The organism is Allocoprococcus similis (assembly GCF_054660775.1).
Genome location: NZ_BAAHSG010000037.1, coordinates 1 through 57,671 on the forward strand (window position 1 = coordinate 1; position 57,671 = coordinate 57,671).

Annotated in this window: 57 protein-coding genes, 1 tRNA gene, 1 pseudogene and 1 riboswitch (1 of these 60 running past the window's edge); of the genes and pseudogenes, 50 read left to right on the forward strand and 9 right to left on the reverse strand. The window is 42.3% G+C overall.

The window, feature by feature from the left end; all coding sequences use genetic code 11:
- The first annotated feature begins 31 nt into the window (after window positions 1-31).
- The 6 genes from ACYQ5K_RS13090 (at window position 32) to ACYQ5K_RS13115 (ending at window position 6,822) form a co-directional block, all read left to right on the forward strand.
- Window positions 32-187 carry a hypothetical protein gene (locus ACYQ5K_RS13090; protein WP_459777734.1) on the forward strand — a complete coding sequence of 52 codons (156 nt, stop codon included), beginning with the start codon at window positions 32-34 and terminating at the stop codon, window positions 185-187.
- Window positions 188-231: 44 nt separating this feature from the next.
- Window positions 232-3,048, forward strand: coding sequence for a phage tail tape measure protein (locus tag ACYQ5K_RS13095; RefSeq protein ID WP_459777735.1), 2,817 nt, complete (start codon window positions 232-234; stop codon window positions 3,046-3,048).
- Window positions 3,045-3,827 carry a hypothetical protein gene (locus ACYQ5K_RS13100; protein WP_459777736.1) on the forward strand — a complete coding sequence of 261 codons (783 nt, stop codon included), beginning with the start codon at window positions 3,045-3,047 and terminating at the stop codon, window positions 3,825-3,827. Before ACYQ5K_RS13095 ends, ACYQ5K_RS13100 begins: the two co-directional genes overlap by 4 nt.
- The gene (locus ACYQ5K_RS13105) at window positions 3,821-4,819 is read left to right on the forward strand and encodes a hypothetical protein (protein ID WP_459777737.1); all 999 of its coding nucleotides are present in this window, start codon (window positions 3,821-3,823) and stop codon (window positions 4,817-4,819) included. The genes ACYQ5K_RS13100 and ACYQ5K_RS13105 overlap by 7 nt, the downstream gene beginning before the upstream one ends.
- Window positions 4,816-5,679, forward strand: a complete 864-nt coding sequence (locus ACYQ5K_RS13110; RefSeq protein WP_459777738.1) for a hypothetical protein — start codon at window positions 4,816-4,818, stop codon at window positions 5,677-5,679. Before ACYQ5K_RS13105 ends, ACYQ5K_RS13110 begins: the two co-directional genes overlap by 4 nt.
- A 153-nt stretch (window positions 5,680-5,832) precedes the next feature.
- Window positions 5,833-6,822: a tyrosine-type recombinase/integrase gene (locus tag ACYQ5K_RS13115; protein WP_459777739.1), complete on the forward strand. Its 990-nt coding sequence runs from the start codon at window positions 5,833-5,835 to the stop codon at window positions 6,820-6,822.
- A 500-nt stretch (window positions 6,823-7,322) separates the two neighbouring features.
- Here ACYQ5K_RS13115 and ACYQ5K_RS13120 read toward each other — a convergent pair whose 3' ends face one another.
- Complete coding sequence (locus ACYQ5K_RS13120) at window positions 7,323-7,727, reverse strand: hypothetical protein (protein ID WP_459777740.1); 405 nt, start codon at window positions 7,725-7,727, stop codon at window positions 7,323-7,325.
- Between the two features lie 54 nt (window positions 7,728-7,781).
- On the opposite strand from ACYQ5K_RS13120, the gene ACYQ5K_RS13125 reads away from it, so the two are divergent.
- The 6 genes and pseudogenes from ACYQ5K_RS13125 to ACYQ5K_RS13150 all read left to right on the forward strand — a co-directional run bounded on the left by ACYQ5K_RS13125 (window position 7,782) and on the right by ACYQ5K_RS13150 (window position 10,994).
- Window positions 7,782-8,195 (forward strand): hypothetical protein, encoded by a 414-nt coding sequence (locus ACYQ5K_RS13125; protein WP_459777741.1) that lies wholly within the window; start codon window positions 7,782-7,784, stop codon window positions 8,193-8,195.
- Between the two features lie 58 nt (window positions 8,196-8,253).
- Window positions 8,254-8,388 carry a CD1375 family protein gene (locus tag ACYQ5K_RS13130; RefSeq protein WP_459777742.1) on the forward strand — a complete coding sequence of 45 codons (135 nt, stop codon included), beginning with the start codon at window positions 8,254-8,256 and terminating at the stop codon, window positions 8,386-8,388.
- Window positions 8,389-8,404: 16 nt separating this feature from the next.
- Window positions 8,405-8,878 carry a phage holin family protein gene (locus ACYQ5K_RS13135; RefSeq protein ID WP_118219003.1) on the forward strand — a complete coding sequence of 158 codons (474 nt, stop codon included), beginning with the start codon at window positions 8,405-8,407 and terminating at the stop codon, window positions 8,876-8,878.
- Window positions 8,879-8,911: 33 nt separating this feature from the next.
- Window positions 8,912-10,090: a GH25 family lysozyme gene (locus ACYQ5K_RS13140; RefSeq protein WP_459777743.1), complete on the forward strand. Its 1,179-nt coding sequence runs from the start codon at window positions 8,912-8,914 to the stop codon at window positions 10,088-10,090.
- Window positions 10,091-10,170: 80 nt separating this feature from the next.
- Window positions 10,171-10,560: pseudogene (locus tag ACYQ5K_RS13145) on the forward strand (peptidoglycan-binding domain-containing protein); the annotation flags it as partial.
- A 227-nt stretch (window positions 10,561-10,787) separates the two neighbouring features.
- Window positions 10,788-10,994 carry an alpha/beta-type small acid-soluble spore protein gene (locus ACYQ5K_RS13150; protein ID WP_022220917.1) on the forward strand — a complete coding sequence of 69 codons (207 nt, stop codon included), beginning with the start codon at window positions 10,788-10,790 and terminating at the stop codon, window positions 10,992-10,994.
- Between the two features lie 90 nt (window positions 10,995-11,084).
- Here the strand turns inward: ACYQ5K_RS13150 and ACYQ5K_RS13155 are convergent.
- Window positions 11,085-11,157 (reverse strand) — tRNA-Thr (locus tag ACYQ5K_RS13155).
- A 237-nt stretch (window positions 11,158-11,394) separates the two neighbouring features.
- Here ACYQ5K_RS13155 and ACYQ5K_RS13160 point away from each other — a divergent pair.
- From ACYQ5K_RS13160 to ACYQ5K_RS13185, 6 genes are all read left to right on the forward strand, one after another.
- Window positions 11,395-12,465, forward strand: coding sequence for a carbamoyl phosphate synthase small subunit (locus ACYQ5K_RS13160; RefSeq protein ID WP_173687583.1), 1,071 nt, complete (start codon window positions 11,395-11,397; stop codon window positions 12,463-12,465).
- Window positions 12,465-15,665, forward strand: a complete 3,201-nt coding sequence (carB, locus tag ACYQ5K_RS13165; RefSeq protein ID WP_173687582.1) for a carbamoyl-phosphate synthase large subunit — start codon at window positions 12,465-12,467, stop codon at window positions 15,663-15,665. The genes ACYQ5K_RS13160 and carB overlap by 1 nt, the downstream gene beginning before the upstream one ends.
- 387 nt (window positions 15,666-16,052) lie before the next feature.
- Window positions 16,053-16,544 (forward strand): ribonuclease Z, encoded by a 492-nt coding sequence (locus ACYQ5K_RS13170; RefSeq protein WP_173687581.1) that lies wholly within the window; start codon window positions 16,053-16,055, stop codon window positions 16,542-16,544.
- A complete protein-coding gene (locus tag ACYQ5K_RS13175; RefSeq protein ID WP_173687580.1) occupies window positions 16,541-17,524 on the forward strand; it encodes a DNA/RNA non-specific endonuclease in 984 nt (327 codons plus the stop codon). Before ACYQ5K_RS13170 ends, ACYQ5K_RS13175 begins: the two co-directional genes overlap by 4 nt.
- 154 nt (window positions 17,525-17,678) lie before the next feature.
- Entirely contained in the window at window positions 17,679-18,965 is a 1,287-nt protein-coding gene (locus tag ACYQ5K_RS13180) for an O-acetylhomoserine aminocarboxypropyltransferase/cysteine synthase family protein (protein ID WP_173687579.1), read from the forward strand.
- Between the two features lie 52 nt (window positions 18,966-19,017).
- Window positions 19,018-19,362, forward strand: a complete 345-nt coding sequence (locus tag ACYQ5K_RS13185; protein ID WP_173687578.1) for a cupin domain-containing protein — start codon at window positions 19,018-19,020, stop codon at window positions 19,360-19,362.
- Window positions 19,363-19,520: 158 nt separating this feature from the next.
- Here the strand turns inward: ACYQ5K_RS13185 and ACYQ5K_RS13190 are convergent, their stop codons facing one another.
- Complete coding sequence (locus ACYQ5K_RS13190; protein ID WP_173687577.1) at window positions 19,521-20,615, reverse strand: pyridoxal phosphate-dependent aminotransferase; 1,095 nt, start codon at window positions 20,613-20,615, stop codon at window positions 19,521-19,523.
- 132 nt (window positions 20,616-20,747) lie between these two features.
- Here ACYQ5K_RS13190 and ACYQ5K_RS13195 point away from each other — a divergent pair, with 132 nt between their 5' ends.
- The 18 genes from ACYQ5K_RS13195 (at window position 20,748) to ACYQ5K_RS13280 (ending at window position 44,503) form a co-directional block, all read left to right on the forward strand.
- Window positions 20,748-24,041: a DUF5717 family protein gene (locus ACYQ5K_RS13195; protein WP_420314993.1), complete on the forward strand. Its 3,294-nt coding sequence runs from the start codon at window positions 20,748-20,750 to the stop codon at window positions 24,039-24,041.
- A 15-nt stretch (window positions 24,042-24,056) separates the two neighbouring features.
- On the forward strand, window positions 24,057-25,346 hold the full coding sequence (locus tag ACYQ5K_RS13200; protein ID WP_173687575.1) for a DUF5716 family protein: 1,290 nt from the start codon (window positions 24,057-24,059) through the stop codon (window positions 25,344-25,346).
- Window positions 25,321-26,082: a hypothetical protein gene (locus tag ACYQ5K_RS13205; protein WP_173687574.1), complete on the forward strand. Its 762-nt coding sequence runs from the start codon at window positions 25,321-25,323 to the stop codon at window positions 26,080-26,082. Before ACYQ5K_RS13200 ends, ACYQ5K_RS13205 begins: the two co-directional genes overlap by 26 nt.
- 105 nt (window positions 26,083-26,187) lie before the next feature.
- Window positions 26,188-27,624: an amidophosphoribosyltransferase gene (gene purF / locus ACYQ5K_RS13210; protein ID WP_173687573.1), complete on the forward strand. Its 1,437-nt coding sequence runs from the start codon at window positions 26,188-26,190 to the stop codon at window positions 27,622-27,624.
- A 13-nt stretch (window positions 27,625-27,637) separates the two neighbouring features.
- A complete protein-coding gene (purB, locus tag ACYQ5K_RS13215) occupies window positions 27,638-29,071 on the forward strand; it encodes an adenylosuccinate lyase (RefSeq protein ID WP_118217892.1) in 1,434 nt (477 codons plus the stop codon).
- Window positions 29,072-29,497: 426 nt separating this feature from the next.
- Window positions 29,498-30,871: an alanine/glycine:cation symporter family protein gene (locus ACYQ5K_RS13220; RefSeq protein WP_173687571.1), complete on the forward strand. Its 1,374-nt coding sequence runs from the start codon at window positions 29,498-29,500 to the stop codon at window positions 30,869-30,871.
- A 167-nt stretch (window positions 30,872-31,038) separates the two neighbouring features.
- Window positions 31,039-31,163: riboswitch (glycine riboswitch) on the forward strand.
- A 183-nt stretch (window positions 31,164-31,346) separates the two neighbouring features.
- A complete protein-coding gene (locus ACYQ5K_RS13225) occupies window positions 31,347-31,733 on the forward strand; it encodes a GrdX family protein (RefSeq protein ID WP_173687570.1) in 387 nt (128 codons plus the stop codon).
- Window positions 31,734-31,814: 81 nt separating this feature from the next.
- Window positions 31,815-33,095: a glycine/sarcosine/betaine reductase component B subunit gene (locus ACYQ5K_RS13230; RefSeq protein WP_173687569.1), complete on the forward strand. Its 1,281-nt coding sequence runs from the start codon at window positions 31,815-31,817 to the stop codon at window positions 33,093-33,095.
- Window positions 33,096-33,115: 20 nt separating this feature from the next.
- A complete protein-coding gene (gene grdB / locus ACYQ5K_RS13235) occupies window positions 33,116-34,429 on the forward strand; it encodes a glycine reductase complex selenoprotein B (protein ID WP_173687568.1) in 1,314 nt (437 codons plus the stop codon).
- A 48-nt stretch (window positions 34,430-34,477) separates the two neighbouring features.
- Window positions 34,478-35,422, forward strand: coding sequence for a thioredoxin-disulfide reductase (gene trxB, locus ACYQ5K_RS13240; protein ID WP_173687567.1), 945 nt, complete (start codon window positions 34,478-34,480; stop codon window positions 35,420-35,422).
- Between the two features lie 37 nt (window positions 35,423-35,459).
- The gene (gene trxA, locus ACYQ5K_RS13245; RefSeq protein ID WP_008375313.1) at window positions 35,460-35,777 is read left to right on the forward strand and encodes a thioredoxin TrxA; all 318 of its coding nucleotides are present in this window, start codon (window positions 35,460-35,462) and stop codon (window positions 35,775-35,777) included.
- A 133-nt stretch (window positions 35,778-35,910) separates the two neighbouring features.
- Window positions 35,911-36,384: a glycine/sarcosine/betaine reductase complex selenoprotein A gene (grdA, locus tag ACYQ5K_RS13250; protein WP_117558227.1), complete on the forward strand. Its 474-nt coding sequence runs from the start codon at window positions 35,911-35,913 to the stop codon at window positions 36,382-36,384.
- A 295-nt stretch (window positions 36,385-36,679) separates the two neighbouring features.
- Window positions 36,680-38,218, forward strand: a complete 1,539-nt coding sequence (grdC, locus tag ACYQ5K_RS13255; protein ID WP_173687566.1) for a glycine/sarcosine/betaine reductase complex component C subunit beta — start codon at window positions 36,680-36,682, stop codon at window positions 38,216-38,218.
- An 18-nt stretch (window positions 38,219-38,236) separates the two neighbouring features.
- The gene (gene grdD, locus ACYQ5K_RS13260) at window positions 38,237-39,391 is read left to right on the forward strand and encodes a glycine/sarcosine/betaine reductase complex component C subunit alpha (protein WP_118217888.1); all 1,155 of its coding nucleotides are present in this window, start codon (window positions 38,237-38,239) and stop codon (window positions 39,389-39,391) included.
- Window positions 39,392-39,638: 247 nt separating this feature from the next.
- Window positions 39,639-40,400 carry a threonine/serine exporter family protein gene (locus tag ACYQ5K_RS13265; RefSeq protein ID WP_173687565.1) on the forward strand — a complete coding sequence of 254 codons (762 nt, stop codon included), beginning with the start codon at window positions 39,639-39,641 and terminating at the stop codon, window positions 40,398-40,400.
- Between the two features lie 19 nt (window positions 40,401-40,419).
- Window positions 40,420-40,944, forward strand: a complete 525-nt coding sequence (locus tag ACYQ5K_RS13270; protein WP_243259120.1) for a threonine/serine exporter family protein — start codon at window positions 40,420-40,422, stop codon at window positions 40,942-40,944.
- Between the two features lie 139 nt (window positions 40,945-41,083).
- The gene (gene gltX, locus ACYQ5K_RS13275; RefSeq protein WP_173687564.1) at window positions 41,084-42,541 is read left to right on the forward strand and encodes a glutamate--tRNA ligase; all 1,458 of its coding nucleotides are present in this window, start codon (window positions 41,084-41,086) and stop codon (window positions 42,539-42,541) included.
- A gap of 99 nt (window positions 42,542-42,640) precedes the next feature.
- Window positions 42,641-44,503, forward strand: coding sequence for an ATP-dependent helicase (locus ACYQ5K_RS13280; protein WP_173687563.1), 1,863 nt, complete (start codon window positions 42,641-42,643; stop codon window positions 44,501-44,503).
- Here ACYQ5K_RS13280 and ACYQ5K_RS13285 read toward each other — a convergent pair whose 3' ends face one another.
- Complete coding sequence (locus ACYQ5K_RS13285) at window positions 44,504-44,818, reverse strand: DUF1292 domain-containing protein (RefSeq protein WP_173687562.1); 315 nt, start codon at window positions 44,816-44,818, stop codon at window positions 44,504-44,506.
- A gap of 129 nt (window positions 44,819-44,947) precedes the next feature.
- On the opposite strand from ACYQ5K_RS13285, the gene ACYQ5K_RS13290 reads away from it, so the two are divergent.
- Genes ACYQ5K_RS13290 through ACYQ5K_RS13310 form a run of 5 tightly spaced genes read left to right on the forward strand, consistent with a single transcriptional unit; the run spans window position 44,948 to window position 48,592 of the window.
- Window positions 44,948-45,940, forward strand: coding sequence for a sugar ABC transporter substrate-binding protein (locus tag ACYQ5K_RS13290; RefSeq protein WP_173687561.1), 993 nt, complete (start codon window positions 44,948-44,950; stop codon window positions 45,938-45,940).
- On the forward strand, window positions 45,931-47,652 hold the full coding sequence (locus tag ACYQ5K_RS13295; RefSeq protein ID WP_459777744.1) for an alpha-amylase family glycosyl hydrolase: 1,722 nt from the start codon (window positions 45,931-45,933) through the stop codon (window positions 47,650-47,652). Before ACYQ5K_RS13290 ends, ACYQ5K_RS13295 begins: the two co-directional genes overlap by 10 nt.
- The gene (locus ACYQ5K_RS13300) at window positions 47,649-48,188 is read left to right on the forward strand and encodes a DUF5662 family protein (RefSeq protein ID WP_173687560.1); all 540 of its coding nucleotides are present in this window, start codon (window positions 47,649-47,651) and stop codon (window positions 48,186-48,188) included. Before ACYQ5K_RS13295 ends, ACYQ5K_RS13300 begins: the two co-directional genes overlap by 4 nt.
- A gap of 17 nt (window positions 48,189-48,205) precedes the next feature.
- A complete protein-coding gene (locus ACYQ5K_RS13305) occupies window positions 48,206-48,385 on the forward strand; it encodes a DUF4250 domain-containing protein (protein ID WP_008375347.1) in 180 nt (59 codons plus the stop codon).
- 15 nt (window positions 48,386-48,400) lie between these two features.
- Complete coding sequence (locus ACYQ5K_RS13310; RefSeq protein WP_195479719.1) at window positions 48,401-48,592, forward strand: hypothetical protein; 192 nt, start codon at window positions 48,401-48,403, stop codon at window positions 48,590-48,592.
- A 53-nt stretch (window positions 48,593-48,645) separates the two neighbouring features.
- Here the strand turns inward: ACYQ5K_RS13310 and ACYQ5K_RS13315 are convergent, their stop codons facing one another.
- The 5 genes from ACYQ5K_RS13315 to ACYQ5K_RS13335 form a co-directional block, all read right to left on the reverse strand.
- The gene (locus ACYQ5K_RS13315) at window positions 48,646-50,343 is read right to left on the reverse strand and encodes a recombinase family protein (protein WP_459777745.1); all 1,698 of its coding nucleotides are present in this window, start codon (window positions 50,341-50,343) and stop codon (window positions 48,646-48,648) included.
- 224 nt (window positions 50,344-50,567) lie between these two features.
- Window positions 50,568-50,921, reverse strand: a complete 354-nt coding sequence (locus ACYQ5K_RS13320; protein ID WP_459777746.1) for a hypothetical protein — start codon at window positions 50,919-50,921, stop codon at window positions 50,568-50,570.
- 54 nt (window positions 50,922-50,975) lie between these two features.
- Entirely contained in the window at window positions 50,976-51,653 is a 678-nt protein-coding gene (locus tag ACYQ5K_RS13325) for a hypothetical protein (protein ID WP_459777747.1), read from the reverse strand.
- Window positions 51,654-51,684: 31 nt separating this feature from the next.
- On the reverse strand, window positions 51,685-51,981 hold the full coding sequence (locus ACYQ5K_RS13330) for a hypothetical protein (RefSeq protein ID WP_459777748.1): 297 nt from the start codon (window positions 51,979-51,981) through the stop codon (window positions 51,685-51,687).
- The gene (locus ACYQ5K_RS13335; protein ID WP_195479860.1) at window positions 51,982-52,350 is read right to left on the reverse strand and encodes a helix-turn-helix domain-containing protein; all 369 of its coding nucleotides are present in this window, start codon (window positions 52,348-52,350) and stop codon (window positions 51,982-51,984) included.
- A gap of 225 nt (window positions 52,351-52,575) precedes the next feature.
- On the opposite strand from ACYQ5K_RS13335, the gene ACYQ5K_RS13340 reads away from it, so the two are divergent.
- The 9 genes from ACYQ5K_RS13340 to ACYQ5K_RS13380 all read left to right on the forward strand — a co-directional run.
- The gene (locus tag ACYQ5K_RS13340; RefSeq protein ID WP_459777749.1) at window positions 52,576-52,791 is read left to right on the forward strand and encodes a helix-turn-helix domain-containing protein; all 216 of its coding nucleotides are present in this window, start codon (window positions 52,576-52,578) and stop codon (window positions 52,789-52,791) included.
- Entirely contained in the window at window positions 52,788-53,528 is a 741-nt protein-coding gene (locus tag ACYQ5K_RS13345) for an ORF6C domain-containing protein (protein ID WP_459777750.1), read from the forward strand. Before ACYQ5K_RS13340 ends, ACYQ5K_RS13345 begins: the two co-directional genes overlap by 4 nt.
- Before the next feature lie 14 nt (window positions 53,529-53,542).
- Window positions 53,543-53,692 (forward strand): hypothetical protein, encoded by a 150-nt coding sequence (locus ACYQ5K_RS13350; protein WP_459777751.1) that lies wholly within the window; start codon window positions 53,543-53,545, stop codon window positions 53,690-53,692.
- A 139-nt stretch (window positions 53,693-53,831) separates the two neighbouring features.
- Window positions 53,832-54,023 carry a hypothetical protein gene (locus tag ACYQ5K_RS13355; RefSeq protein WP_459777752.1) on the forward strand — a complete coding sequence of 64 codons (192 nt, stop codon included), beginning with the start codon at window positions 53,832-53,834 and terminating at the stop codon, window positions 54,021-54,023.
- Window positions 54,024-54,054: 31 nt separating this feature from the next.
- Window positions 54,055-54,237 (forward strand): DUF6906 family protein, encoded by a 183-nt coding sequence (locus ACYQ5K_RS13360; RefSeq protein ID WP_459777753.1) that lies wholly within the window; start codon window positions 54,055-54,057, stop codon window positions 54,235-54,237.
- Window positions 54,224-56,239, forward strand: a complete 2,016-nt coding sequence (locus ACYQ5K_RS13365) for an AAA family ATPase (RefSeq protein ID WP_459777754.1) — start codon at window positions 54,224-54,226, stop codon at window positions 56,237-56,239. The genes ACYQ5K_RS13360 and ACYQ5K_RS13365 overlap by 14 nt, the downstream gene beginning before the upstream one ends.
- 1 nt (window position 56,240) lies before the next feature.
- Entirely contained in the window at window positions 56,241-56,594 is a 354-nt protein-coding gene (locus ACYQ5K_RS13370; protein WP_459777755.1) for a hypothetical protein, read from the forward strand.
- A gap of 12 nt (window positions 56,595-56,606) precedes the next feature.
- The gene (locus ACYQ5K_RS13375) at window positions 56,607-57,092 is read left to right on the forward strand and encodes a hypothetical protein (protein ID WP_459777756.1); all 486 of its coding nucleotides are present in this window, start codon (window positions 56,607-56,609) and stop codon (window positions 57,090-57,092) included.
- A protein-coding gene (locus ACYQ5K_RS13380) for a recombinase family protein (RefSeq protein WP_459777757.1) crosses the window boundary here: on the forward strand, window positions 57,093-57,671 show its 5' portion. The gene runs 171 nt beyond the window's last position; only the first 579 of its 750 coding nucleotides appear in the window; the start codon lies at window positions 57,093-57,095; the stop codon falls past the right edge of the window.

Below are 57,671 nucleotides of genomic sequence, written 5' to 3' on the forward strand. Positions count from 1 at the left end.
TGGATGATTATGAGATTGGAGATATGTTCTCATGATGGAAATTAAAATACCGACACGGCGTGAGTGGTATCCGTGTCCGTACTGCGGGCAGCATCTGCTTGTTTACACAGATACTGCAGTGTGCAGCGGACTGTATGTGAAATGCCGCAAATGCCGACGGGAGGTGGAGATAAAAATTAAGAAGTAAGCACTTGTGAGCCCCTGAGCCGTGCTATCAGAAAGGATGATAGTATGGCAGATGGATATTTGAATTTTGATACCAAAATCAATGAGAATGGGTTCAATGAAGGCATTTCAAATCTGAGTAAGATTGCGACTACCGGATTAGGCGTTGCCGTAGGAAATGCGATCACCAAGGTTGTCGATAAAGTTGGATCAATCGGAACTGCAGCCGTCAAGGTTGGAATGAACTTTGAGGCGGAGATGTCGAAGGTTGCCAGTATTTCAGGAGCAACAGGAGATGAGTTCCAAAAGCTGATCGACAAGGCAAAGGAGATGGGATCGAAAACCAAGTTTTCAGCCACAGAAAGCGCACAGGCTATGGAATACATGGCTATGGCAGGCTGGAAGACACAGGACATGGTAGGTGGTCTGAAAGGGATCATGGACCTTGCCGCTGCGTCTGGTGAAGATCTGGCGACAACCAGTGACATTGTTACGGATGCGCTGACTGCTTTTGGATTGAAAGCTTCGGATTCTACACATTTTGCAGACGTTCTGGCAAAAGCTTCATCAAATGCTAATACAAACGTGGCAATGATGGGAGAAACGTTTAAGTACGTCGCACCGGTAGCCGGGGCGCTGGGATATTCCGTAGAGGATTGTTCCGTTGCAATCGGTCTGATGGCAAATTCCGGAATCAAAGCAAGTCAGGCAGGTACTTCTTTGAGGCAGATGCTCAGTCGGATGGCAAAACCTACTGATGAGGCACAGGCTGCAATGGATAAGCTTGGCGTGTCGTTAACGGATTCAGCGGGTAATATGAAGTCGCTGGATACCGTCATGGGCGACTTGCGAAACGGATTCAAAGGTCTTTCCAAAGCGGAACAGACACAGCTGGCAGCCTCGCTTGCCGGTCAGGAAGCAATGTCTGGTCTGCTGGCAATCGTAAATGCATCGGACGGAGATTTTGATAAGCTGAAGAATTCCATCTACAATTGCAAGGATGCAGCAGCGAACATGGCTGCAGTTGCGCAGGACAATCTGGCTGGTCAGATCACCAGTTTGAAGTCCAAAGCAGAAGGTCTTGGAATTGCATTCTACGGATCCATTCAGGAACCGCTTAAAGAGCTTGCATCTGTTGGCGTGAAAGCCTTGGAAGATCTGAATAATGCGTATACTTCCAATGGATTTGTCGGTTTTATCAATGAGATTGGCAATAAAGTACCGCTTTTACAGAGCTTTACTGATGCAATAGCCGGACTCGCAGAGAAAACGAAGAGCATGAGTACGGATGAGCTCATGAATCTTGGCAAGACTGCAGCAGTGCTTGCAGGAGCCGGACCGGTGATCTCATTATTCGGATCACAGATCGGTAATGTACAGACAGCCGTTGAGGGATTTAGTGGACTCACAACTGGTGTTTTGTCTGAGCTTGGAAAGCTTCCGAAGGGATTCAAAAGCGCAACAAAATCGGCTACAAATTTTCAGAAAGATTTTACGGGTAGCCTGAAAGGGCTTGGCAGTGCAATTACAGGACCGTTTCAGGTACTGACTCCGAAATTGTCAGCTACTGTCGGAAAGATCGGCAAGGTAGTTTCCGGTGTCCCAGGTAAAATCGGAGGGGCAGTTGGAAAAATCGGATCGGCGATAGCATCAAAGATTCCCAGGATTACAAGCGCGTTTTCACTACTTGGAGATACTGCCGGTTATCTGGGAGCATGGGGCGGGCAGGTTGGTTCTGCTTTGCAGGGAGTTCTTGGAACAGTAGCCGGCTTTATTCCGTCATTTGTAGGGTTGATGAATTTCGGTGCAGTTGCAGCCGTTGTGGTAGCCGGTCTTGGACTGGTTTACAGTCAGTTTGGTACACAGATTGACCAGATCCTGCTTCTGGCGCAGACCAAAGGACCGGAGATCATATCTAACTTTGGAGCAGGAATCACAGCAGCACTTCCGGGACTGATTTCATCAGGTGCAACCCTGATCTTGGGATTGATGAATGCGATTACGGCAAATCTACCATCGCTCATTTCCGTAGGCGCAAGCATCATAGCAACTCTGGTAGGCAGCCTGGGCGCACAACTTCCGCAGTTAATTCCGGCAGCAGTACAGATGATTCTGACTCTGGTTGAGTCGCTGATCAGTAATCTTCCGCAGTTAATAACTTCCGGATTACGGTTAATGGAAGGCTTGGCACAGGGAATTGCAAACGCGATTCCGCAGGTGGCAGCGAAAGCACCGGTTATCATCGGCAAGCTAGCATCTACGATTATCACGAATTTGCCGAAGATCATACAGACTGGTGTGAAGATTATCACGCAGCTCGCAGTCGGACTGGTTCAGGGAATCCCGGCGTTACTTGGTAAGATTCCATCCATGATCAGCCAGATCAAAAATGCATTTACCAGTGTAAACTGGGGCAGTGTTGGTATGAATATCATTTCCGGAATTGCAAGTGGTATATCTAGTGCGGTAGGAAGCCTGATCAGCGCGGCAACATCTGCGGCAAGTAGCGCATTAGATGCAATCAAGTCAAAACTTGGTATTCATTCTCCATCGAGAGTATTCCGGGACCAGGTTGGTAAGATGATGGCTCTTGGTATGGGAATCGGATTTGAGAAGAATATTCCGGTCGGATCCATGAATGCCGGAGTACAAAAAGCAGTCCAGAGTCTGCAAAGAAGTGTGCAGCTTACAACATCCGTTAATTCGGATAAAACGGTAGGCGGAATAAAGAATAATCCGATCTTTAAGGATCAAGGATTTGATTACGACAGATTTGAACGTATCCAGAGGAAGATTGCAAAAGAAAATGGCAATAAGCCGGTATTCCTGGATACGAAACGGATAGACAGACCATTACCGAAAGGAGCAGTGCCACAGGTATGATTGTGTATTATGAAAATATGAACGGCGAAAAGCTGAATCTTTTGAAAGCTCCTTTTCGTACAACGAAGACTGACTGGTTCGATGCGGACTGGTCAGAGTCTTCGGACGGATATGAAAAAACAGTGACGATTGATGTGTTTGGAAAGCGGGAAGAATTTCAGGCGAATATGGAGCAGCTATACCGGATCATTGCGGTTGATGCAGAAAATGATACCTACGGGAAACTGTACGTGAACGGTGCGTATTTAAGATGCAAGGTATTGAAGTCAGCAAAAGAAGGATGGAAGGGGTATGTGTATTCGGAAGTGGAGATCACCTTCCAGACTCCGGAACTTGTATGGGTAGTAGAAGCGACAAGACAGTTTTTTCCACAATTGGAAGAAACGGCAGCATCTGGAATCGACTTTCAGTATGACTATCCGTTTGATTTTTCCGGAGAAAAAAGAGGAATCGCAGCATGGGATGTTGATCACATCATTCCAAGCGAGTACCGGATGATCATTTACGGACCATGTGTAAATCCGAAGATTCTGATCAACGATTATCCTTATGAGTTTTTCGTAACGCTTGAAAGCAGGGAATATCTGATCATAGATAGCCAGAGAAGAACGATCCGAAGGTATTTGACGAATGGAACGGTACAAAATTTATTTAATCAGAGAGCACAGAAACAAACTGTTTTCGAGAGAATACCATCCGGGCTTTTAAATATTAACTGGTCCGGGGATTATGGATTTGACCTGACTTTATTTTTGAACAGGAGGGAGCCGCCGTGGTAAAAGATGTCATTCTTGCAGATAGTGATGGAAGAGAACTGGGAGCGATTTTGGACTCAAATATCACAGTGGATACGAATGGCGAGTACGAATTCTCTGTACAGATTGCAAGGTCGAACTGGTACCCTGAGCTGACCTTTTCAAGCTATGTGTATATTACGGAGACAGAATATGGAGGCATTATCGGAGAGGTGCTGACAGATACAACGCTGGATTATGTGGAGCTGAAGGGAATCACATGGCGGGGAAGACTGCAGTATAAGGTGATCGAGCCGCCTGCCGGATCGGATTATAAAACAGTATCCGGAGAACTGAATCAGTTAATGAAAACACTGATCGAACCGGAGTTTGATGGATTATTCAGAGTTTCATCAGAAGATACGGGTATATCTGTAAAGAATTTTCAATTTGACCGGTACTGCACATTACTGGAAGGTCTTACCAAAATGCTGAAAAGTGTTGGATACCGCCTGCAGATCCGGTTGATCAAAGAACAGGATGAACCATGTTATATTCTGGTTGAAGCAGTTCCGATTACTGATTATTCTGCGCAGATTGAATTGTCACAGGACAGTCGACTGAATTTCACGATGGATGATAAACAAAATGGCGTAAATCATCTGGTCGTAACCGGAAAAGGGGAAATGCAGGAGAGGAACATATTCCATCTGTATGTGCAGAAAGATGGAAGCATTGGAAAGACGCAGTATTACAAAGGACTGAATGAGATCTCAGCAGTGTACGAAAATACGAGCACAGAAACAGCAGAGCTGGAGAAAACGTCCGTGGAACAATTGCAGAAGCTGATGAATAAAAAGACATTTCAGATGGATGTTGCAAAGCTTGGAATCGAGGTTGGGATTGGAGATATTGTCGGTGGCAGGGATTACCTGACTGGGATGTATATGTCAAAACCAATCGAAAATATCATTTATGAGATTACGAATGATGTGGAATCAATTACTTATAAACTGGAAGGAGAAGATGAAGAATGAAAATTGTATCTGGAAGAACTGGATCACCACATGTGACTTCGCAGCAGTTCCGGCAGATGCTGGAGGGGATTATCGGGCAGGGGAGTTATATTATAACAAGCGGAGAGAATCTGAAGCCGGAACTTAGCAGTAATAATCTGCTGAAAATCCGAAGTGGGATGATGGCGCATCACGGCTGTATATCTTGCGTGGATATTGGTACTTATGATGAGGTTACACTGACAAATGGAAGTCAGGGAATGAAAAGGATTGATCTTATTGTAAATCGGTATACCAGAAATGCAGAGACAGAGGTTGAAAACTGCAGTTGGAAGGTGATCCAGGGTACACCGGTTGCAAGTAATCCGGCAGTGCCGGCATACACTTCGGGAAATTTGCAGAATGGAGATCTTGTGGATGATTGTCCGGCTTTTGAAGTGCATTATGACGGAATCAATGTTACAGAAGTGAAGAGTTTGTTGAGTGTGACGGATGGACTTTCTGAATTAAATAGCAAATTGACAAATACAAATACGAATCTTGCAAAAGCCAACACTGTTTTAGAGAATAGGAAACCAATATTCATTGATTCAACGTCAACAGAAAGTGTTACATTTGACACAACCAAATTTTTAAAATCCGGCATTACGTATGCATTTGTTGTTGCAGTAAACTCGAACTTGAATAGTGGGACTTACGCGCAAGAAATCACTTGCAAGTTGAATGATGTTATAATTGGAAAAAACGGGAATTACTACATACTGACATCCATTTTTTCCGGAAAATGTTCCAAGGGTGATAGAATTCATATCACATCATACAAAAATGGTGGAAACTGGAGTGGTTGGGGTACTAGATGTATTTTTATTCCACTTTCTTAACACTACGCACATATATAACAAAACTGGAAATAAAAGGTAGAATTTGCAGAGACTTGCTTATGCCGAACTGATATCTGCATTTCTCTATTGTTGTTAAATTGCTACTTAATTCAGTATGCCAGTTGGTATACTGAAAGCAAAAAGGAGCAACGTATGGAAGCAAAAATAATGGATGTATTGCGAAGAATGCAGTTGATTCTTGATGAAGTACAGCTGCGGGAGCTAAAAGAAGTGCTGCAGATGACATTTACCGGGTGCAGAGTAATTCAGGAAACGGATCTGCAGGTTGTAGACAGGAGCTGGGAAGTGGATCTGGAAGAGTTTCTGATGAGTAAAGCACTGGAAGGAAAAGCATCAAAGACAGTGAAGCAATATCGGTATGAACTAGTTCGGTTACTGACCTATATCAATAAGCCAGTGAAGAATATAGATTCAGGAGATATCTCTGGATTCATGCGGACTTATAAAATGATCCGCAAGGTAGCAAACCAGACATTAAAGAATGTCCGGGCAGTGTATAGCAGTTTCTTCGGATGGCTGCGAGATCGTGACCGGATTCGGAGAAATCCGATGGTGCTGGTGGAATCTATCAAAGTAGAAAAGAAGATCCGAAAACCATATACTGATGAAGAACGGGAGCGGATGCTGCGTAAATGCAGCAGTCTTCGGGATAAAGCGTTACTAGAATTCCTATATAGCACAGCAGTCAGAGTATCGGAGCTTTCAGAGATTAACAGAGAAGATATCCGGTATGCGAATAAAGAGCTGATTGTATATGGAAAAGGAGCGAAAGAAAGGACGGTGTACATCAATGAACGAACCAACATGTACCTGAAAGAATATCTGGAAAGCAGAAAAGACAATGATCCGGCGCTATTTGTCAGAAGCAAGAAACCGAATAGCCGGCTGACGAAAACAGGAATTGAGGATATCATCCGGCGGATTGGAGAGAAGGCGGGCGTAGAAAATGCGCATCCGCATCGATTCCGGAGGACGGCTCTGACAAATGCATTGAACCGAGGAATGCCTTTGCAGGAGGCTATGATATTTGCTGGACACGCAAAGTCAGAGACAACCATGCGATATTGTACAGTGAATCAGGAAGGTGTACGGTATCATCACTTTAAATATTTAAGCGCATAAGTAAATAAACTTATTTATTTACACTCGGCATTGGTCGGGTGTTTTTGCTATGCACTTTTATATATGTAACTTTATCAACCAGTAAAAGGAGGGATTCTGAACTAAGTAGCAATTTAACAAAAGCAAATAACATTTTAACCAATATGGAAAGTAATTTAATGGCTATAAATACATATCACATGACACTTAATACTTCTAATGTTAAAACGCCCGATTCATGGATTGAGTGTAATAGAATTGGAAATCTGGTAATGATCAATGGATGTGCCAAGATTACAAAAGCGGTTAATACATATTCCATTTTAAACATTGCGAGCGGAGCACCTGTACCATGTTGTAATAAACAACTTTATACTGTGGCAATAGCACAAGATAATACTTATTCCAACTGTTTCCTTGAAGTTAGTAAAAGCGGTGCTGTTGATCTTATGGTTAGATGGCAAAAAGCATCGTCAGGGGATATCTTTTATTACGAATTCTGCTATATATGCAAATAGTCATTATTTTATCCGGATTGCCCGGAGTTCAATACCATTTACATTTCTAGGTTGACTGCTCCAAAAAGCAATACCGTATGTGCCAGCAGGAACTTTTTCGATACAGGTACTGGTTAATATTGGGTAAAAACCGTTACCAAAGTTCATATAAAACGTATTTTGGGTTCGCGTTGAATTTATTCCAGTTATCCCCATTATAAACGCATCATAGCTTTGACCTTTGGCACAGGGAGTTGCTTTTAGTGTAAAAATATAAGTACCGGCGGGAATGGTCACAGTGGACACGTTATTCACCCAGGTTTCTTTTTTAGAATATGAATAATTATCTTTTATGCCACTCCAGTATTCAGTTCCTATGACATTCAAGCTATTATTTGCTTTTATCAAATCTGCTTTTATATTTGCCAAATTGCTATTTAGTTCAGAATCCCTCTAAGAAAGAAGAAAGGGGTAAACAGAAAAATGAAAATAACATTCAATGATGGTCAGGAACTGCAGATCCAGCAGATCACTGAGCAGACGGATGGCGCACTTCTGATCAAGACCATTTCAGCATCCGAGGATCAGCTGAAGACTTTATTCTCTGATTCGACAACAACTAAGAGAATGTCTGTGAGCGAACGGGATGAAGATACTGTTGTGTATGAAAACTACACAAAGCTCGATGCAATCGTGAAGTACACAGCCGGCATCCTTGGTGTGCTGATGTACCGGGAAGGAGAAGATCCGGACAGCCGGATAGCAGCTCTGGAGGCACGACTTAAAGAAGCAGAAGAGAAAAATACGAACCTGCAGTCAAGAGTCGAAAAAGCGGAGGAGAAAAATGAAATGCTCGAAGGATGCATTTTGGAAATGTCTGAAACGGTATATCAGTAAAACGATAATTGTATTAACCATTTTATTCATATTATTACAAATTTCAGGAGGAAAAGAAATGATGGCAATGTTATGGGCACAGCAGATTATGTTAGGAAAGAAAACTTATTCACAGGTACCGAGACTTTTAAAGGACAAAGTAAAAGAAATCCTGATCGATTCAGGAGTAGAAAATCTGGTAACGGAAGAATAATGGAAGAATGAGGTACATGAAAGTGGAACAGGCAAACTATATCAAGGCAATTTTTACGGCAGTATTTGCTTTCCTGTCGGCGCTTCTTGGAGTGCTTGCAGTGCCGGTGATTCTGCTGGTGGCATGTAATCTGATTGATTATGCTACCGGACTTATGGCAAGCAAATACAGAGCACAGGATATCAATTCCTATAAAAGTATCAGAGGAATTTTCAAAAAGGTATCTATGTGGCTGCTGGTAGTTGTGGGAGCGATTATTGATGAAATGCTTCTATATGCATCAACTTCAATTGGTTGGAAGTCACCAGTCACATTTCTGGTGGCATGTGTCGTGGCAATGTGGCTGATCTGCAATGAGATTATCAGTATTTTAGAAAATATTCAGGACATGGGAGTGAATATCCCGGCATTTATGCAGCCGCTTGTGAAACACATCCGATCGCAGGTAGAAGATCAGGTGAAAGTGGATAATGATTCAGAGGGCGAATAATCGTCCTCTTTTTATTTGGAAGGAGAATGTATTATGGCAATGAATGGAATTGATATAAGCAGCTATCAATCAGGGATTAATCTTACAGTTGTTCCGTGTGACTTTGTGATCACGAAGGCAACTGAAGGAACTGGTTATGTAAACCCGGATTATGAGAGAGCCTATGCACAGGCGAAAGCAGCAGGCAAATGCTTGGGTATTTATCACTATGCATCTGGTGGAAACGTACAGGCAGAGGCAGACCATTTCTTAAAACAGGTTGGAAATCGTGTGGGAGAAGCGATTCTTATCTTAGACTGGGAATCATACACGAATCCGGCATTTGGCACAAATGATCATGCCTGGGTGAAGTCATGGTGTGACTATGTTGCTTCTAAAACCGGGGTCAATCCAATTGTATATGTCCAGCAGAGTGCCATGAACCGGCTTTCCGGAATCAGAAATTATCCGCTTTGGGTAGCACAGTACGCTGACATGAATACAACGGGGTATCAGGATCATCCTTGGAATGAAGGAAGTTATACCTGCGTAATGCGACAGTACAGTTCGTGTGGGCGTTTAAATGGATGGGCTGGAAATCTGGATTTGAACAAATTCTATGGAAACCGGGAAGACTGGAATAAATACGCCGGTAAAGGAAATAACGTATCACCAAGTAATCCAGCAACAGCTCCGGCAGGGCCTGCGCTGGATTTGGCAGTTGGAGTTATGCAGGGAAAATACGGGAACGGAGATGCACGTAAATTTGCTCTTGGATCGCGGTACAGTGAAGTACAGGGATTTATTGATCACATCAGTTCCGCATCAGCAGATATGCTTGTAAATGAGACGAAATCCGGTAAATATGGTAACGGTGACACAAGAAAGGTTGTTCTCGGTAGCCGGTATACGGAAGTACAGAACAAGATTAACGCTGCGTTTGCCAGAAAATCGAATGAGCAGATCGCACAGGAAGTTCTTGCCGGTAGATGGGGCAACGGAAACGACAGAAAGAATCGTCTTTCAGCTGCCGGATATGACTACAATACAATTCAGAATATCGTGAACGGTAAGTCAGGTGCTTCATCCGCACAGTATTACACCGTGCAGAGCGGAGATACGCTTTCCGGTATTGCAGCTAAATACGGCACGTCCTACCAGAAGGTTGCGCAGCTGAATGGAATCAGCAATCCGAATGTGATCTATGTTGGTCAGAGACTGCGGGTGAAATAAATCACGGTTGACAGCACCAAACATGAGGACTTACAATTCCCTTAAAATAAGAAGAAATAACTTTATCGGTTGTGGCAAAATGGATGACCCAATGGGGTTCTAAAGCACTTGGTGATCAGGGGTATTCTCCATCGGAAATCCTCCGCTATTATTACGGAGATGATATTTACATCAACACCGCAGAAGAAATTTCAGGCATTCCGTCTTCATGGCCAGGGTATACCCTTTCCCAGGGCTCTTCTGGTACAAAAGTCCGGCAAATGCAGGAACAGCTAAATGTTATTGCCGGTGCATACCCGGTGATTCCGAAAATCACAGTTGACGGTATTTATGGCCCGGCAACAGCAGCGTCCGTCAGCAAATTCCAGTCGGTGTTCGGTCTTCCGGTAACCGGAACTGTTGATTACCGTACATGGTATAAAATTTCCGAAATTTATGTGGGTGTATCCAGAATTGCAGAATTATCCTGACTTGGATTTTATATTATAATCTGAATTTTCTCCCAAAGTCTGCTTTTATGCAAAGAATACCAAATGTGTGATGCTTCAGCTTAAAATGTTTCATACTCATCTGGCGCAGTTTACTGCAAAATAAAAAATGCTAAAATTAACAAAACCTCCCAGTGTAATCTGGATTATTCTCCATATACTAAGAGCGTAACACAAAACAAAATGTTACAAAAAAGGAGGAAATGAATATGGCAAGTCGTTCATCAAACAGAGCAGCCGTGCCAGAAGCAAAAGGTGCACTGGACAAATTTAAATACGAGGTTGCAAGTGAACTGGGAGTACCGTTATCAGACGGGTACAACGGAGACTTAACTTCAAGACAGAACGGATCTGTCGGAGGTTATATGGTCAAGAAAATGATCGAAGAACAGGAAAAACAGATGTCCGGTCGATAGGACAGTCAGTGAAGGTATCATAGGCATTTCTGCCGGATACAAAAAAGGGAATGTCTGATAAACAGGCACTCCCTTTTTCACTGGTCACTAAGCTGGAAATCGGACTTGAACCGACGACCCCTTCATTACGAGTGAAGTGCTCTACCGACTGAGCTATTCCAGCATTCGTACTACTTTCGCAGTCACGAATTATATTATATCAAATTTTTGAATAAAAGCAACTCTTTTTTAAAAAAATTACACTTTAAAATAAACATAGAAAATAGGTATTGAAATCTGAAACCAGATATGGTAAACTTTTTACAATTTGAGAAAGTGTGGGCGCTCTGGAATTGAAAAGACTCCAAGAGTGCCCCTTTTTTGAGAATAAAAGAGTATTACGAAGGGATAAGGTGAACATATGAAAGCGTTTCTAATTTTAGAAGACGGAACTGTGTTTGAAGGCACAAGCATCGGCTCAACAAAAGATATGATTAGTGAGATTGTATTCAATACTTCAATGACTGGATACTTAGAGGTGCTGACAGACCCTTCTTACGCCGGACAGGCCGTTGTCATGACATATCCGCTGATCGGAAACTATGGTATTACACCGGATATGGAGTCCAAGAAGGCGTGGCCGGATGGTTATATTGTAAGAGAATTGTCCAGAATGCCAAGCAACTTCCGTTGTGAAGGTACAATTCAGGATTTCCTGAAAGAACAGGATATTCCGGGAATTGCAGGAATTGATACCAGAGCACTTACCAAAATCCTCCGGGAAAAGGGTACAATGAATGGTATGATCACAACGAATGAAAATTACAATCTGGATGAGGTACTTCCGAAACTTCATGCATACAAAGTAGGAGATGTAGTTTCCAAAGTAACCTGCAGTGAAAAATATGTCTTAGAAGGCAATGGACCAAAAGTTGCATTGATGGACTTTGGTGCGAAGAACAACATTGCAAGATCTTTAAATGATCGTGGCTGTGAAGTTACCGTTTACCCGGCAAATACACCTGCAGAAGAGATCATTTCCGCAAATCCGGACGGTATCATGCTGTCGAACGGACCTGGCGATCCGGCGGATTGCACTTCCATTATTAAAGAAATCAGAAAATTATACGATTCAGAGATCCCGATCTTTGCAATCTGTCTGGGCCATCAGCTGATGGCACTCGCCAACGGTGGTAAGACCTATAAGTTGAAATACGGACACAGAGGTGGAAATCATCCGGTAAAAGATCTGCAGACAGGAAGAGTTTATATTTCTTCCCAGAACCATGGTTATGCTGTAGATGCTGATAGCATTCCGGAAAGCGTTGCAGTACCTGCATTTGTGAACGTCAATGACAAGACAAACGAAGGAATGTCATACGTTGGAAAGAATATTTTCACAGTACAGTTCCATCCGGAAGCTTGCCCGGGACCACAGGATTCTGGTTACTTGTTTGACAGATTTATGGATATGATGGGAGGAACAAAATAATGCCAAGAAATAAAGACATAAAGAAAGTATTAGTTATTGGTTCCGGTCCAATCGTAATCGGACAGGCAGCAGAATTTGACTATGCCGGAACACAGGCATGCCGTTCACTGAAGGAAGAAGGACTTGAAGTTGTACTTCTGAACTCGAACCCGGCAACGATCATGACAGACAAAGATATTGCAGACCGCGTTTATATCGAACCACTTACGGTAGAAGTTGTAGAACAGCTGATCCTTAAAGAAAAACCGGACAGCGTACTTCCTACCCTTGGAGGCCAGGCCGGACTGAATCTTGCAATGGAGCTGGAAGAAGCAGGATTCCTTAAGGAACATAATGTAAGACTGATCGGTACAACGGCGGAAACCATTAAGAAAGCAGAAGACCGTCTGGAATTTAAAGATACCATGGAAAAGATCGGTGAGCCGGTTGCAGCTTCACTGGTCGTTGAAAATATAGAAGATGGTGTTGCGTTTGCAGATAAGATCGGATATCCGGTTGTTCTTCGTCCGGCATATACCCTCGGCGGAAGCGGTGGTGGTATCGCACATGATCAGGAACAATTGGAAGAAATCCTTGAGAACGGACTCCGTCTGTCACGTGTAGGACAGGTTCTTGTAGAGCGCTGCATTGCAGGATGGAAAGAAATCGAGTACGAAGTAATGCGAGACAGTGCCGGAAACTGTATTACTGTATGTAATATGGAAAATATTGATCCGGTCGGAGTTCATACTGGTGACAGTATCGTTGTTGCACCTTCCCAGACTCTTGGAGATAAAGAATATCAGATGCTGCGTACTTCGGCACTGAATATCATTACAGAACTGAATATTACCGGTGGATGTAATGTACAGTACGCATTACATCCAGACTCTTTTGAATATTGCGTAATTGAGGTAAACCCGCGTGTAAGCCGTTCTTCTGCACTGGCTTCCAAAGCGACAGGATACCCGATCGCAAAAGTTGCTGCAAAGATCGCTCTTGGATATACATTGGACGAGATCAAGAATGCAGTTACAAAGAAAACTTATGCAAGCTTCGAGCCAATGCTTGACTACTGTGTTGTTAAGATGCCGAGACTTCCATTCGATAAATTTATCAGTGCAAAGAGAACGTTGACGACACAGATGAAAGCTACCGGAGAAGTTATGAGTATTTGCGATAACTTTGAAGGAGCGCTTATGAAAGCGATCCGTTCTCTGGAACAGCATGTAGACTGCCTGCTTTCTTATGATTTTTCAGCACTTTCCAAAGAAGAAATTCTGGAAAAACTGGAAATCGTAGATGACCGCAGAATCTGGATGATCGCCGAAGCACTCCGCAAAGGAATTTCTTATGACGAGATCCATGCGATCACAAAGATCGACAAATGGTTCATCGACAAGATTGCAATCCTTGTTGAGATGGAACAGGCTCTGAAGACACAGGAACTGACACCGGAACTTCTGAAAGAAGCAAAACGTATCGAGTTCCCGGATAATGTCATCGCACGACTGACCGGAAAAGATGAGAGAGAAATCCACGATATGCGTCATGCAAACGGAATCGTTGCAGCATACAAGATGGTTGATACCTGTGCAGCTGAGTTCGCAGCAGAGACACCATACTATTACTCTGTATTCGGAAGCCAGAACGAAGTAGAAGAGACTTCCGGCAAGAAGAAAGTCCTCGTACTTGGATCTGGTCCGATCCGTATCGGACAGGGTATCGAGTTCGACTTCTGTTCTGTACACTGTACATGGGCATTCGCAAAAGAAGGATACGAGACGATTATCGTAAATAACAACCCGGAAACTGTAAGTACGGACTTCGATATTGCAGATAAGCTGTATTTCGAGCCGCTGACTCCGGAAGATGTAGAGAGCATTGTAAATCTGGAAAAACCGGACGGAGCTGTTGTTCAGTTTGGTGGACAGACTGCGATCAAATTAACTGAATCCCTGATGAAGATGGGAGTGCCGATCCTTGGAACTTCCGCAGAAAACGTAGATGCAGCAGAAGACAGAGAGCTCTTTGATGAGATCCTTGCACAGTGCAACATTCCGCGTCCGAAGGGAGATACCGTATTTACCGCTGAAGAAGCAAAAGAAGTTGCCAACCGTCTCGGCTATCCGGTACTGGTTCGTCCTTCTTATGTACTTGGCGGACAGGGAATGCAGATTGCGATCAACGATCATGATATCGATGAATTCATCGGAATCATCAACCGTATTGCACAGGATCACCCGATTCTGGTTGATAAATACCTAGTTGGTAAAGAGATCGAGGTCGATGCAGTATGTGACGGAACAGACATCCTGATCCCTGGTATCATGGAACATATCGAGCGTGCCGGAATCCATTCTGGTGACAGTATTTCCGTATACCCTGCACAGAGCATTTCCGAAGTGACAAAGCGTAAAATTGAAGAATATACAAAGCGTCTTGCAAAAGCCCTTCATGTAATTGGTATGATCAACATCCAGTTTATCGTATGTGGCGAAGATGTTTATGTCATCGAAGTAAACCCACGTTCAAGCCGTACCGTTCCTTATATCAGTAAGGTAACAGGTATCCCGATCGTTCCGCTTGCTACAAGAGCGATCATCGGACACAAGATCAAAGAGATGGGTTACACACCGGGACTTCAGAAAGAAGCTGATTATATTGCAATCAAGATGCCGGTATTCTCATTTGAGAAGATCCGTGGTGCAGATATCAGCCTTGGACCGGAAATGAAGTCTACAGGTGAGTGTCTGGGAATTGCAACTACATTTAACGAGGCACTTTACAAAGCGTTCCTTGGAGCTGGAATCAACCTTCCGAAATACAAGAACATGATCATGACTGTTCGTGATGAGGATAAGGGAGAGGCTGTTGAGATCGGACGCAGATTTGAGGCGCTCGGCTACCGTATCTTTGCAACACGCGGTACAGCTGATGCATTAAAAGAAGGCGGCGTAAAAGCAATTCCGGTCAATAAGATTGAGCAGGAATCACCGAATCTGATGGATCTGATCCTTGGACATGAGATCGATCTTGTCATCGATACTCCTCCGCAGGGAGCAGATCATGCACGAGATGGATTTGTGATCCGTCGTAATGCGATCGAGACAGGTGTCAATGTACTGACAGCTATGGATACCGCAAGAGCACTTGTAACAAGTCTGGAAAATACAGATATCCGTCAGCTTACACTGATTGATATTGCGAAAGTTGAATAAGATGTTATGAATGCGGACAGGCAGGGATTGGATTCTCTGCCTGTTTGTGTTATGAAAATGTGTAATAGTAAGACGGACGCTACTGTGGCAAAAGAATGTGTTCAAATTCAAGTTGTGCAAACCATTCCGATGAGCCTCTGGAAGCGGGAATCATGTTCAGCAGAGGCTTCCATGCTTCCTGAGTCTCATCTCCATTGCACAAAATAGAATTTGCCCACATTCTTTTGCCACAGTAGCTGACGGTCGAATTGTTATATGGATTTCATGCCGGTTTTTAAGGCGGAAAAATGGTTGGAAGTTGTCTGCCTGCTACGCATAGTGGAGAGTGTGAAGCTGTGTAGAGGATTTCAGGTATTGGTGGAAATTGTGGGGAAGGAGTTTAGTGATGTGAGAATTATTGTATGTGTGGATAACCGGATGGGTGTGTGTTTTAATGGCAGGAGAGTGAGCCGGGATCGGATGGTGTCGGGGGATATTCTTGAGATGACGAGAGGGAATGTGCTCTGGATGGCGCCGGGGGCAGATAAGCTTTTTGAAGAAGTCTTTAAAGCAAAAGAAGAGGTATGCCGGGAGCCTGGAATTGGGAAGAAAATGCAGGACGCAGGACGACCGGAGAATGAAAAAATGTGGAAGGTTGACCGGGATTTTCTGGAAAAGGCAGAAGAAGAGGATTTCTGTTTTGTTGAGGGGGAGAATCTGGCTGGATATGAGGGGAAGATTACAGAGATTGTTCTGTATAAATGGAACCGGGATTATCCGGCAGATGTATTTTTTGAGGTAGATTTAAGCAAGTGGAGACTGGAAGAGAGAAAAGAATTTTCCGGTTACTCCCATGAGAAGATTACAAAAGAAATTTACAACAGGCAGGGAGTGCTATGAAGAAGAAAATTGGAAAAATGAGAGGTGCGCTGCTTCTGGTGTGTGCATTGTTTCTGACAGCTTGTGGTGCAGGTGGAACAGATGCACAAAGCGTATCGTATGGCGACAGTCAGGCAACAGTAATTGAAAGGCAGTCAGGTAGCGGAGAAAATGAATCGGCAGCAGGTGGCAGCCAGGAGCCGGTGAGCGCTACATTAGATAATATTCCGGCATACAGCGGAACGCCGTATGTAGTGATCGACGATAATGAACCGGATTTTACCGAAGATGAGCTGACAGATCAGTCTTATGAAAGCTACAGTGATCTGGATGAACTGGGGCGGTGCGGTGTTGCCGAGTCCAGCATTGGGACAGAACTGATGCCGACCGGGAAAAGAGGAAAGATTGGACAGGTGAAACCGTCCGGGTGGCAGACAATAAAATTTGACAATGTGGATGGAAAATATCTTTACAACCGCTGTCATCTGATTGGCTATCAGCTGACAGCAGAAAATGCGAACGAAAAGAATCTGATTACAGGAACCCGCTATATGAACGTGGATGGGATGCTGCCATTTGAAAATATGGTTGCCGATTACATCAAAGAGACAGATAATCATGTAATGTATCGTGTTACACCGGTATTTGAAGGGGAGAACCTGGTTGCATCCGGAGTTTTAATGGAAGCAGAATCAGTGGAGGATCAAGGAGAAGGTGTGAAATTTAATGTGTATGTCTATAATGTACAGCCGGGAATTACGATTGATTATGCAACGGGAAAGGCAGCACTTTCCGATGCGGATACGTCAGCGGGTACGGGAAAAACCAGTGTAAATACAGAGGAAAAGACGTATGTGTTGAATGAAAATACAAAGAAGTTCCATACGCCGGAGTGCTCAGGAGTAAAAGATATCAAAGAAGGAAATAAAAAAACATTTACAGGTTCAAGAGAAGAACTGATCAAAGAGGGGTATAGCCCGTGTGGGAGATGTAAACCGTAAGAGGAAAACAAAAGAAAAACTGCATATTCTACGAAAAATATAAAACAAATGGGAGATTTTTAAACAAAATCTCCTGTTTTCTGCTATAATAGAAAACATACTTAATGACTATACATTAGAGGAAATGTATAAAAGAAAAAGGAGGAACTTTCTCATGAATACTTATCATATGGGAACAAAATGCGTACAGGGAGGTTATACACCTGGAAATGGAGAGCCGAGACAGGTTCCGATCATTCAGTCTACGACATTCAAATACAATACAAGTGAAGATATGGGAAAATTATTTGATCTGGAGGCATCCGGATATTTCTACACCCGTCTGCAGAATCCAACTAACGACCACGTAGCGGCAAAGATCGCGGCGATGGAAGGCGGAACAGCTGCAATGTTGACTTCTTCCGGACAGGCAGCGAATTTCTTTGCTATGTTCAATATCTGTGAAGCAGGAGATCATATTGTGGCTTCCTCCTCGATTTATGGTGGAACCTTCAATCTGATCAGTGTGACAATGAAGAAAATGGGAATTAACGCAACATTTGTTTCGCCGGATGCAACAGAAGAAGAGTTAAATGCGGCATTCCAGCCAAATACAAAGCTGATGTTTGGTGAGACGATTGCCAATCCGGCTCTTACTGTTCTGGATATTGAGCTTTTTGCAAAGGTTGCACATGCACATGGTGTACCGCTGATCGTGGATAATACCTTCCCGACACCGGTCAACTGTCGTCCGATCGAATGGGGAGCAGATATTGTGACACATTCGACTACAAAATATATGGATGGACATGGAGCAGCAGTCGGTGGAGCAATCGTAGACAGTGGTAAATTTGACTGGATGGCTTATGCAGATAAATATCCCGGACTTTGCACACCGGATGAAAGCTATCATGGAATCACCTATGCTGAGAAATTCGGAAAAGAAGGCGCATTTATCACAAAATGTACTTCCCAGCTGATGCGTGATCTCGGATCGATCCAGGCACCACAGAATGCATTTATCCTGAATCTCGGACTGGAATCTCTTCATGTGCGTATGCCAAGACACGTGGAGAACGGACAGGCTGTGGCAGAATTTTTGGAGCAGCACCCAAAGGTTGCTTATGTCAATTATCCGGGACTTCCATCCAGCAAATACTATGAAAGAGCAAAGAAATACATGCCAGACGGAGGCTGTGGAGTAGTATCTTTCGGACTGAAAGGTGGAAGAGAAGCTGCTTCCGTATTCATGCAGAATCTGAAGCTTGGAGCGATTGAAACCCATGTGGCAGATGCGAGAACCTGTTGTCTGAACCCGGCAACATCCACACATCGCCAGATGAATGATGAGCAGTTAAAAGAAGCAGGAGTTCCGGCAGAACTGATCCGTATCAGCCTGGGACTTGAAGATAAAGAGGATCTGATCGCAGATATTTCTGCGGCACTTGACGCAATTCAATAATTTTGTCACAATGACAGATAAAGAAATCTGATCAGACAGGAGGAAAAGAGTCATGACAAAGAAAGCAGAAAGACAACCAATCAAAGCAGAAAATGTAGCAGGCGGCGCAGGCTATATCCTGAAGGAAGAACTGATCAAAGATGAACAGCTGGGCGCACACTGCAAGATGTTCAATGAAGTTACCTTAAAGCCGGGATGTGAGATTGGATATCATGAGCATCACGGAGAGACGGAAACTTATTATCTGACAAAAGGAGCCGGCATTTATAATGATAACGGAAAAGAGTATCCGGTAGAAGTCGGAGATGTGACCTTCTGTGCAGATGGAAATGGTCACGGCATCAAAAATGCGGGGGAAGAAGACCTTGTGTTTGTGGCGCTTATTTTGAAAGAATAGTGTGAAGAGGGACGGAGCCCGGCGCAAATGATATTGATCGTCACCTATGAAACTGTCACTGGCAGTTTCATACGGATGCATGGCAACTCCGAAGTTCGTACAAAAAGGGGATGATGTTCGTGTGAACACGGACACCATCCCTATTTTTGTGGAGAACATTATGCAAAGAAATCCTGTATTCCTTGAAGCAGTCTCTTATTATCTTCCGGAGCCATAATGCAGAACCGGAAGTATTCTCCCCCCAGTTCTTGAAAGCTGGAGCAGTCTCTCACCATCAGACCCTGCTTGATCAGAAATTCAAATACATCCGCAGAAGTAACTCCTTCTTTTTCAATCTTCACCAGAACAAAATTTGCATAGGCCGGATAGACGGTCAGTCCATCAATCCTGGAAATCTGATCGCACATTTTCTCTCTTTCGGAGAGGATCAGCTCCCGCGTTTTCTGAATATAGTCCTGATCCTGAAGCATTTTCTCACCGGCATAAGCGCCGAGGCTGTTGAGACTCCATGGATTCTGCATCAGCAGAAGATCCTGAAGAAACTGCCGGTTGCTGGTTGCGCCGTAGCCAAGCCGGAGACCCGGAGCTGCATAGAATTTGGATACCCCACGCAGGATCATCAGATTGTCATAACTTTCGATCAGCGACATGGAAGAAATTGCATCGATATCCGGTGCAAATTCAACGTAAGTCTCGTCAATCATCAGGAAAGAACCGGTTTCCCGGCAGCAGTCCAGAATGGTCTGGACCTCAGAAGCTCTAAGGGCAGAGGAAGTTGGATTGTTCGGATTGCATAAGATCACCAACTCATAGCCTTTTTTGATTTCGGCACAGAAATCATCGATATCAAGATGGAACTGATCTGCCTCCTTTAATAAATAAGTGTGGACCGAACTCCCAATCAGATCCAGTTCCCGGCCGTATTCGGAATAGGTCGGACCCAGTACCAGTGTTTTCTGAGGTTTCCGTGTCTGGATCAGAAGAGAGATCAGTTCAGTAGAACCGTTTCCGACGATCACGTGTTCCGGTAAAATCTGGCAATAACCGGCGATTACTTTCTTCAGAGCAGTGTAGTTACGGTCCGGATAGCTGCTTAGAAGATCCAGATGTGCTGAGAGATCTTCTTTGAGCTTTTCGGATAAACCAAGTGGGTTGACATTGGCTCCAAAGCAGACGATCTCGTCCGCCGGTACATGATAAAATGCGGCGACAGCAGAGGTGTCGCTTCCATGAAACTGCGGTTTCGCTTTCATAAATAGTATTCTCCTTTGTGTATAACAAAAAACTGTGAATTAAAAAAATCGGGTATTCCGCATTGCCTGATATGCAGAATAATGTTATAATTTATTATAATGTCTTTTTGAAAAAATGCAATGCAGAAGTAGGTGGCAAGCTTGAAGAATAAAATAAAAAAATTTTCCAAAGGAGATTTCCGAACCATTCATCCGGAGATTGTACTGCCGGTAACGAATCTTGAGATGACGATCGGGGAAGGAGAGTCCTGCCAGGGAAGTTTCATTATGAAGAACAGGAAAGAAGGAGATATCAGAGGACTTGTATATTCTTCTTCTTTTCGTGTACATTTAGAAGAACAGGGATTTGAGGGAAACCCGGTGGAAATCCGTTTTACTTATGATGGAAGCGGACTTGCTCCCGGGCATGTTGAACAGGGAAAGTTTACGATCGTATGTAACGGTGGAGAATTTGAGGTAAACTTTACTGCGATCATTGAAAAACCATCAATCGAGACTTCCTGTGGAAGAGTACAGAATATCCGTGATTTTAAAAGGCTGGCGATGGAAAACTTTATTGAGGCACACCGTCTTTTCAGATCACGCGATTTTTATGATGTGATAAAGTATGAAGAGCCAAGGATAAAGGCACTTTATGATAATATTAGGAAATGGTCTCTCGGTGAACAGGCGATGGAAGAATTTCTGGTCGGAATCAAACAGAAAGAATGTATTTTCCTGACGATGGGACGGAATCAGAGAACATTCCGCAATTTAAAAGAAGCAACCCGCGAGATTATTCACTTCACAAAGAATACCTGGGGGTTTATGCCGGTAAAGGTACATGTGAGTGGTGACTTTATCCAGATTGGAAGAGATAACTTTACAACGGATGATTTTGTGGGAAATCTGTTTGATTTCAGTTATATCATTCATCCGGAAAAGGCTCATGCGGGAAATAATTATGGACAGATTGTTTTTGAAAGTCCGTATGAATCGCTGACCTATGAGGTAATGCTGGCTAATCACAAGGATCATGCGGAGAACAGACGTGTGGCAGATAAGACGATCGCATCGATCATAAAGGAATTTCTTGCGTACAAGGCAGACGGAAAAAATCTGACAGCCTGGGCGGATGCGACAAGAGAAAAACTGAAGGGACTGGATATATATTCAGAAGACGGAGATGTTTATCCACTGTTTGATGCGCATCTTAACCTGCTCTGCAAGGAGCCGGACAAGGCAAGTGATATTCTGGATGATTACAATTACAGCCGTTTCTCGGTGAATAAGGATTCCGTCATTTCATCGTATTATCTGTATCTGACTGCGCTTTTAAGAAAATCAGGCAGCCAGGTCAACAAAGCGATAGAAGAACTGAATAAGGCATATATGAAAGAACCGACGTCATGGCAGCTTGTGTGTATGCTGATTGACATTGATCCGGAATATAAAAACTACAGCAAAAAATTACAGGTTCTGGAACGCCATTGCAGCAACGGTGCGAATCAGGTGATCCTGTACTGGCAGGCATACCGGTGTTTTCTGGAGAAACCAACCTGTCTGAAAAAACTATCAGCATTTGAAGTGCAGATTCTTAATTTTGCACAGAAACACGGAGTCCTGACAAAGGAAATTGCACTTTACATGGCAAACCTGGCATCCCAGCAGCGGACCTATGATAAGAATCTGGACAAAGTGATGCGGAAAGTGTATCGGATTTTCCAGGATCCACAGATCCTGACAGCGATCTGTACTCACCTGATCCGTGGCAATCGCACAACGCCTGACTGCTTTGAGTGGTATGCATCAGCAGTAAAAGAAGATCTGAAGATCGCGCAGCTTTTTGAATATTATATGATGACTGTAGATGATAAATATCTGGACAGACAGTTTCCGAAATCGGTACTGCTTTACTTCCGGCATGGAAATACACTGGAATATAAAAAAGCAGCAGTACTTTATGCGAATCTGATCAACTGCGAAGAAGAAAGCAGTGAGCTTTACAGTGCTTACAGAGAGCAGATGGAACGGTTTGCATGGACACAGCTTGAGAACCGCAGAATCAATGATATCTTACATATCATTTACAAACGCTGCTGCACCGAGCGGGATATGACACCGGAAAGGATCCGGGCGGTTTATGATATCTGTCATGCTTATGAGATTAAGACAACGGCAAAGAACATGGCGTTTGTCATGGTGATCGAACCGGATGGAACAATCAGTCAGAAAGTACAGTACAGTGCAGATGGTGTGATTGTATATCTGTACAGTAAGGACGCGCGGATCGTCTGGGAATCAAAAGACGGCCGTCATTATATTGATTCCATTCCATATGAAACTATGCGGATGTTCTATGAGAACCGGTATATGGAAATCTGCAGAAAATATCAGGAAGAGCATGAGGAAGAGGAACGAAAAAAAGAGAAAAAAGAACTGACCTGGGATATGCTTAGAAAGCACGGACTTGAGACGGCAGATGAAAAAGAAGTATTTAAAATGTGCAGCATGCGCCTGCGCGAAGAAGGTGCGGAGGAGGATGATTTCCTTCTGGCACTTTGTTTTGAACTGTTCCTGAAAGACCAGTATGATAAGCAGACACTTTCTTATCTTGCTGAGTATTATTGTGGCTCTACCCGTAACATGAAGAGGCTCTGGCATGTGGCGAGAGATTATGATATTACGACTTACAAGCTTTCAGAGAGGATCATTACGCAGATGCTTTTCTCGGAAACGATGTTTGGTGAGGAAGAGATTTTTGCGGATTATTATGAAGGAAGAACGTATTTCCGCTTGAAGAGAGCATATCTTGCCTATGTTTCAAGAGAGTATGTGGTAAATGGACGCCAGGTAAAAGGATGTATTTTTGTGATCATTGCAAATGAATACCGCAAAGAGGAGGATCTTCCGGATATCTGCAAGATTGCTCTGCTGAAATATTATTCCAGCAGGGAAGTGCATCAGGAACTGGAACCGATGCTGCGTGAATTTTTGCGTGAAATGTGTGAGAAACAGCTGTATTTTTCTTTCTATTTAAAATATCCGGAGAGCTGGCTGAGAGAGGTGCAGCTTTATGATAAGACGATGATTGAATATCACGCAAAGCCTGGTAGCAAGGTGGCGATTTCTTATCAGATACGTAAGGGTGAAAGCGACAATATGAACTACCAGGAAGAAATACTGCTTCCAGCGTATGAAGATACTTATATCAAGAGCTTTATTTTGTTCGGTGATGAATCTCTTCGTTATTATTTTACAGAGACGAATAAAGATAAGGTGACAGTCACGGAAAAACGTGATTATAAACCGCGGGAGGTAAGGCCGATCGGAAGATTTGGAAGACTGAATGATATGACATCGCTGAAGGATGAAGCGCTGGCAATCGCAATGAAGGAATTTGCAACAGAAAAACAGCTTGCTGATGATATTTTTGTTGCTTACTAAAGGAGGAAATACTTCATGGCACATGGAAGTATCATAGGATATGACATCAATGCAAAGATGTGTCAGATCAGTTATTATAATGAACAAACACAGGAACCGGAGACGGTAGATACAGGGATTGAAAAGGAAAACAATCAGATCCCTCTGGTGATGAACTATTACAAAGAGACCTGGACTTACGGAAGACAGGCAAGAAGAATGTCTACGGTAAGGGACAGTATCTGCGTGGAAGGAATCTGGGAATGTGCGCTTGGCAATAGGAAAATCGAGGTAGACGGACAGGAATATGAAGGTGTCCAGCTTCTGGCAGATTTTGTAAAGTACACGTTGAATGGATTTGAAGAAATTGAAAGCATCACGTTTACAGTCCCGGAGAAAAACGAAGACATCCGCGTCCTGCTGAAGGGAATCGGACAGAAGCTCGGAGTGGCAAAGGAAAATATTTATGTTCAGGACTACAAGGAAAGCTTCTGTCATTATATGTTTAACCAGCCGAAAGAATTATGGCAGTATGAAGCGGCACTTTTCTACTGTGACGAGGATGTGATCCGGGCATATATGCTGCGGGAACTGAAGAACAGTTCGCAGAAAAGCAGGGAAAGCTTTGTGACAGTGGACAAGGTGGCGGATGCGCGTATGGAAGAACTGGAAGCAGTTTATCCGGTGCTGCATGTTGAGAAGGCAAAAGCGGCAGATGAGCATTTTAAACGTTTTATCCAGAGTGTATTCAACAAGAAGATGATCTCTTCTGTCTTTTTGACAGGGGATGGGTTTGAAAATAACTGGTATCCGAATTCTCTGCGCGTTCTTTGTAACGGACGCCGTGCGTTTATGGGAAATAATCTGTACAGTAAAGGGGCGTGTTATACGGCGCAGCGCAGAAAAGAGGAACAGTCAGATGCACCGGTCTACCTGGATGAGACAAAGCTGACCGAGCAGATTTCTGTGCGGATGCGCGTGAATGGAGAAGAAGGCTGGTATCCACTGGTATCCTGGGGCAATCACTGGTACGAATCAGACAGACAGTTCGAGGTGCTTCTTGGTGATACAGAGAATATTGAAATCCATGTAGATTCTCTGGTGACCGGCAGGCATCTTGTGGAGCCGGTTTCCCTGAAAGGTATGCCGGACCGGAAAAATTATGCGCTTCGTCTGAAGATTAATACATTTTTCTCGGATGAAAAGACCTGTCATATTATTTTTGAAGATATGGGATTTGGTGAATTTTTTGCGCCATCAGGATTCCGGGTGGAGAAGATCATTGAATTAGGAGGCAGCAATGGGCAGTTTAATTCTTTGTCATAAGAAAAAGGCAAAACATCCATATGAAATTTCGAGGATCCATACAAGGATCAGTACACTTGAAGAACTGTGTTATTATCTGTGCAACAATCTGTATCTGATCGATTATACGATCATGAATGAGCAGCTCTGCAGATGGATTGCAGATGAACTGGAAATGCAGGATCTTGCAGTAAAGCTGGTGGAATTGATCCGGAATCATGGTTCCGTGGAGAAATTTGTGGTTCTTGTGCTGCATGAATCCAGAATCTACACACCGGGTGAAATGGCACACATCCAGAATGTTCTGGAAAAACTCAAGAACCAGAAAGAAGTAGAACGCCAGAAATACAAAGCAGATACGCTGATGGAAAGCGGAGAACTGGAATCGGCAATCCTGGTTTACATGTCGATTATCAACGGAGAAAAGGATGATTCGGTAGATAAGCGTTTTTATGGCCGCGTGTATGCGTGCCTTGCCGGAGCATATGGGAGAGCATTTCTGTATGAAGAGTCGGCGAGAATGTATGAGAAGGCGTATAAGATCTGTGAAGATAATAAAATGCTGGAAGGTTATCTGTATGCAAGTTCCAGATACATGCCGCAGGATGAATATCAGAAGATGGTTATGGGCAATGAAATCCTTTTGGAAATTGACAATAAACTTACAGAAAAGATAGAAAATGTGAGAGAAAATATCAACATCGAACCGTCAAGGGAATTGTTTGAAGAATGGAAAAAAGAGTACAGAAGAGCATAGTGTTCGGGAGAAAGTTCAAGGCTGTGTATTGATTTTCGGAAAATCATGTATTATACTCTCTATGTAAAAAATAAGCGGATACAACAAATAGGAGAAGACAAAACGATGAGCGAACTTGAAAGAGTAGAGACTGGGTTAGGTGAAGAATGTGGTGTATTCGGAGCCTATGATATGGATGGCGGCGATGTTGCACCGTCGGTGTACTATGGTTTGTTTGCCCTTCAGCACAGAGGGCAGGAAAGCTGCGGAATTGCAGTGACAGATACCTATGGCAAGCGGAAAGTCCATTTCAGGAAAGGGCTTGGACTTGTCAACGAAGTATTCAATGAGGAAGAGCTTGACAAATTAAAGGGAAACCTCGGCGTCGGACATGTGCGGTATTCGACAGCAGGAGGAACGCGTGCGGAAAATGCACAGCCACTGGTTCTGAATTATGTGAAAGGTACATTGGTAATTGCCCACAATGGTAATCTGACAAATGCAATTGAGCTTCGTCATGAGCTGGAATATACAGGAGCTATCTTCCAGACAACCATTGATTCAGAAGTGATTGCCTATCACATTGCAAGAGAGCGTTTGAAGGTTTCGAAGGCAGAGGATGCGGTCAAGAATGCGATGAAGAAGATTGAGGGTGCATATGCACTGGTTGTATCAAGCCCGCGTAAGATGATCGGAGCGAGAGATCCGTTTGGCCTCAAACCACTCTGTATCGGTAAGCGTGATAATACCTGGTTTCTGGCATCAGAAAGCTGTGCGCTTGCGGCTGTTGGAGCAGATTTTGTCCGTGATGTAGAGCCGGGAGAGATTGTCAGTTTTACAAAGCATGGTGTGTCTTCGGACAAGAGTATGCAGATTCCACCTGAAAAGCAGGCGCGTTGTATTTTTGAGTATATTTATTTCGCACGTATGGACAGTGTGATCGACAGCATCAATGTATATCATGCAAGGATTGTTGCGGGAAAAGCTCTTGCACAGTCTTATCCGGTAGAGGCTGATCTGGTAGTCGGTGTACCGGATTCCGGACTTGTTGCGGCAAAAGGATATTCGGAATATTCCGGAATTCCTTATGGCATGGCGTTTCATAAGAACAGTTATGTAGGAAGAACCTTTATCAAGCCGAAGCAGAGCCAGAGAGAGTCCAGTGTGAAGATCAAACTGAATGTCATTGAAGAGGTTGTACGGGGCAAGCGTATTGTTATGGTAGATGATTCCATCGTCCGTGGAACGACCTGTGCAAATATCATCAAGATGCTCAAGAAAGCAGGAGCAAAAGAAGTTCATGTAAGAATCAGTTCGCCACCGTTTTTACATCCTTGCTATTTTGGTACGGATGTACCGTCGAATGATCAGCTCATTGCTCATTCACATACAACGGAGCAGATCCGTGAAATGATCGGAGCAGATTCTCTTGGATATATGGAAATAGATAAGCTGAAAGACATGGTTGGAGATCTTGGATACTGCGATGCATGTTTTACAGGAAATTACCCGATGCGCGTTCCGGGAAAAGATATTTCCCACGCGTTTGAGTCAGAAGAATAGGGAGGATAAGACTATGGGATACGACAAGTATGTAAGTCCGCTTTCAGAGCGGTATGCCAGCAAGGAGATGCAGTATATTTTTTCTCCGGACATGAAATTTAAGACATGGAGAAAACTCTGGATCGCACTTGCAGAGACGGAAAAAGAGCTGGGGCTCAATATTACAGATGAACAGATCGCAGAACTGAAAGAGCATGCAGAGGATATCAATTACGATGTCGCAAAAGCACGTGAAAAAGTAGTGCGTCATGATGTGATGTCTCATGTCTATGCATATGGACAGCAGTGCCCGAAAGCAAAAGGGATCATCCATCTGGGAGCGACTTCCTGTTATGTAGGTGATAATACCGATATCATTATCATGGCAGAGGCCCTGAAACTTGTTAAGAAAAAGCTGGTTAATGTTCTGGATGAACTTTCAAAGTTTGCAGATCAGTATAAAGATCTTCCGACACTTGCATTTACTCATTTCCAGCCGGCACAGCCGACAACTGTTGGAAAGAGAGCAACCCTCTGGATGCAGGAATTTTCCATGGACCTTGCAGATCTTGACTATGTACTTGGAAGCTTAAAGCTTCTCGGATCAAAGGGAACAACCGGTACACAGGCAAGTTTCCTGGAACTGTTTGAGGGAGATCAGGAGACCATTGATAAGATCGATCCAATGATTGCTAAGAAGATGGGATTTGAAGCATGCTATCCGGTATCCGGACAGACCTATTCCCGTAAAGTGGATACAAGAGTTGTGAATGTTCTTGCCGGAATTGCAGCAAGTGCACACAAATTCTCCAATGACATCCGTCTTCTCCAGCATCTGAAAGAAGTGGAAGAGCCGTTTGAAAAGACGCAGATCGGATCTTCTGCAATGGCATATAAGAGAAATCCAATGAGAAGCGAACGAATCGCATCTCTGTCCCGCTACGTGATGATTGATGCACTGAACCCGGCGATCACTTCTGCTACACAGTGGTTTGAACGTACTCTGGATGACTCTGCAAACAAGCGCCTGAGTGTACCGGAAGGTTTCCTCGCGATTGACGGTATTCTGGATCTGTGCCTGAATGTCGTTGACGGACTGGTTGTATATCCGAAAGTAATTGAAAAACGTCTGATGTCTGAACTTCCGTTCATGGCAACAGAGAATATTATGATGGATGCAGTGAAAGCTGGTGGAGACCGTCAGGAACTGCATGAAAGAATCCGTGAACTTTCGATGGAAGCAGGAAAGAATGTTAAAGAAAAAGGTCTGGACAACAACCTTCTTGAACTGATCGCGGCAGATGATGCATTTAATCTGAGCCTGGAGGATCTTCAGAAAACAATGGATCCATCCAAATATGTAGGACGTTCCAAAGAACAGGTCGAAGCATTCCTTAAGAATGTGATCCGGCCGATCCTGGATGAAAATAAAGAGCTGCTTGGTGTAAAAGCAGAGATTAATGTATAGAATATCTGAATAAACAAAAATAGAAGAGCAGGAAGCAGATTTCCGGGTAAGACGGAAGAATGTTTCCTGCTTTTTATTTATGTTTCATGGTCTGAAAATAACTTCTTTGAAATATCAATATAGTAAAGAATTAACGTGTTCATGTGAAAGAATCTATAAATCCCATGGAAATGTATAGATATTAAATCGTCATTAATTAGACAATTTGACGAAAAACATAAAAACAGCATTTTTGACAAACATAGAAAAGCGCGAAAAAACGCACTTATTTAGAGTGAATTTATTATGTTATCGCAGTAACATGGTGATAATATACAAAAAATAAATAAGTTAACTGAAAATATTGCATAAAAACTATAAATAAGTTATTATAGATTCAACAGATAAAAACTATAAGGGATGTCTATTAAAAAGGAGGGTTATTGTATGAACATTAACGATTTAGTATTAAAGGTAAATGATGTCCTAACAGGATCGGTGCTGATCATAGCACTTGTAGGTATTGGCTTGCTGTTCACATTTAAGCTTGGATTTATCCAGATCCGTGGCTTTAAAGATGGATGGAACAGAACCTTTGGCGGACTTTTTGGCAAGAAAGGGGATGCCGGAAAAGACGGAATGTCTTCTTTCCAGGCACTTGCAACAGCGATCGCTGCTCAGGTTGGTACCGGAAATATCGCCGGAGCTGCAACCGCAATTGCAGTCGGTGGTCCGGGAGCAATCTTCTGGATGTGGATCAGTGCATTTCTCGGAATGTCAACGATCTTCGCAGAAGCGGTTATGGCTCAGAAGTTCAAGCAAGTCAGTGATGACGGAACCGTAACCGGTGGTCCGGTATATTACATACGAGGAGCATTTAAAGGAGCGTTCGGAAAAGTTCTGGCAGCTATTTTTGCAGTCCTGATCATCTTTGCACTTGGATTCATGGGCAATGCGGTTCAGTCTAACTCAATTGCAGCATCATGGAACACTGCATTCGGAATTCCGAAGATTGCAATGGGTATTTTTGTAGCAGTTGTTTCTCTGTTTGTATTCACAGGTGGTATGAAGCGAATCGCAAAAGTTACTGAACTGATCGTGCCGATCATGGCAGCGTTTTACATAGTAGGTTCTTTGATCGTAATTTTTGCAAACGTTACAGCAATCCCGTCAGCATTCCATGACATTATTGTCGGTGCGTTTAAACCAGCAGCAGTAGCAGGTGGTGCAATGGGCGCAACCTTGAAGCTTGCAGTACAGAAAGGTGTGGCAAGAGGTCTCTTCTCAAATGAAGCTGGTATGGGTTCTACACCGCATGCACATGCAGTAGCAAAAGTTAATCATCCGGTAGAACAGGGCTTTGTAGCAATGATTGGTGTATTTATCGATACATTTGTAATCCTGAACCTGACAGCTCTTGTAATCATCACAACCGGTTCAAGAACATCTGGTCTTACAGGCGCACAGCTGAGCCAGTATGCATTCTCTACATTATATGGTAAGTTCGGTGAGATCTTTATCGCGATCTGTATGTTATTCTTCGCATTCTCAACGATCATCGGATGGTATTTCTTCGGTGAAGCAAACATCCGTTACCTGTTTGGAGCAAAAGCTGTTAAAATTTACTCAATCATTGTATGTATCTGCGTAGCGCTCGGATCACTTCAGGAAGTAGATCTTGTATGGAATATGGCAGACTGCTTCAACAGTATGATGGTTATCCCGAATGCGATTGCACTGGTAGCACTCAGCGGTCTTGTTAAGAAGACGCACGATGATTACTATAATAATTTCCTGCCAAATCAGAAAAAGGGAAAATAGATAATTTGTATAATAGCTGAGAAATAGTTATAGAAAAAAACAATAAGAAATATACAAAAAAATCTATAAAAAGACTAGCATTTTGTATAAATGTGTGTTATAGTAATCATGTCAGCAAGAGAGCTGATGCAAAATGAATAAAAGATGCAGTCAATTAGATAGTAGGTTGATATTTCCTGCGAGAGAATCATTTATAAAGATATTTGATAAATGGTCGCCGAAGATGCAAACCGTAGAGCAGTAAAGCTCGTTGAATGGTGAAACTTTCAGGCAAAAGGATCGGGAAAGGTACTACACTCTGAATCCGGAATTACCGAATTTACAAGGAAACAGAAAGGGCGTTTAAAACAGAGAGGTTGTTTTGACGTCCTTTTTTGATACCAGATATATGTTAAAAAATTATCTGGAGTATTTCAGACACAGGGAGTCAAAAAAGACCGCATAAACGGACAGGGGACGAAAGGAAGAAGCGGCTATGAATACTGGATTTATGATTATCACAAATAATCCACTGGTAAAAGAAAAACTCGGGGAAGATTATCATGTGGAATATGAAGAACTTTCTTATGAGGACACACTTAAAAAAGTTCAGAAGATGATCTTCCAGGGATACAAACTTCTGACACATCCACTGTCCGGAAGCGTAAAACCGAATGAGACTCCATATAAGTCGGTTATGCTCTCGGAATCGCCGGAAGGTCTGGATGCGCAGGCAATGCAGATCATCGCAAGTGCCATTCAGGCGTGTGGCAAATTTCAGTTTAAGTCTGATCTTTATAAACCTCAGGTTTATGCAGACTTCCAGCTTGTAGATTATACACTGATCTCAAGCGCACTGCCGTCAGCAGAAAGCTGGCGATAGAAAAAAGGCTGTAGAAGTACATGCGGTTTGGTGTACTTTTGAGCATATAACAAACACATTCAAAAAAGGAGGGAATTTACAGTGAAATTAGAAGTAGGTCACATTTTTATTAACGACATTCAGTTCGCATCTGAATCAAAGATCGAAAATGGTGTTCTTTATGTTGACGAAGAAGCTGTAAAGGCAATCGTTCTTGAGGACGAAAAAATCAAAGGTGTTAAATTTGATATCGCAAAACCAGGTGAAAGCGTTCGTATCACTCCGGTTAAAGATGTTATTGAACCACGTGTTAAAGTTGAAGGAAGAGGGGGAGTCTTCCCAGGCGTTATCGCAAAAGTTGACACTGTAGGAAGTGGTAAGACATATGCATTAAAAGGAATGGCTGTTGTAACAGCTGGTAAGATCGTTGGATTCCAGGAAGGTATCATCGATATGTCTGGCCCGGGTGCAGAATACACACCATTCTCTAAACTGAACAACTTAGTAGTTGTTTGTGAACCAGTTGACGGAATCAAACAGCATGAATATGAAAAAGCTGTTCGTCTTGCTGGATTCAGAGTAGCAGTTTATCTTGGGGAACTTGCTCGTGAACTCACACCAGACGAGACAAAGACATATGAAACATACGGAATCATGGAAGGAAAAGAAAAATTCCCGAATCTTCCGAGAGTTGCTTATGTACAGATGCTTCAGAGTCAGGGACTTCTTCATGACACATATGTATACGGTGTTGATGCAAAGAGAACACTTTCTACAATCATGAACCCAACAGAAGTTATGGACGGAGCTATCGTATCTGGTAACTGCGTATCCGCTTGTGATAAGAACCCGACATACGTTCATGAAAACAACCCGGTTGTACATGACCTGTTCGAAGAACACGGAAAAACAATCAACTTCGTTTGCCAGATTCTTACAAACGAAAACGTATACCTTGCTGATAAGATGCGTTCATCTGACTGGACAGCTAAGATGTGCCGTCTGTTAGACCTTGATGCAGTTATCGTATCTCAGGAAGGATTCGGTAACCCGGATACTGACCTTATCATGAACTGCAAGAAGATCGAAGCTGAAGGTGTTAAGACTGTAATCATTACAGACGAATATGCCGGACGTGACGGAAAATCTCAGTCACTCGCAGATGCTGATCCAGCTGCAGATGCAGTTGTAACTGGTGGAAATGCTAACCAGGTAATCGTACTTCCTAAGATGGATAAAGTAATCGGAACAGAAGAATTCGTTACAATCATTGCTGGTGGTAATGAACATTCTCATCGTGAAGATGGAACAATCGAAGTTGAAATTCAGGCCATTACCGGTGCTACAAATGAAACCGGATTTGGATATCTGAGTGCACGCTAGGAATGGAGGACGTAAAGATAATGAGTAAAATTAAAGTTGTACATTATATCAATCAGTTCTTCGCTCAGATCGGTGGAGAAGAAAAAGCTGATTATCCTGCTGAACTTCGCGTAGGCGAAATCGTTGGACCTGGACAGGCTCTGACACAGCAGTTTGGAGAAGAAGCAGAGATTGTAGCTACAATCGTTTGTGGTGACTCTTACTTCAATGAAAACCTTGACAAAGCAAAAGCTGATATTCTTGAAATGGTTAAGAGCCAGAATCCTGATATCTTCATCGCAGGACCTGCTTTCAATGCCGGACGTTATGGTGTTGCTTGCGGAACTATCTGTGATGCAGTACAGGAAGAACTCGGAATCCCTGCAGTAACTGGTATGTATGTAGAAAACCCAGGTGCTGATATGTTCAAGAACAAAGTTTATACAGTATCTACTAAGAACAGCGCAGCTGGTATGAGAGATGCAGTTAAGAAACTTGCTCCTCTTGCTCTTAAGATCGCTAAAGGCGAAAAAATCGGTGCTTCTTGTGAGGAAGGTTACATGCCGAACGGAGTTCGTGTAAACTTCTTCGAAAAAGAACGTGGATCTAAGAGAGCTGTTAAGATGCTCCTTAAGAAACTGGCAGACAAGCCATTCGAGACAGAGTATCCAATGCCATCATTCGACCGTGTTGATCCACAGCCGGCTATCAAAGATCTTAGCAAGGCTACAATCGCACTTTGTACTTCAGGCGGAATCGTTCCGAAAGGAAATCCGGACCACATTGAAAGTTCAAATGCTTCTCACTACGGAGAATATGACATCACAGGTGTTATGGATCTTACAGAAGAAACATACGAAACAGCTCATGGTGGATATGACCCGGTATATGCTAACGAAGATGCAGACCGTGTACTTCCGGTAGATGTTATGCGTGAATTCGAAAAAGAAGGCGTTATCGGAAAACTTCACAACAAATTCTATACAACAGTTGGTAACGGTACAGCCGTAGCTTCTGCAAAAGCTTTCGCTGAGGAATATGCTCAGAAACTTATCGCAGACGGTGTTGACGCAGTTATCATGACCTCTACTTGAGGTACCTGTACACGTTGCGGTGCAACAATGGTAAAAGCAATTGAAGCAGCTGGACTCCCGGTAGTTCATATGTGTACAGTAACTCCGATTTCCATGACAGTTGGTGCGAACAGAATCGTTCCTACGATCGCTATTCCGCATCCACTTGGAAATCCGGCCCTTGAAAAAGATGAAGAGTACGCTCTTCGTAAGGGACTTGTTGAAAAAGCTCTGAAAGCTCTGACAACAGAAGTAGACGGACAGACAATTTTTGACAACTAAACATAAGTTAGAAGGTCATGTAATTTTATTAAAAAAGGAGAGAACGTTATGAGCAAAGTTTATGACGTGATCGTCCTGGGTGGCGGACCTGCAGGTTTATCTGCAGGTCTGTACGCAGGAAGAAGCCGTCTTTCAACACTGGTAATTGAAAAAGGAAAAGATGGTGGACAGATCGCAATCACAGATGAAATCGAAAATTATCCTGGACAGATCGTAGAAGGGGAAAGCGGTCCTTCTCTTATCGCAAGAATGACACAGCAGTGTGAAAAATTCGGCGTTGAGAGAGCATCAGACGTAATTAATGAAGCACATCTGGAAGGCGATATCAAAGTACTGAAGAGTGCGAAAGCCGAATATCAGGCAAAAACGGTTATCATCGCAACCGGAGCTTTTGCAAGACCGATCGGATGCAAAGGCGAAAAAGAATTCATGGGTAAGGGCGTTTCTTACTGCGCTACCTGTGATGCAAACTTCTTCGAAGATTTTGAAGTATACGTAGTAGGTGGAGGAGACTCTGCAGTAGAAGAAGCTATGTACCTTACAAAATTCGCAAGAAAAGTTACAATTATTCACAGACGTGATGAACTTCGTGCAGCAAAATCCATTCAGGAGAAAGCATTCAAGAACGAAAAACTTCACTTTATGTGGGATACAGTTGTAGAAGAAGTCGGCGGTGACGGAATCCTTTCTGAGATGACTGTTAAGAATGTTAAAACAGGTGAACTCACTAAGATCGTAGCTGATGAAGATGACGGAATGTTCGGTGTATTCGGATTTATCGGAACACTTCCAAACTCTAAGATCTATGAAGGAACAGGTCTTGAGATGGATGAGAGAGGATATATCCCGACAGATGCAGATATGCATACCAATATCCCAGGTGTATTCGCAGCAGGCGATATCCGCGTTAAGAGCTTAAGACAGGTTGTTACAGCCGCTGCTGATGGAGCTATTGCAGCTACACAGGCAGAAAAGTACATTAACGAATTATAAGAACACACTATTTAATAGAGTGAGGAGGACATTTGACATGTTAGAAGTAGATAAGAAAACATTTGAAGACGAAGTCTTAAAAGCAGAAGGTTATGTATTCGTAGATTTCTTTGGTGATGGATGCGTTCCATGCCAGGCTCTGATGCCGTTCGTACATGAAATGGCAGACAAATACGGAGATAAGATCAAATTTACATCTCTGAATACAACAAAAGCTCGTCGTCTTGCTATCGGACAGAAGATCCTTGGTCTTCCGGTTATGGCTATTTACAAAGATGGCGAAAAAGTAGAAGAAGTAGTAAAAGACGATGCTACACAGGAAAGCATCGAAGCAATGATTAAGAAATATATTTAATCATTATTTAAATTTGGTGAGCCGCGCACAGGCGGCAAGAGCTGTCTGTGTGCTCACAATATATAATCGCGTAAAGCGTGTAAAACTATTAACAAAACAAAATTTTAAAAGAAAGGAAGGAGGAAAAGACATCATGGCAATTTTAAAAGATAAAAAAGTTGTTATCATCGGTGACCGTGACGGTGTACCGGGACCAGCAATCGCAGAATGCGTTAAGACAGCTGGCGGAGATGTAGTTTTTTCTTCAACAGAATGTTTCGTCTGAACTAGCGCAGGCGCAATGGATCTGGAGAATCAGAAAAGGGTAAAAGAATTTGCTGAGGAGTACGGCCCGGAAAACGTAGTCGTAATCGTAGGCGCAGCTGAGGGAGAAGCAGCAGGACTTGCTGCAGAAACCGTTACAGCAGGAGACCCGACATTCGCAGGTCCGTTGACAGGGGTCCAGCTTGGACTCACGACTTATCATGTATGTGAACCAGAGTTAAAAGAAGAATTTGACCCGGCTGTTTACGATGAACAGGTAGGCATGATGGAAATGGTGCTTGATGTTGATGATATCGTAGACGAAATGTCAGCAATCCGCGACGAATATTGCAAATACCTCTAAGATAAAGAGGGGTATACCTTCAAAGCGGAATATCTGAGATAGAGGTACAGGCGGCAGGATTCTTCCTGCCGCCTGTTTTATTGCCAGGCATATTGGGAACATGCTGGTATTGCATTAGTGAATTGCCTAGCAGATCAGAAATGTGCCAGTGATACATTTCTGATGAAAGCTTGTTTAGCGCATTCTGCCAAAATTCTTTTGAATTCAGGACAGGTAGATTATACGCGCATATCACGGAGAAATGAATGATGGTGACATTCGCAGAAAAGAATGTCAGGAAAGGTGGAAACCAGCGATGAACAGTGTAATTAAAGGAGCAGGATATGTACTCGTACATACCCCGGAAATGGTAGTTTACAACGGAACAACACAGACAACAGAAAGAGTTGTTAATCCGGAATCAGAATATTTAAAAGAACTTAGAGATCATCTTCGGTCATATGAAACATGTGTAAATTATTGGCCGAATCAGGTATATATTGGAAATGCAACACCGGACGACCTTACCCAGGTTGAATTTCCTTACTACGATAAAGTAAAAGAAGGCGCAGAGCGTTACGGAAAATACGGTGAGATCATGCCGGAAGACGAATTCCTTCTTTTAGCTCAGGCTTGCGACATGTTCGAAGTTGTTATGCTTGAGAAAGGATTTGTAGCAGCTACAAAAGAAAAATTTGCAGCAGATCCGATCATCACAGACGATATCGTAGAAAAAGTAATCGAAGGATTCGAAATCTCAGAAATCGAACACTTTGTTAATGAAGAGCATGCTGAAGGTCTGTATCATGAAAACAAACTGGTAGGCTGTGTAAAGAGAGCGCATGACATTGATGCAAACCTTTCAGCTCATGTTATGCATGAAAACATTATGAGTAAGGCATCCAGCGTGCTCGCCCTCCTCTATGGTGTAAGAAATGCAGGAATCGAAAAGACAGACGTTGAGTATGTCATCGACTGTGCAGAAGAAGCTTGTGGTGATATGAACCAGCGTGGTGGTGGTAACTTCGCAAAAGCAGCAGCTGAAGTTGCAGGACTTCTGAACGCAACAGGTTCTGACTCACGTGGATTCTGTGCCGGACCATCTCACGCACTGATCGAAGCAGCAGCTCTCGTAAAATCAGGCGCATACAAATGTGTAGCTGTAACAGCTGGTGGTTGTACAGCAAAACTTGGTATGAACGGTAAAGACCATGTAAAGAAAGGTCTTCCGATCCTGGAAGACTGCCTTGGCGGATTCTGTGTAATCATCGCAGAAAACGATGGCGTAAACCCGGAAATCAACCTGGATATCCTTGGACGCCATACAGTAGGAACAGGAAGTGCTCCGCAGAACGTAATCGGAAGCCTTGTAGCTGATCCACTGGAAAGAGCAGGACTTAAGATCACAGATATCGATAAATTCTCTCCGGAAATGCAGAATCCGGATATCACAAAACCGGCAGGAGCCGGAGATGTACCGCTTGCTAACTACAAGATGATCGCAGCTCTTGCAGTTAAGAGAGGCGAACTTGACAGAAAAGAACTTGCAAGCTTCGCAGGAGAACACGGACTGACAGGATGGGCACCGACTCAGGGACATATTCCTTCAGGTGTACCGTACATCGGATTTGCAAGAGAAGATATCCTTGCAGGAAAGATCAATAAAGCCATGATCATCGGAAAAGGAAGTCTGTTCCTTGGACGTATGACCAACCTCTTCGACGGTGTATCTTTCGTAATCCAGGCAAACACCGGAGCAGAAGATAACAGCGGTGTATCAGAAGAAGAAGTAAAAGGACTGATCGCAAAAGCAATGAAAGATTTTGCAGCATCATTAATGGCAACAGAAGAATAAGAAAGGTGGACAAACAAAATGGCAAATGGAATTGAAAGAATGATTGCCGACACCTTTATGGAGATGGCGCAGGGACTGGAGACAGGAAGCTTCGGAAAGCGCCCGAAAGTTGCACTGACCGGAATGGGAAGCGAACATGGAGAAGAAAACTCTATGGCAGCGGCAATTGAAGCGGCAAAAGACGGAATTGATGTATATTATATCGGAACATTAGAAGCAGAAGGCGTAACAACTGTCAAAGTGGCTAACGATGAAGAAGGTCATGACAAGATGGAAGAAATGCTGAAGAATGGGGAAGTAGATGCAGCAGTAACCATGCACTTCCCATTCCCGATCGGTGTATCTACAGTAGGACGTTGTGTAACACCGGCAACTGCAAAAGAAATGTTCATCGCTAATACAACAGGAACATCCAGCACAGACCGTATTGAAGGAATGATCAAAAATGCGATCTACGGAATCATCGCTGCAAAAGCTTGCGGCAAAAAGAATCCGACAGTTGGTATCCTGAATGTAGACGGTGCACGTCAGACAGAAAAAGCTCTGAAGAAACTGCAGGAGAACGGATATCCGATCGAATTTGCAGAATCAGGAAGAGCAGACGGCGGATGCGTTATGAGAGGAAATGACGTTCTCCAGGCATCACCGGATATCATGGTAACTGATTCCCTGACCGGAAATATCATGGTAAAAATGCTTTCTTCTTTCACAACAGGCGGAAGCTTTGAAGCTACAGGATTTGGATATGGACCAGGAATCGGAGAAGGATATGAACAGCTCGTTATGATCGTATCCAGAGCATCCGGAGCACCGGTTATCGCAAATGCTATCCGCTACGCAGCACAGCTGGTAAGAGGAAAAGTATTTGAAGTAGCAAAAGAAGAATTTGCAGCTGTTAAGAAAGCTGGATTAAAAGAAATCCTCGATGAGCACAAAGCTTCTCAGAAACCGGCAGCGGCTGAAGAAGAAGTAAAAGAGCCACCGAAGGAAATCGTTACAGCACAGATCCCTGGAATTGAAGTTATGGATCTGGAAGACGCAGTCAAAGTACTGTGGAAACTCGGCATTTACGCAGAAAGCGGAATGGGATGCACAGGACCAATCATCCGTGTATCAGACGCAAACCTCGCAAAAGCTGAGGAAGAACTGAAAAAGAGCGGATATATTAACTAATAAAATCTGCCTTTTTATAAACACTCTCACTCTAATTCAGGAAGATGGGCTTTCCGGTCGTAAGACCGGGAAGCCTTTTTCCTTGCGAAAAACTGTTTATGCAGAAAGATTGTACGTTGTTTGTCACAGATACTGTGAACAGTAATGATTGTACTGTTTTGTGTACGAAAAAATTTTTGGTTGATTTTTAGAATAGGAAATAGTATCATGACAGTTATAAATCCGAGAAAGTGAGAGGGAGCAAGTCATGGATACGCAATTATTACTGAAAACGGCGATGCTTGCCGGTGAAATGATGCTGCGAAGCGGAGCGGAAACGTATCGTGTGGAAGATACCATGCATCATATACTGAAGACGGCGGATCACATCGAGATGGCAGAAGTTCTGGTGATCATGACCGGAATTTCCGCGACGATCAAACTGGAGAATGAAAAGGCAGTTAGTGTTACAAAGAGAGTAGAAGAACGGGATACCAATCTAAAGCTTGTCGTAGATGTTAATGAGATTTCCAGGCAGTATTGTGGAGATGATCTGACACTAGAGCAGGCATATGAGAAGCTTTCGACGTTAAAACAGTTCGAGTTCAGCCGCAAGACAACCAACCTGGCAATGATGGGGGTTGGTGTGGGATTTACAATTTTTTTTGGCGGATCCATTGCGGATACCGGGGCAGCGATTGTTGTAGGTCTTTTCCTTGTGGCTTTTGTATCAGCGGGACAGGATCTGAAATTTCACCCATTTATTCAGGATATTTTCGCAGGATTTGGTGTTGCATTTGCCTGCTGCCTTCTGAAAGAAGGTCTGGGTGATCAGATGAATATGGATACTGTTATGATAGGAAGTTTCATGCCTCTTGTACCGGGAATGGCAATCACTAATGCTGTCAGGGATACCTTGCGGGGGGATTATCTTTCCGGTGGTGCAAGAGTGATGGAAGCTTTCTTAAAAGCACTTGGGATTGCAATTGGAATTGGTATTGGGCTGGCGCTTTGCGCAAAAATTTTTTAACAGGAAGGAGAGTACAAAAATGAACAGTACTGTTTTGGAAATGATCATCCGGGTATTTGGAGCGTTTTTATCTATTTACAGTTTTGCGGTTCTCCTTCAGGTTCCGCGCCGCTTTGTTCTTCAGGCTGGTATCGTAGGAGCAATTGGCGGATTTGTTTATCTGCTTGCAATACATTTTGGCAGGGGAGATGTGATGGCATCTTTATATTCAGCAGTTGCAGCTGCGGTTGTTTCGCATATTTTTGCGAGAGTTTATAAGACACCGGTTACTTTGTTCCTGATTGCCGGGGTCCTTCCGACTGTTCCCGGAAACGGGATGTACCAGACGGTTCATTATCTGATCGACGGGAACGAGGCGATGTCCGAATTTTATCTGATCCAGACATTAGAGATCGCAGGCGTAATCTCTCTTGCAATTTTTGTCGTGGATACCTTTTTCCAGGCTTTTCAGAAGAGTGAGTGGAAGCAGAATTCCATGAAGTATGTACGAAAGATCGTTCCTGGAGCTGAGGAACCGCAAAATACAGAAAAATGGGAAAAATAGTGGCTTCGGAATGCTTGAAGTAAAAAAGGGAATGTGTTAGTATTATAAAGATGAACATATATTTGAATGTCATAGAGAACTGTGAAGAGTTTATTTTCACAGTGAAAATAAAACAGAAGTTAAAGAGAGGAACACTAAAATGAAAAAAGTCAGAACAAGATTTGCACCGAGTCCGACAGGTAGAATGCATGTCGGTAATTTGCGTACTGCATTATATGCATACCTGATCGCAAAACATGAAGGCGGAGATTTTATGCTCCGTATTGAAGATACAGATCAGGAAAGATATGTAGAAGGTGCATTGGATATTATTTACAGAACACTGGAGAAGACAGGCCTTGTTCATGATGAAGGACCAGATAAAGATGGCGGTGTCGGACCATACGTTCAGAGTGAAAGACAGGCTTCAGGAATTTACATGAAGTATGCCAAGCAGTTAATTGAACAGGGAGATGCATACTATTGTTTCTGTGATAAAGAACGTCTGGAATCCTTGAAGACTTCTGTATCAGAGGATGGAACACAGATTGTAAATTACGACAAGCATTGTCTGCATCTGAGTAAAGAAGAGATAGAAGCAAATCTTGCAGCCGGAAAGCCATACGTTATCCGTATCAATATGCCGACAGAGGGAACCACAACTTTCCATGATGAAATTTATGGAGATATTACCGTTCCGAATGCAGAACTGGATGATATGATCCTGATCAAATCAGACGGATATCCGACCTATAATTTTGCGAACGTTATTGATGATCATTTGATGAATATTACACACGTTGTCCGTGGAAATGAATATCTTTCTTCAGCACCGAAGTACAACCGTCTTTACGAAGCATTTGGATGGGAAGTACCGGTCTATGTACATTGCCCGCTGATTACAGATGAGAACCACAAAAAGCTCAGCAAGAGATGTGGTCATTCTTCTTACGAAGATCTTCTGGATCAGGGATTTGTAAGTGAAGCAATTGTAAATTATGTGGCACTTCTTGGATGGTGTCCGCAGGATAACAGAGAAATCTTCTCACTGCCGGAACTTGTTGAAGCATTTGACTATCATCATATGAGCAAATCACCGGCTGTATTTGATATCAATAAGTTGAAATGGATGAATGGCGAATACCTGAAAACTATGGATTTCGACAAATTCTATGAGCTTGCAGAGCCATATATCAAGAAAGTGATCACAAAGGATTATGATCTGAAGAAGATTGCATCTCTGATCAAGAGCCGTATTGAAATCCTTCCGGATATCAAAGAACAGATTGATTTCTTTGAAGCCGTTCCGGAATACGATACTGCAATGTACTGCCATAAGAAGATGAAGACCAACGAAGAAACTTCTCTGGAAGTATTAAAAGAAATTCTTCCGAGACTGGAAGCATGGGATGATTACAGTAATGACGCATTATTCGGACTGCTGAAGGGATTTGCAGAGGAAAAAGGTTATAAGAACGGATATGTGATGTGGCCGGTAAGAACTGCAGTTTCAGGAAAGCAGAATACTCCGGGTGGAGCGACTGAGATCATGGAAGTTCTTGGTAAGGCAGAATCTGTAGAAAGAATCAAGAATGCAATTGAATTATTAAGCAGATAATATACAGATATAAAAGTATGCATGGGGGACGGATTTCTTTTTTCGCATAATGCGGAAGGGGAATCCGTTCTGTTGTATTACATATGAGAAGGGGAGTTCATGAAACTAAACAGAGGACAGGATGAAGCGATAAAGCACGGGAATGGACCGTGTATGGTGCTGGCACCGCCGGGTTCGGGAAAGACGCTTATTGTCACAGAACGTACCCGTTATCTGATCGAGGAGAGCGAAGTACGCCCGGATCAGATCCTTGTAATTACTTTTACAAGATATGCAGCACGTGAAATGAAGGAACGCTTTGAAAGGCTGACTGCCGGGAAAAATTATCCGGTAACGTTTGGGACCTTTCACAGTATTTTTTATGGAATTCTAAAATGTGCCTATGGGATTGGTGCGAATAATCTGATGTCTGAAAAAGAGTCCTCTGTACTTTTACAGGAGGTCTTAGATCAGACCGATATTGAATCAACACCTGAGGTAGAAGATGAAGAGGAACTGGTGAGAGAACTTCTGCGGGAAGTCGGTATGGTAAAGAACGGACTTTATCATCTGAAAGATTTTCACAGTAAGTATCTTACACAAGATGAGTTTGCAGAAGTGTTCCGCAGTTATGAGCATCAGAAAAAAGAACTGAAAAAATTTGATTTTGATGATATGCTGGTACAGTGTTATGCACTTTTCCGGAAAAAGCCGGAGATTCTGCAAGGATGGCAGAAGCGTTTTCAGTATATCCTGATCGATGAATTCCAGGATATCAACCGTGTGCAGTATGAAGTGATCCGGATGCTTGCAGCACCGAGATACAATTTGTTTGTAGTTGGGGATGATGATCAGTCCATTTACGGATTCCGTGGAGCAAAGCCGGAGCTGATGCTTTATATGAAGCAGGAATTTCCGGCACTTCGGACCATTTCACTGACGGTGAATTATCGTTCTACCGAATTTATTACCGGAGCAGCGGCAAGGGTGATTTTGCATAACGATACCCGTTTTTACAAGCGTGTACAGTCATTCCGGGGAAGAGGGCAGAATGTTCATGTGCAGGAAGTCCTGGATGAACAGGAAGAGGCGCAGTATGTAACGGAAGAGATCCAGAAGAAACTGGACCAGGGAATAAAGCCGGGAGAAATTGCGGTGCTTTTTCGGACAGCAGTCCAGGCACGAATGATTTCGGAAATATTAAGCGAACACCGAATCCCATTTGAAATGCGGGATTATGTGACTAATTTTTACAGGCATTTTATTGTAAAAGATATGATGGCATATCTGCAGTTGGCAGCAGGAAAGCGGGACAGGTCGCTTTTTCTGACAATCTGTAACCGGCCGCTCAGGTATCTGGCACGGAACAGTATGGAGAACCGGCAGGTGAATTTTGAGGATCTTCGTAAATTTTATTGTGATAAGGACTGGATGCTGGATATTATTGATCAGTTTGATGTGGATGTCCGTATGATGAAGAATATGGCACCTTATGCGGCAATCCAGTATATCCGGAAAAAGATCGGATATGATGATTTCCTGAAGGAATATGCCGAAAAACATCAGATTCCGTGGAAGCAGCTGATGGATGTGATGGCAGAGCTTGAGGAGAGGAGTAAAAACTTCAAATCCTATGATGAATGGGAAATCCATATTGCAAAATATACGCAGGAGCTGGAAGAACAGCAGGCAAAGGCAAGGAAGATCAAAGGAGAGCGGGAGAATAAGGTACAGCTGATGACGATCCATTCAGCGAAAGGACTGGAATTTGAGGATGTATTTGTGATCCATGCCAATGAGGGTGAGATCCCGCATCAGAAGGCAGAAAAGAAAGACGAGATCGAAGAAGAGAGAAGACTTTTTTATGTAGCACTGACCCGTGCGAAAAATAATCTCTGTATTTCCTATATTACACAAAAAAACGGGAACAGTATCAAACCGTCCCGTTTTGTGGAAGAGCTTTTAGGTCAGAGAATAAAATAATTATTCTTCAATATCAAAACCTTCAAATTCCTGTGTATCAAGCCATTCATCAAACTTATCCGCAGCGCGGTCATACTCATCATCATCTTCGATATTCTGAAGATCATGATCGGAGCCGCCTGTGGTATCACGGATAAAGCGATAGATCCATACGTCTCCGTCCTCATTTCCCCCGTCTTCATCGAGCGGAAGAAGTGCAATGTATTCGGTAGAATCCATATTAAAAGTTGTGATAATGGCGCATTCGATTTCCTCGTCGTCATCGAGTGTCAGTGTGACAACATCGGATTCAAGCAGATTATGTTCCTTTTCCATTGTTCAGTTCTCCTTTCAATCTGATACTATCACTCTAACAGAGTATGGGGATATTTGCAAGGGGAAAAGTATTGACATTAGCGGTAAAAAAGATACAATAAAAGAAAGGTTTCAGGGAGGTTTATTTATATGAAGAAAAAGATTTTTTCCATCTTTCTTGTGATGGTTCTCTGTATTGGCATGACTGCAGGCTGTAAGAAGAATGTTGGGACAAGCCAGGACAATGCAATAACAGAAGAGGACGATGACAGCAAGGAAGAGGCAAAAAGCTATCGTTTTGGATTTAGTTGTATTACCATGGAAAATCCATACTATATTACACTTGAGCAGGCACTGAGAGAAGCGATCGAAGCACAGGGAAGTACGCTGGTGACAAAAGATCCGGCGCTGAATGTAGACACCCAGATCGAGCAGATCCATCAGATGATCGAAGACGGACTGGATGCCATTTTTCTGTGTCCGGTATCAAGAGATGCGATCACACCCGCTCTGGAAGAGCTTAAGGAAGCCGGTGTAAAGATCATCAATATTGATACGGAAGTTAAGGATACGGATTATATTGATGCATATATTGGTTCAGATAATAAAGCTGCCGGACAGCTTTGCGGAGAAAATCTGATACAGCAGAACCCGGATAGTGGAAAGATTGTAATTCTGGAAGCTCTTACCCAGAATTCTATTGTAGAGAGGATTACAGGCTTTGAAGAAGCAATTGCCGGAAAGGGATTTGAGATTGTAGGAAGAGCAGATGTCAGCGGAGATTTGAACGAGGCAAGAGAAGCAGCTAACAAGATTTTTGCAGAGAATAAGGATGTTACGGCAGTAATGTGCGGGAACGACCAGATTGCGCTTGGGGCACTGGTTGCAGCAAGAACAGCTGGTCTTACTGATGTAAAGATTTACGGGGTAGATGGTTCTCCGGATTTGAAAAAAGAACTTCAGAAGACGGATTCCCTGATTCGCGGAACAAGTGCGCAGTCACCGATCAATCTTGGAAAAGAATCAGCCAAAATCGGTTTTGCTATTTTAAACGGGGATGATTATGAAAAGACAACGTATCTGGATGTATTTTTTATTGATGCCTCGAATGTAGATATGTATGGAGCTGACGGATGGCAGTAACAGGGGGAACAGTGGATATGAAGACAGCAGCGGGATTTCCGTTTCCACAGGGATGTACTGTGGAAGGACAGACAGTGAATTTTTCGGTAGCAGTTCCGGAAGGACAGACATGTGAACTGATCATTTATAAAAAAGGTGCCAGGGCATCAGTATTTTCACAGGAGATGCCATACTCTGATGTGGCAGGAAATCTACGCTTTCTCTCAGTGGTGCTGGAACGTCCGGAAGCTTATGAATATTGTTATAAAATCGGTGGAAAGATAGTTCCGGATCCATATGGAAAGGCATTTTCTGGCAGAGAACACTGGTCTGTGTCAAAGGAAAAGGAAAAGAGAAAACTGCGTACCCGGATCGTAGCAGATACATTTGACTGGGGAAAGTCACAGTTTCCGCATCTGGATAAGGAAGATGTGATCGCCTACAGTCTTCATGTCCGTGGATTTACAAAACACAGTTCGTCCGGAGTCGCACACAAAGGAACGTTTGACGGAGTTACGGAGAAACTGCCCTATCTTCAGAAATTGGGGATTAACCAGATCCATCTGATGCCGGTTTATGAATTTGATGAGAATCAGAGACATGTGAATTACTGGGGATATGGAAAAGCGTATTTCTTTGCACCGAAAGCATCATATGCGGCAGGAGATCCGGTGACTGAGATGAAGACACTTGTTCGTCAGATGCATCTTGCAGGAATTGAGGTTATTCTTGAGATGCCTTTCACAGAGGGAACTACGTTTTCTTTGATTTTGGATTGTCTGCGTTACTGGGTGATGCAGTATCATGTGGATGGATTTATTGTAAATCCATATATCTGCAATCCGGATGAACTTGCAAAGGATCCGGTGCTTGCGAAAAGTAAGATCCTCAAAAAAGAAGACGGATTCCAGAATGTGATGCGCCGTTTCTTAAAGGGAGACGAGGGCACGATCCGGGATGTGATCTGGCAACTGAAGAATCAGGATACACAGCTGTATAATTATATTGCAAGCCACAACGGATTTACGCTCTGTGATGTAGTTTCCTATGATGGAAAGCACAACGAAGCAAATGGTGAGAATAATCTGGATGGTCCGGATTACAATTACAGCTGGAACTGTGGGGCAGAAGGGAACAGCCGGAAAAAGGCGGTTAACGAGCTGCGGAAGAATCAGATATTTAATGCGTTCTTTTTGCTTTTATTTGCACAGGGAATGCCGTGTATCCTTTCTGGGGATGAATTTATGAATACCCAGAAAGGGAATAATAATGCATACTGTCAGGATAATCTGATATCATGGCTTGACTGGAACCAGCTTTCCAGACAGGAAGAATTATATACATTTGTATGCCGACTGATTGCACTTCGCAAAGCCTGTATGAAGCAGATAGCGAAAAAATCAGAAGACACGATGGGCAGAAGCGGAATCCCTCAGATTTCCTATCATGGGGAGGATGCGTGGCAGATGCCGGCAGGGCGTGCAAGCAGACAGCTTGGTGTATTCTATCATGAAGAAAGTACAGAGAAGAACTTTTATATTGCATATAATATGCACTGGCTTTCTCATTCGTTTGCACTTCCTTCCCTTCCAAAAGGAATGGAATGGGCGTGCATGGCAGGGACAAAAGAAGGGGTCCTGGATGAAAAAGAAGCAGTTCCGGTAAAAGATAAGAAGGTTCAGCTGGAGGAACGAACGATCAAAGTTTTTGTTGGAAGGCAGGCTAAAGAATGAAAATCTGGAAACATTTTTGCACCATAACACATCACAAATATCTGGTTATGAAGAACTGCTTTAAGGTAGGACTTTACAGGCAGGGACTTTTGCATGATATGTCGAAGTACTCTCCGGCGGAATTCTGGGTTGGGTGCAGGTATTTCCAGGGGAACCGGAGTCCGAATAACGCGGAAAGAGAAGAAAAGGGCTATTCTTCGGCATGGCTTCACCATAAAGGGCGCAATAAACATCATTATGAATACTGGATTGACTACGGACTGGAAGGGGAACCAATGCTTACCGGGATGAAGATGCCCAAAAAGTATGTGGTCGAGATGTTTATGGACCGGATCGCAGCATCCAAGATTTATATGAAAGATAAATACACGGATGCATCACCGCTTGAATATTATCTTCACGGTATTGCAGGAGACTGGATGCATAAGGATACCAGGGCACTTCTGGAAGAACTTCTCTATATGCTCGCGGCAGACGGGGAAGAAAAAACTTTTGATTATATCCGGAATACCGTGTTGAAAACGAATGATTATTAGAAAAAGAGGATAAAAACATGGCAGATTTACCAAAGGATCCAATGATCCTTCTGAGTGTGGTCAATACAAAATTACGGGATTTTTATGCAGATCTGGATACCCTTTGCCAGGAAATGCAGATTGAGAAAAAAGAACTGACAGAGAAACTGGCATCCATTGATTATGAATATGATGCAGGGTTGAACCAGTTTGTATAGAGAGGTTAATAACACATGAATAATATTGATTTTGATGCAATAGATCTTACAAAAGAAGCTCCGGTTACTGAGCCGGAGAGACAGTACTATTACATTGCCAAAGCGCGGAAGTATGTAAGCGAAAAAGCACAGGAGATCGGAAGAGATCTGACTTTTTGCGTGACGACTTTCGGTTGTCAGATGAACGCGGTAGTAGATGTTTTATAAATTGATATTATTTCATAAAGAAACCCCGGAAAATCAACCGTTCCGGGGACTTTTTATCTGTATAATAATTTGTGCGATAAGCCATTTTTAAACACTATTTCGGTAATCTGCCTGTTTAGCACCACAATATGATCGATCACGGAATTCATAAATGCTTTCATGGATTCTTCATCCAATATTGCAAGACTTCTATAGTCTATAAACTCACCACTATTGATTTTGTGGATAATCAAAAACTGCGAAGCAGTTTTAATGAAGTCAATCTGGTTTACATTATTCGCTATTGCATCATTGTCGATATCTTTAATTTCATTTTCAATTTTCACCCTATCTATTTCTAGTTTGGATTTCATTTCAAGAAATTCTTTTTCGTCCATTGCATCATCATCGAAGAGGTATGCCTTTTTCAATCGCTCCAAAGCACGATCTGTTTTTTGGAGATTTTCTTTCAATTTATTCTTTTTGTTCTCGTTATCTTGACTTTCTTTTTCAATAGGAGATGATGACCATATGTTGGTTGACCGTCCATATAATAAATCCATTGTTTCTTGCAAACTATCATCTGCTATTCCAGCTAAATCCGTAAACTGCATATGAGAGAGGATAAGCTGCTCTAATTCTTTTTTGTCTTTGAGCTTTTTCCGCTTTTGGGATATGTCTACCATAGCTGCTATATAATTTATCATAAATGGACCTATTTTAACTTCGCTCACATTTAAACTGTCACATATTGCCTTTTGACGCTTTCTTGTGCAAACATAATTAGATGGGCGAAAACCATCCAGCCTACGTTCATCTTTTCTGCATACTTGATAATGCGCTCCACATTTTCCACAAATAATAAGTCCAGAAAAAATATTGCACTGTTTTCTGATTGGAAACATATAGTTTGTGTTCTGTTTTTTATAGTTTTCATCCAGTCGCCTGTTTACTTCATCGAATATTTTGGGATCAATCAGTGGTGGAAATACATTTTTTATATAGACAACTTCTTCCTTTGCTTTTTTCTTCCCTCTTGCGCTATTCCGATAATTGTATCTATAGTCCCCTTTATTTATCGGATTCCGTAAAAAATCTCCTACTGTTTTAGAAGACCATTCGCCGCCCCTCTTGGTTGGAATGCTGTGTTCGTTATTATATCTAGCAATCCGGAGAGTACTATATCCGTTTAAATATCTGTGGTACATATCTATCCCGTATTGAGCTTCTTTCTTTGAATGCACCGGCATCTGCTTTTCTTCGTCCCAATCCCAGCCATACGGTACACGTGCGCCGTTCCATTGCCCGTTCTGTGCTCGCCCGATCATAACGTCTGTAACACGCTCTGATGTCAGCTTTCGCTCCAATTCTGCAAACACTAGGATAATCTTAAGGATAGCTTCGCCAATTGCGCTAGAGGTATCAAATTGCTCGTTCAGCGAGATAAAGGTTACGTTGTTGTACTTGAAATCATCGTACATGAGAGAGAAGTCCACAAGATTTCGTGAGATTCGGTCAATTTTATACACGATCACATGAGATACTTGCCCTGACTTTACCTTTTCCATCATTCGTTCAAATGCTGGACGTTTGGTATTCTTTCCTGACTTTCCGGCATCCTCAAATACTTCAATCCGGTTTTTATTGATGTGTAGCACGTGCTCGCAGTAGTTTTTTAATTCCTTTTTTTGAAAAGGGAGAGAGTCCTTATCCACCTGATACCCGGTTGATACCCGGACATACAATGCTACAACTTTTTCTTTTTCTGGCATAATAATATCATCCTTTCTCTAAAAATTGGTATAAAAAATACAGCCAACTAAGAACGCTTGTTCCGCTTGCGTGGCTGCTCCGAAGATGATACAATATTTATTGGTAATAAATGGCATTCTTCGGAGTGTTGTTTTGAAGCATATTGGCGTATGTTTCAGCTAAACCGTCCCTATTGGCGTAGGGGCGGTTTAATTTTACAGGTTTTAATTGATTGCTTTCTTGATTAATTGTTTTTAGGTTTCTTCACAAGTGATACGATTGCTAAAATTGTGCAAATTAAGCACCAACCAGCCCATACGCTTAAATCTGAATAACTTCCACCCATAGTGAAACCGCAAAGTGCTCCGAGTCCAAACAGAACGATGAGAGCAATATTGCCGCCTTTGCTACCGTTACGCGTAACGATAGATACGATACCGCCGACAAGAAGCATGATTGCCACGATTATTCCGGCAGATCCTCCAACTTCGCCGTTATCTTGTAATGTGTTTCCAATTCCTACAGCACAAGATTGAAAACCAACAATTACAAATAAAACAATTGATATAATTCCTGATACTAATTTCCATGTTTTCATAAGTGCCCCTCTTTCCTTAAAACCTGTTTTAATTTATATAATCGCACTAAGCGGTTATACCGTTTCAACAAAATACTGTATCGGAAGCAGTATCCCGATATATCCTTTCTTTTCCATGACATTCATCACAGTAGGCATTCCAATTGAAATTTCAATATCATTTTGAAGTGCCAAAATAGAACGAACTCTTACACCCGGAGATGGTATTGCTTTTAATATTACATACATCTTTGTGTAAGATGCTCCACTGATCCAAATTTCAGCTCCAAGACTATCGCACAACTTCATTATGTGTTCTGAATACTCTTTTACTTTTTGATGTGAGACAACTGAAACCACGACAGGATCGTCAATTATGTTATCAAAACGCTTATCATTGTATCTTACGTTTCCGTTTGTGGCTTCGTCTGTGTAATTTTGCTCTTTGTCAAACTCGCAACTGGCAACGCAAAGCGAAGCGAAATTTTCGATTTCTTTAGAATCTGGCTGTTGATAATGTTCATAACTCTGTGGTTCGCTGTATACTTCATCCGTCTTACTTGGCTGCAAAATATGAACTATTTTATTGATTATCCATATAATGAGATCGAATGGAATCATAGCCATAATAAAAAACGCAAAAGTGTTATTCAACGCAGAATCTAAATTTCCAGTAATTCTGAACAATACAAAAAATACAATCGTGATCAGAACGGTTGGTGCCGGAAAAAGAAACTTTAATAATTTATTCATTTGTATAATCTTTCCTCATAAAGCAAAATATTTAATTTGCGCTTGCAATCTTCAATCTCTTTAAATTCGGAAATAGTTCCGCTGACATTTCCAGAAAATAATCATACATATGATTTTTCATTTCGATATTCTGAACATCGTCCTCTTCAAAATCATTTCCGATAATATGTCTCATTTCATGCAAGAACACTTCATGCTGTTTTTCGTAGTTTAATGATGCATCTATGAATATTGTATAAGAGTCATCAGCGTTATGTTTGACGCATCCTGGAACGCCATATGACTTATCTAGCATTACCACGTTTATATAATATCCTTTGTAGTACAATCATTCCTCACCTTCCTCAATTTTACGCAATTCAGCAAGTTTCTTCGCAAAATCAACTAATCTTTCTTTATCAACGGTGTTGTATACATCAAAGAGAATCTTGTCATTGTTGTAGATTTCCTGTGCTGTTTTGGCTGTTTCTTCATCAATATAGTAGCCTTGATCGGATGATTCTTCCTTTGGTTCTTTGCCGGTAATTAAGTATTCTACAGACACATTAAAATAATCAGCTATCTTTTTTATTTTAGCTGTATTAGGCGTGCTGTTTCCTAATTTGCTTATATATCCCTTGCCAAAACCAAGAGTATCTTCAAGCTTATTCATTGATATGCCATGTGATTTACATAAGCTTTTAATACGTTCTTTCATAATTCTGTTCCTTTCTGAAAAAATCGCAAAAAATCACTTGACATTCTGAAAATATCGCGTATAATAAAATTACAAGTTCTGAAAAAATCGCAAAATAAATCAGAATGCCAATGTTCTATTTATTTGTTTGTGGTGATTCAAATTATAGGATATTTTCAGAAGATAGTCAATAGAATTTGGCGATATTTTCAGAACTTATATAAAAATAATGTAGGAGGTGAGAAGTTGATTTACGAGAACATTTGCAAGTTTGCAAAGAAGTGCGACATATCAATCAATAAGTTGGAAGAAAAAGCAAATGTATCAACCGGCAGTATTTGCAAGTGGGGAAGAAGCGTAAGCCCTACAGTGAAGAATCTGAAAAAAGTAGCTGATGTTTTAGGGTGTACGGTGGATGAACTAATTGCCGGTGAAAACAATGCGGGGGAAGGAGAAGAATGAACGAATTACAAATTTTTAATTCAGAAGAGTTCGGTGATATCCGAACAGTAACAATCGAGAATGAACCTTGGTTTGTTGGAAAAGATGTGGCAGAAGCATTAGGGTATTCCAATGCAAGTAAAGCTGTTTCAACTCATGTTGGAGAAGAAGACAGGATTTTAAAAGTCCTTGAGGCAGATTCCCAAAATGGGAATGTGGTAAAAACTCAAACAGCACTTATCAACGAATCCGGTTTATACGCTTTAATCTTTGGAAGTAAGCTGGAATCCGCAAAGAGATTTAAACACTGGGTTACATCAGAAGTGCTTCCTGCAATCAGAAAGACTGGTTCTTATCAGAAGCCAATGACAACCGACCAGAAGATTCAGTTGCTCGCTCAAGGCAATGTAGAACTAACAGAGAAAATTGACAAGGTAGATAAGGACCTGCAGGAATTTAAGGCAGACATGCCATTGTTAGCACTTGAATGCCAGAGAATCACAAGAGCTAAAAATCAGAAAGTAGTTCCGTTGATGGGCGGAAAGGATGCACCGGCATACAAGAATAAGAGTCTGATGCACAAAGTATACAGCGATGTGGATGCACAGCTCAGAAGAGAATTCGGTGTGAATACTTATAAGGCAATTAAGCGGAGCCAATGTGATTTGGCAGTTGAGATTATTAAAAAATACGAATTGCCAAGATGTCTGAGAGAGGAAATTGAGGATGAAAATGCTCAGATGTGTCTGGCGGTATAGGAGGTGTAATTTATATGGAAGAAAAACTGAAAAAGCTCGAAGCCGAACTGAAAACAATTGGAATCAATTCGGTAGATGAACTGAATGAAGCCATCAAAAAAGAAAAACTTGATATCTCCCTTATGGTTGCACCGATTCCGGTAAAAGAAGCCATAGCCAGTTAGGAGTTGCCATGAGAAAGAGTAGAAAAATGTCACAGGAATTGGACGAAATACTCGGTTCAATCGTTGGAGCTGGCGGCTCTGTGCTGATTATTGCCGGGATGTGCATTCACAAATTGCTTTTTGGATAGGAGGTTTAGCTATGAGAGTATCAGAGCTTGATAAGATGATCGCAACTCTTGAATCTTTGGAAAGAGTTGATAAGACAGCAGACTATCACAAAAGTATGGCGATCGCATATCTAAAGAATTTCGCAGATTGCCTGGATGATAAAGGCGTGAAAACAATTAAAAAGCGTCCCGAAGCGGCAACTTCAAAGGACGCAAATACATAAAACCACTTACATAGTAACACAAGGAGAGACTATGAAGCAACCGAAGAAATTAAGTTTAGCCAATAAAAAATTATTGGTGGCGGTCGGACTTGATCCGGCAGAATGGATGAATCTGCTTGAAGATACGGACTATCTGCACATTATCCATAAAAGCAGTTCAGACAGAAAAATTATAGATAAAGAAGAAAGGGTGATAGTTGGTGAAGCAGATTAAATTGCTGTCCATGCATATCCAAAATTTTAAAGGATGTAAGGACAGAACCATTGAGTTTGGAGATAAAACCAGAATCTCCGGTGCGAATGCCACTGGAAAGACAACCATATTTGATGCATTTACATGGTTGTTGTTTGAAAGGGACTCACTCGGAAGTTCCAATTTTGATATCAGACCATTAGATGAAAACGGAAAGATGATTGATAACATTGAGATTTCCGTAGAATCGAAGATTTCTGTAGATGGTAATGAATATGAGTTAAAGAAAGTCCAGAAGCAGAAATGGGTAAAGAAACGTGGGACCGGCACTACAGAGTTACAGGGCAATATCAATGAGTTTGGAATCAACGGATATCCAAAAAGTCAGAAAGATTTCAAAGATTTTATTGCTGGTATCATTGATGAAGATATTTTCACACTGATTACCAATCCGGCGGCGTTCAATGCATTACCATGGAAAAAACAGCGTGAGATTCTGATGAAGTTTGTTGGAACGTTCTCTGATGCGGAAATCGCTGAAACATTCGGTGAGAGATATGCAAAACTGATTCCGGAGCTGAGAATTGCCAGTACGGAAGATATTTTGAAGAAATACACCAAAGCGAAAACGGCATTGAATAAGGATATGGTTGAGATCCCGGCACGTATTGATGAAATCTCCAAACAACTTGTGATTGCTGATGTAGGAGCATTAGAAGTTGAAAAAGCAGCCAAGGAAGTGGCTCTGCAGAAAGTAGAAGATGAAATCTCCGGCGGTAACAGCAAATTGGAAGAGATTAACTCCAAGCGTGAAGAAATTATGAATCAGAAATTACATCTGTCAGAGATCCAGAATGCAGAGAATCAGAAGCTTATGGAAAATTCCAAAGTAGCAAGAGAGAAAGTAGCTGCTACTGAAAAGAACCTTGCAGACGTAAATCATAGAATTGCAATGCTTTCAGATGAAATCAATGCGACACATAGCAGATACGAAGCACAGAAAACAAGAACGGAGCGGTTGTCTGCTGAATGGAAAGCCGAAAAGATAAAAGCTTATCCGGCGCTTACACCACTTGAACCTCTGACAGAAGATGCTCTTATTTGCCCTACTTGTGGACAGGCGTTGCCGGAAGAAATTAAACAGAAAAAGATTGCTGATTATGAGGTTCGTAAAACTACATATGAAGCGAAATATGCAAAAGATAAAGAAGCTTTTAAAAAAAAGCGTGCTGAAAATCTGGCTCGGATTGAAAAGGACGGAAAAGAATCCGCTGCTCTCAGGGATGAATTGAAAGCAAAAGAAGAAGAACTCCGTAACCAAATGGCAGAAGAAAGTAAAAAACTGGCAGAAAAACAGAAAACGCACAATGAAGCCAAAGAAGAGCTGAACAAGTATCCAATTACGGCTGATGTTTCTGAAAATGCTGAATACCTGGCAACTGTCGAGAAAATCTCGGTACTTGAAAAAGAGATCGAATCCATGAGTGCTGATACATCTGGAAAAGCAGAACTTGAAACGAAAAAAGCGGTTTTGAAAAATGAAATTGCAGAAATTGCCGGAAAGATTATGGCAGCAGACAACACAAAAGTTAAAGCTCGTATCGCTGAACTGGAAGCTGAACAGAAAGCGATCGGACAGAAAATTTCAGATCAGGAACAAATGATTGATCTTGTGGAAGATTTCATTCGCACAAAGATGAACATGATTTCTGATAAGATCAATGGAATGTTCAAAATTGTATCATTCAAGCTGTTTGCAGAGCAGATCAATGGCGGAATCAAGGAAACGTGCGAATGTACAGTAAATGGAGTTCCACTGTCCAGTCTTAACAATGGCCACAGAATTGTAGCTGGGTTAGACATTATCCATTCATTATCAAATCTGTACGGAGTTAGCTGTCCGATATTCGTGGACAACGCAGAAAGTATAAATGATTTCAATGTACCGAAGATGGATGCGCAGATGATTTATTTAACGGTAACTGATGATAAAGAATTGAAAGTAGAAAGTGAGGATAAATAGAATGATTAAATTTGAAAACGGAGTTGGGGAGATTAAAGGAAATGCCCCTACAATACTCTTTGAAACAACAGAGATCCTTAGATGTGTGCGTAAATCGCTCGAAGAAAGAATGTCGAAAGAAGATGCGGACAAGTGGATTGATAAGGTTGTTCGTCGGTCTGCAATGACAGAAAAGGAAGAAATCATTGATTCAATAAAAGGTGTTAAAGATGGACTTAAAAAGTTAAAAGAAAAGTTGGGTGACGAAAAAGAGAGTGAGAATAGTGATTCTCGTAAAGAGCAGGACGAAGAACCAATGCCGGATTTCCTCGGAATGCTTCTGGATGTGTTACTTGATGGTGATGGAAAAGATTAGGAGGGGCTAAATATGAAGTTTGAAGTTGGAAAACTGTATAAGGTCACAAAAACTACCAGAAAAGGCAATGTGATCAAAATTACAGAAGATTTTGGAGACGGCGAATATAAGTATGAAGTAGTAACTAATGCGGAAGAAGATTTAGTTGGAAGTTTCGCTTCCGGATCAGCATTTGCAGATTCACTAAAACCAGTTGAAGAGTGCATTGTGATTTACAGAAAATATAATGATGTGATCGCTCTGGATAAATCGACAGGCAGAAAAGGGATTGCGAAATGCAGTCCAGAAGATAAATTTGACTTCGGAATCGGTGCAAAATTGGCATTTGAAAGACTGACAAGAACAAACATTGGTGAACCTGACAATGAGTTTGTAGCTATGGCAAGTGTTTTTAAAGGTATGGTTACGGCGTTTGAAGAATCAGGATTCACAAGACCAGAAGCAATCAGAATTGCGATTAGACTGGCAAATGGAAAGTCAGATGCGGAGGGAAACTAAATGACAGAAAAAAATGAAGTAGCAGTAGAAAAGAAAAAAGAAGTTGTGACAGCTTCAAATAACAAAGTGACGGATTACAGTCTTGGAATTTTCGGCACGTCCGATAATTTTATTATGGCTATGCAGATGGCTAAAGCGTTGGCAAGCAGTACGATTGTACCGCAGACATTCCAGAAAAATGATGCCAACTGTCTGATCGCCATTTCGCAGGCACAGAAATTTGACATTGATCCGCTTACAGTTATGCAGAATCTGTATGTAATTCAAGGAAGACCGACATGGAAGAGCAGTTTCTTAATTGCAATGATTAACAATTCTGAAAAGTATGATATGGAATTGCAGTTTGATGAAGCCGAAAAAGACGGGAAACCGTATTCGTGCAAGTGCTGGACCACTAAAGATGGTCGCAGGGTAGATGGAATCAAAGTGACTATGGATATGGCAGACGCAGAGGGATGGACAAAGAAGAATGGGACCAAATGGAAGACACTTCCACAGCTTATGCTTCGATATCGTGCAGCTTCTTTCTTTGCTAATTTGAATTGCCCTGAATTAACCACTGGAATGTACACACGTGAG

Coding starts and splice junctions, on each gene's coding strand:
- ACYQ5K_RS13090 (WP_459777734.1), top strand. CDS start 32: ATGATGGAAATTAAAATACCGACACGGCGTGAGTGGTATCCGTGTCCG.
- ACYQ5K_RS13095 (WP_459777735.1), top strand. CDS start 232: ATGGCAGATGGATATTTGAATTTTGATACCAAAATCAATGAGAATGGG.
- ACYQ5K_RS13100 (WP_459777736.1), top strand. CDS start 3,045: ATGATTGTGTATTATGAAAATATGAACGGCGAAAAGCTGAATCTTTTG.
- ACYQ5K_RS13110 (WP_459777738.1), top strand. CDS start 4,816: ATGAAAATTGTATCTGGAAGAACTGGATCACCACATGTGACTTCGCAG.
- ACYQ5K_RS13115 (WP_459777739.1), top strand. CDS start 5,833: ATGGAAGCAAAAATAATGGATGTATTGCGAAGAATGCAGTTGATTCTT.
- ACYQ5K_RS13125 (WP_459777741.1), top strand. CDS start 7,782: ATGAAAATAACATTCAATGATGGTCAGGAACTGCAGATCCAGCAGATC.
- ACYQ5K_RS13130 (WP_459777742.1), top strand. CDS start 8,254: ATGATGGCAATGTTATGGGCACAGCAGATTATGTTAGGAAAGAAAACT.
- ACYQ5K_RS13135 (WP_118219003.1), top strand. CDS start 8,405: ATGAAAGTGGAACAGGCAAACTATATCAAGGCAATTTTTACGGCAGTA.
- ACYQ5K_RS13140 (WP_459777743.1), top strand. CDS start 8,912: ATGGCAATGAATGGAATTGATATAAGCAGCTATCAATCAGGGATTAAT.
- ACYQ5K_RS13150 (WP_022220917.1), top strand. CDS start 10,788: ATGGCAAGTCGTTCATCAAACAGAGCAGCCGTGCCAGAAGCAAAAGGT.
- ACYQ5K_RS13160 (WP_173687583.1), top strand. CDS start 11,395: ATGAAAGCGTTTCTAATTTTAGAAGACGGAACTGTGTTTGAAGGCACA.
- carB (WP_173687582.1), top strand. CDS start 12,465: ATGCCAAGAAATAAAGACATAAAGAAAGTATTAGTTATTGGTTCCGGT.
- ACYQ5K_RS13175 (WP_173687580.1), top strand. CDS start 16,541: ATGAAGAAGAAAATTGGAAAAATGAGAGGTGCGCTGCTTCTGGTGTGT.
- ACYQ5K_RS13180 (WP_173687579.1), top strand. CDS start 17,679: ATGAATACTTATCATATGGGAACAAAATGCGTACAGGGAGGTTATACA.
- ACYQ5K_RS13185 (WP_173687578.1), top strand. CDS start 19,018: ATGACAAAGAAAGCAGAAAGACAACCAATCAAAGCAGAAAATGTAGCA.
- ACYQ5K_RS13190 (WP_173687577.1), bottom strand. CDS start 20,615: ATGAAAGCGAAACCGCAGTTTCATGGAAGCGACACCTCTGCTGTCGCC.
- ACYQ5K_RS13200 (WP_173687575.1), top strand. CDS start 24,057: ATGGCACATGGAAGTATCATAGGATATGACATCAATGCAAAGATGTGT.
- ACYQ5K_RS13205 (WP_173687574.1), top strand. CDS start 25,321: ATGGGCAGTTTAATTCTTTGTCATAAGAAAAAGGCAAAACATCCATAT.
- purF (WP_173687573.1), top strand. CDS start 26,188: ATGAGCGAACTTGAAAGAGTAGAGACTGGGTTAGGTGAAGAATGTGGT.
- purB (WP_118217892.1), top strand. CDS start 27,638: ATGGGATACGACAAGTATGTAAGTCCGCTTTCAGAGCGGTATGCCAGC.
- ACYQ5K_RS13220 (WP_173687571.1), top strand. CDS start 29,498: ATGAACATTAACGATTTAGTATTAAAGGTAAATGATGTCCTAACAGGA.
- ACYQ5K_RS13225 (WP_173687570.1), top strand. CDS start 31,347: ATGAATACTGGATTTATGATTATCACAAATAATCCACTGGTAAAAGAA.
- trxB (WP_173687567.1), top strand. CDS start 34,478: ATGAGCAAAGTTTATGACGTGATCGTCCTGGGTGGCGGACCTGCAGGT.
- trxA (WP_008375313.1), top strand. CDS start 35,460: ATGTTAGAAGTAGATAAGAAAACATTTGAAGACGAAGTCTTAAAAGCA.
- grdC (WP_173687566.1), top strand. CDS start 36,680: ATGAACAGTGTAATTAAAGGAGCAGGATATGTACTCGTACATACCCCG.
- grdD (WP_118217888.1), top strand. CDS start 38,237: ATGGCAAATGGAATTGAAAGAATGATTGCCGACACCTTTATGGAGATG.
- ACYQ5K_RS13265 (WP_173687565.1), top strand. CDS start 39,639: ATGGATACGCAATTATTACTGAAAACGGCGATGCTTGCCGGTGAAATG.
- ACYQ5K_RS13270 (WP_243259120.1), top strand. CDS start 40,420: ATGAACAGTACTGTTTTGGAAATGATCATCCGGGTATTTGGAGCGTTT.
- gltX (WP_173687564.1), top strand. CDS start 41,084: ATGAAAAAAGTCAGAACAAGATTTGCACCGAGTCCGACAGGTAGAATG.
- ACYQ5K_RS13280 (WP_173687563.1), top strand. CDS start 42,641: ATGAAACTAAACAGAGGACAGGATGAAGCGATAAAGCACGGGAATGGA.
- ACYQ5K_RS13285 (WP_173687562.1), bottom strand. CDS start 44,818: ATGGAAAAGGAACATAATCTGCTTGAATCCGATGTTGTCACACTGACA.
- ACYQ5K_RS13290 (WP_173687561.1), top strand. CDS start 44,948: ATGAAGAAAAAGATTTTTTCCATCTTTCTTGTGATGGTTCTCTGTATT.
- ACYQ5K_RS13295 (WP_459777744.1), top strand. CDS start 45,931: ATGGCAGTAACAGGGGGAACAGTGGATATGAAGACAGCAGCGGGATTT.
- ACYQ5K_RS13300 (WP_173687560.1), top strand. CDS start 47,649: ATGAAAATCTGGAAACATTTTTGCACCATAACACATCACAAATATCTG.
- ACYQ5K_RS13305 (WP_008375347.1), top strand. CDS start 48,206: ATGGCAGATTTACCAAAGGATCCAATGATCCTTCTGAGTGTGGTCAAT.
- ACYQ5K_RS13310 (WP_195479719.1), top strand. CDS start 48,401: ATGAATAATATTGATTTTGATGCAATAGATCTTACAAAAGAAGCTCCG.
- ACYQ5K_RS13315 (WP_459777745.1), bottom strand. CDS start 50,343: ATGCCAGAAAAAGAAAAAGTTGTAGCATTGTATGTCCGGGTATCAACC.
- ACYQ5K_RS13320 (WP_459777746.1), bottom strand. CDS start 50,921: ATGAAAACATGGAAATTAGTATCAGGAATTATATCAATTGTTTTATTT.
- ACYQ5K_RS13325 (WP_459777747.1), bottom strand. CDS start 51,653: ATGAATAAATTATTAAAGTTTCTTTTTCCGGCACCAACCGTTCTGATC.
- ACYQ5K_RS13335 (WP_195479860.1), bottom strand. CDS start 52,350: ATGAAAGAACGTATTAAAAGCTTATGTAAATCACATGGCATATCAATG.
- ACYQ5K_RS13345 (WP_459777750.1), top strand. CDS start 52,788: ATGAACGAATTACAAATTTTTAATTCAGAAGAGTTCGGTGATATCCGA.
- ACYQ5K_RS13350 (WP_459777751.1), top strand. CDS start 53,543: ATGGAAGAAAAACTGAAAAAGCTCGAAGCCGAACTGAAAACAATTGGA.
- ACYQ5K_RS13355 (WP_459777752.1), top strand. CDS start 53,832: ATGAGAGTATCAGAGCTTGATAAGATGATCGCAACTCTTGAATCTTTG.
- ACYQ5K_RS13360 (WP_459777753.1), top strand. CDS start 54,055: ATGAAGCAACCGAAGAAATTAAGTTTAGCCAATAAAAAATTATTGGTG.
- ACYQ5K_RS13370 (WP_459777755.1), top strand. CDS start 56,241: ATGATTAAATTTGAAAACGGAGTTGGGGAGATTAAAGGAAATGCCCCT.
- ACYQ5K_RS13375 (WP_459777756.1), top strand. CDS start 56,607: ATGAAGTTTGAAGTTGGAAAACTGTATAAGGTCACAAAAACTACCAGA.